This window comes from Roseibium marinum, assembly GCF_002906165.1.
GTDB lineage: Bacteria > Pseudomonadota > Alphaproteobacteria > Rhizobiales > Stappiaceae > Roseibium > Roseibium marinum.
Window position 1 is genome coordinate 288358 of sequence record NZ_PPCN01000003.1, and the last position, 57671, is coordinate 346028.

The window sequence follows — 57671 nt, forward strand, 5'->3', positions numbered from 1 at the left end:
AGCGCGAACCATGCCGCGGGGGTCCTTGAAGGATTGATAAAACTTGGATTGCTGCGCGAAGCGGCAGCCTGAACGACACGAGCCAAACTGAAGCCTGGGAAGACGGAGATCGAAACACACAACAAGAAGGTTGGACCACATGAACAAGCACAACATCGGATCGCTCCTGATGATTTCGCTGCACGGCTATGTCGCGGGGTCACCCGAACTCGGTAAACCGGACACGGGCGGCCAGGTGGTTTTCGTGCTGGAGCTTGCCAAGCGGTTTGCCCGGCTCGGCTACCGGGTCGATGTCATGACCCGTCAATTCGAGGGTCAGCCGGCCGAGGACTTCGTCAATGACAACCTGCGCGTTGTGCGCATTCCCTTCGGCGGCGAGGATTTCATCCGCAAGGAAGACATGCACGACTGGTACGGCGATTTTGTCACCAATGCGCTTGCCATGATCCGTCACCGCAACATCGAGTACGATGTCATCAACAGCCACTACTGGGACGCGGGCGTCGCGGGACAGAAAATCGCCGAGGAACTGCAGATCCCGCATATCCACACGCCGCACTCCCTCGGCTGGTGGAAACGCCACGACATGATTGGCGCGGGCGAAGAGGAGATGACAGGTTACCGGTTCGAGGAACGCATCCAGAAGGAATTCGTGCTCTACCGCAATTGCGATCATGTGATCGCGACGACGGAGCAGCAGACCGATCTGATCGTCGAGCAGTACCAGCTTCCCAAGGAACATATCACCATGATCCCGCCGGGTATCGACGAGGGCAAATTCACGCCGTCGACGCCGGACAGGGTGGCCGCGGCGCGGCAGAAGCACGATATCCGCGAGACGGACATCTACGTCGTCGGCCGCGCGGCGGAAAACAAGGGCTACGACCTCATCATCGAAAGCCTGCCGCATCTCCTGAAACTGCAGCCCGATGCGCGCCTGGTGCTGGCGGCGGGCGCCAATTCCGACAGCGACATCGCCCTCCTCAACCAGTGGAAGCAGGTTGCCGCCGACATGGGTGTTTCGGAGTCGATCAGCTGGCGGGGCTATGTGGAGGATGACGACCTGGCCGATTTCTACCGCGCGCCGGGCATCTTCGCGCTGCCCTCCCGCTACGAGCCTTTCGGCATGACGGCGGTGGAGGCGATGGCCTGCGGCACGCCAACGGTCGTCACCGTTCACGGCGGTCTTCATGAACAGATCGAATTCGGCCGCCACGCCCTGGTCGCCGACCCGAAGCGGCCGGAAGAGTTCGCCGCCATGCTCAACATGCCGATGCAGTATCCCTGGCTGCGCGACACGCTGGCCGTTGAAGGCGCCCGCTTCGCCCGCCGCTCCTTCGGCTGGACCGGAATCGCCCGCCGCACCCTGCAGGTCTTCGAACACTTCAAGGGCCGCTACGACGATCTGCAGACGGAGGAGCTGGTGGCGCTGTAGAGGGCGTTGTTTTAACCCGCATGGCAAGCGCGGTTCAGGACTGGACAGGACAGGCAGGGGCTGATGAGCCCCGGAACCTGTCCTGAATGGGTGCGCGTGGTGTGGAAGTAGTCGGGAACTCCTGCGAAAAGGGACTGGGTGCATAGGAAAGACAGGCCGCCTCGCTTTATCCTTATATAATCGAAACTAACATTGCTTTAGGTGCACGCTCCGGCGACAAGAACGCCACGTCACAGCGCAGGACATGCTCAGCGAAAATGCCGGAATTCTTCAAATTTACTGGCTTCAAGAATGGATATTTTTGTGGCGACTTGTGGAATGCTATTAACGCCACGAATTCGACGAATACTGTCTAGAGGCACTGGGGAGATAGGTTCGACATCGCCTAGCTGAATTGCACATCCTAAATCGCAACCTCCAAAATATTGAAAGAATAGGGTTTGTGAGACTGCAGCTTCTGACTGATATCGCGACCACAACGCAGATGGAGAGTCATAATCAATTGCAATAATAGTCGCTGTAGCGACAAGCGCCCCCACCGGTAGCGTTGAGTAAATCCAGAGCCGTGAGCCTGGCGGCAACGACATGAACCGTCGGCGCAGCTCAACTGATTTTACACCGCTAATGATATTCGCCGCGTGATCGCAATGAATTGAGATCATTGCATGAGAGTCAGCGTTCATTCGCCCAGCCCCGGTCGAAGATCTCCTGCGCGACGGCTGTGGCAATGACTGTGGTGGTTTGCAAATTTTGAGTTCCAACTGCGCCCAACATCCGAAGTTCATCGAGGCTAACTGGGCGGGGGAATCGCAACAGCGAGCTGAAGCCGGTCAAAGTAACCTCTTCGCTTGCTGAAAAGCGGTCGACACTTTCGAGAACTGTCCTCTTCATATCGGATTGGAGTGTTTCATTCTTTTGTTGTGTCACTACGTTATCGATGCGTGCGGCCGCGATCACTGCTCCACGCCCACCTGTTCGGGTAGATTCATAGAACAGAATGAGCTGATTTGTCTTGAATAAATTCTTGCTTCGCCCACTGCAAACATAGGTTTTCTGAGAACGAAAAGCCCCTTCGAACTGATCCAAAAGACTTGTTTGAGGTGACGTGCCAAGAAGTTCGTCAGCGTAAGGCCGCGCGATAGGCTGAATGCTGACTTGCCGGTTGTTGGTAACTATCAAAGTTGGGCTGAGCAAATCCTCGGTACGCCGAAATTCTGTTCTATCCGTCGAAAGAAGCGCATCAAAACCGTCGAAACTGGCCGGAAACAACTGAGGCGCCTTAGAACCGAACGCTAGACCTGCTCGTTCCGAGAGGCCAGAGAAACTTGCTGGTGTAATTGGTGCTCCCAAGGCTGGTTTGCTTAGGAACTGATCTGTATCGTTTGATATGAAGCCTGCTTGCAGCGCCGCTTTGCGCGCTGCGATTTGCCCCGGAATGTCTTCGAGGTTTATCAAATTCAATCCAGCTCTTCCAATGGCATCGATTATATTGCTGAGCAGCATTTCCGCTATAAGTTCAGCATTCGGACGCTCATGATCCACGAGTAGCAGAACTCGATGAGCGTCGCCGAGCGTGACGGGAGAAGAGGCGGCGAGTAGTGCTGTTGCAGCTTGCCTGTCGTCGAAAGCAACTAAGAAATGGGCAGAGGCCCTTGTGGCATGTTTGACGAAATAGCTGTAATTAAGACCCTTGGGTTGTAATTTTTCTGCAATTCCTCGTGCGACCTCAGCACTCACAGTACAGGTTCGGAACCCTTTACCTCGTACCGGCTTAAAATCATCGGTCAAATCCGTGGATGTAAGTACATCATGGAAGTCTTCAAGCGCGACAACTTCTAGGCCCCAAGTTTCACGGATAAGGCGGCGATTTCTCAGCAAAACGCCATCGCTCGTGACGAATGCTGATGCATTTCCAGCGATACACTCTGCGAGGTGCATACAGTCGCTGTGCGCCTGAGGTGTTCCTGCCTGTGATGGTTTTCTTTTCGTGAAAACCGCAGTGTGAATAATCTCAGCTAAGTCTTTGACGTTTTTCTCGGCATTTCCGCGTAGTCTTGGAAGTGCATCTGCTAGTTTTAGTAGTGGGTCATCTTTTATTGCCGCACTTGCACGAGTGAGTTCGTTCGAGAATTCTGAAGTCACAGCAATTCTCACTCGCCCCTCAAGCGCGGCGGCAAAAACCCCTACAGCCATCTTATAATGAGTGCGCCTCAGTTTTAGCAGATCAAAGAGAACATTAATGTCGATGACCCAAAGGTTTGAGTGGGCGTCTGATCGAAGCAAAAGCGGGGGCGGTTGGCGTAACTCCATTGCCGTCAGCAGGCTTGGGCTTTTCAGAATTCTCTCTCGTACAACAATTTCTCGGTTTCTAGCTGCACCGCCACTCTGTATTCTAACCGTGAGGAAGTGGTTCTTTTCGTAAAAATTTTGAGCAACTTGCAAGTCCTTGGCTGGCTTCGCAAGAATCGCCAAATAGCCTTCAGACTCCATTCTTGCAACCACATTGTCGACTAGGAATTGAGCAACCCCCTGCCTTAGGGAGGTCGGATCAACTGCGACAGCTTGAATGCGTCCGTTCGGAAAGACGCCTCCAAACACAACAAACCCAATTGTTGTTTCGCGCCCTTCGATTGTGCCATCGGCCGCGAGCAAGCGTCCGCGCTTGATCCCATCCTCAAGGCTGCTCCGTGGCCAGAATCCGAGTTCCGTTTTGTAGTTGTCAGCAATGGCAACTATGCGGTCAAGGCGATCTATTAGTTCGGACAGATTCTCAACTATTCTCATGATAACGGTGCTTTTTGAGTACAATGGAAGAACGAACGCTTCAATGCAACCATTAGATGAGTAGAAGTGGGGGCCGCAGCTTTATCAACTCTCAAATTAGAGACAAACTACGTACACGACCATCGTTCAAGTCAAGCACCGGCCGCGGACCCTCCCGCTTTTATGTCGGGACCGAGGCATTTTTCCAAAGCCCCAACGAACCCACCAACCAACCCCAAACAACCGGTTCAGCTTGCGTTCATGTGAAATTGATTACACCTTGCCCAACACTTCGTGAGCAGAACCGGAATCGAACCCGTGAAACACATATTTGTCATTCTTGTCCTCCTTTTCGCCGCGGTGGGACCGGCGCAGGCGGCCTGTCTGTCGGACGCCGCGGCCCGCAAGGTCGTTGCCAGCGGCCAGGCGGCTTCGCTGGGGTCTGTCAAGGGCCGGGTTCAGGGGGAAATCCTGAAGGCCCAGCTCTGCGAGCAGGGCGGGGGTTATGTCTATGTTCTCTCGGTCAAGAACGGCGGCAAGGTGACGACGGTCACAGTCAGCGCCCGCTAGATGGACGATCAAGGTGCCGGCCCCACGCATGCGTGGGGGCCGCCGGGTCATTTCACTGAACTTCGAAAAGTCGGACCTCATGCGCATTCTTGTTGTTGAAGACGATACCGATCTGAACCGCCAGATCGTCACCGCTCTGGAAGAAGCCGGCTATGTGGTCGACAGTGCGACCGATGGGGAAGACGGGCACTATCTGGGCGACACCGAACCCTATGACGCCGTTGTGCTCGATCTCGGCCTGCCTACTCTGGACGGGTTGTCGGTTCTGGAAACCTGGCGCCGTGACGGCAGGACGATGCCGGTGCTGATCCTCACCGCACGGGACCGCTGGTCGGACAAGGTCGCGGGTATCGATGCCGGGGCGGACGATTACGTCGCCAAACCCTTTCACATGGAGGAAGTGCTGGCCAGGGTCCGTGCGCTTGTCCGCCGGGCGGCCGGTCACGCCTCCAACGAACTGACCTGCGGGGCGGTGCGTCTCGACTTGCGCGCCGGCAGGGTCACCGTGGATGGCTCCGCGATCAAGCTGACCTCCCACGAATACCGGCTGCTGTCCTATCTGCTGCATCACCAGGGCAAGGTGATCTCCAGGACGGAACTGACCGAACATCTGTACGATCAGGATTTCGACCGCGATTCCAACACGGTCGAGGTCTTTGTCGGCCGTTTGCGCAAGAAGATCGGCTCGGATCTGATCGAAACCATCCGGGGGCTCGGTTACCGGCTGGGAGCAGCCGGTGACAAGTGAGGCTTCGCCGGGGCCGGGGCCGGATCCTGACTCGCCCCGCAGGCCGCAGCGCTCGCTTGCCGGGCGTCTTGTTTTCGTTGCCGCTGTCTGGTCCACAGTCGCGCTCGCCCTGGCGGGTATCTTCCTGGTGAGCCTCTACCAGCGGGCAAGCGAGCGCGCCTTCGACGCCCAGCTTGAAATCCACATCAACGCGCTGATTTCCGGAATGCTGGAGACGGAAGCCGGAGCGGACGGAGCGACCGCCACGCTGTCGGCTCCGGACTATAGCGGCGATCCGCGTTTCTCCCTGCCGCTGTCCGGCTGGTACTGGACGGTTCGCCACGCCGAAAACGCCGATATTCTCTATGCCTCGAAATCGCTTGTGGGCGATCCGCTCAACGTGCCCGGGATCGGTCGGAACGACAGCAGCGCCGGGTTCATTTCCGGTCCGGGCGGCGACGAAATCCGCGTCCTGCAACAAAGGATTTCGATCGGGGATACGTCCTACATCATTGCCGTCGGAGCGGCGACCGCCGGGTTCTGGACCGATATCTACGAATTCGGCCGCATGGTCACTCTGACATTGTGTCTGGTCGGCCTCGGCCTGATTCTGGCGATCTTCCTGCAGGTACGCATCGGCTTGAAACCGCTCGCCCGCTTGCGCGCGTCCCTGTCGGCCGTCCGTCAGGGCGAGGCGGAGCGGATCGACGAGGCCCTGCCACGGGAAATCGCGCCGCTGGCGGTGGAACTCAATGCCCTCATCGTTTCCAACAGGGAGATCGTCGAAAGGGCGCGAACCCATGTCGGCAATCTGGCGCACGGACTGAAGACGCCGCTGTCGGTGATATCGAACGAAGCCCGCGCCGCCGGCGGTCCCCTGGCTGAAAAGGTTTCCGAACAGGCGGCGATCATGTCCACCCAGATCCAGCATCATCTGGAACGGGCGCGCATGGCGGCGCAGCGCCGGGTGATCGGCGTCTCGTGCGAAACGCAGCCCGTGCTTGCCAGACTGATTCGCGCCATGGACAAGATCTACCAGGACAAGGGCATTTCCGTCGGCTTTGAGCAGAGCGGCGAGATCCGGTTTCGCGGAGAAAGCCAGGATCTTGAGGAAATGGGCGGCAATCTGATCGACAATGCCTGCAAATGGGCAGCTTCCAGGGTCTCGGTGAAGGTGGCGCCGTTGAGCGACCCGGCGACGAACCGGGATATGTTCACCATAATCGTGGAAGACGACGGTCCCGGACTGACGCGCGAAGAGCGGGCCGAGGCGGTCAAACGCGGCAGAAGGCTTGACGAAACCGTGCCCGGCACCGGGCTTGGCCTGTCGATTGTGGCGGACCTGGCCGCCCTGTACGGCGGTACGCTCGAACTGGACGGATCGGCGCTGGGCGGCCTGAAAGCCACGCTGACCTTGCCGGCTCTTGGCCAGGTCTAGGCCAGGTCCGGGCCAAGGCTAGGGTTGCGGCTGGGGGCGAGGTCAATGATATTGTGATGAAAATTGACGCAGATAGTGGCTTTAAAGACTGGACGATGGCCAAGTTCGGCCACAAATTGTAAATAACAAGGATTCATCTGCGGGTTCACACCGGTTTTCATGTTATCCGGATCATCCCGTGTCCATAGGGACGCGATTGGATGCTCCTGTTCGTGAAACACCGGCGGCCTCCTGATGTCAGGAGAACCCGCCTGGAAACAGATTGCTCCGGGAGCTTTCGAGCATGTTTTTGCGCGCTGCCACATGTCTTGCTCTTGCCACGGTTCTGGCGGGATGTTCCATGACGTCCGGTTCGAGCGATACCGCCGGACTGGGCTCGTTTTTCGGCGATCCGAAATCCGACGTGGCCGGGTCCGAGGCGAATACCGCCATTTCCGTTCTGGTGAACAACGAACTCGGCGACGCGCTTGAGCCCTCCGACCGCCGTGCGGCGGAAGATGCCCAGGACCGGGCCCTGCGGGCACGGGGCCTGGGTGTCGCGGTTGCCTGGCAGAACGAGCGCACCGGCCGCAGCGGCCAGGTGCGTCCCGGTCCGGTCTATTTCGTCAACGAGACGAGTTGCCGGGAATTCACCCATGAGATGGTTCTGCAGGGACGGATGCTGCAGGCCAGGGGCACCGCCTGCGAAACGGACAAGGGCGCCTGGCAGGTCATCGGTTAGACCGGGTCCGTGGCCCGGGGCTCAGCGGGATCGCCGGTCAATCGGGTGTTTCGAAATCCTGAAATTATTCTCAACACTTAGTTAAACCTTATGCCGCTAATATCGCGTGGATTCGGATCGCGATTGACGCTGTGAATGACCCACTCGGACCAGCTTGAATACAAAATCAAATCCTATCTGAGCAGTCTCCGGCCGCAGGCCGTCGAGGCTTTGGTCCGGAATATGGAACGGGCCCAGTTTCAAAAGAATCCCGATCCGAACCTCCAGCTGATTCTCACCGCGGCTCTTGCCCTTTTGCGCAGACCGCGTTTGCTGGCGCCGGAACTCCCCGGGGGGCCCCAGAGACAAAACCAGATCCAGCGCATGTTCTTCTCGCCGCTGGAGGATTTTCTGATCAACGAGACCCTGATGATCCGGCAGGAAGCTCGCATCCACCGCGGCATGCTCAACCGTGTCTGGAAATGGCTCGGACGCGATGTCATGCCGGACGATTTCCAGACCGTTCTGGAACAGGCGGGAAATGCGGCGGTCAGCGGCGAGCGGGTCGCCGCTCTCGTTCAGGCCCTGCGCACCCGCTCCGTGGATGCCGTTGGCGAAGCGCTGCACCGCAGCGAGAATTCGGACACGGAACGGCGGCGGATGGGCATCGAGCTCGGCGGAGAACGCGGGATCGCCGAACTGCGGGACATTCAGAAGATTTTTTCCGCCGAGCGCTGGCTTGTGCCGTTTCTGCAGAATATTCCGGAACGGATCAACGAACAAAGGCTGAAGCGCGACACGGATGTCCTGCGTCTGGTGGACAAGTGCTCCTACCGGTTTCCCGACCATGTTCCGGTCATCGCGGCCGCTTTGGTTGACCGCTCCGACGCACCGGCTGCCCTGTGCAGTTTCGCCGGGCGCCTCGTCGGCGACGACGATCCCAAGGCGATCGAGAACTCGCAGTTCGCGCCGTTTGTCGATGTCGTGATGAGCGAAGCCGAGCGGCTTCAGATCCTGGCTCTCGATCACTGCAAGCACAATCCGGATCCGGTCGCCTTTTCGCAGGCGCTTCTGGAATACCATGCGCTCGTGCGCGGTGTCGAACGGGACATGGATCTGTCCCACTCCGGCAAGTGGCACAAGCGTCTGGCCGAAAGCAAGCGCACCATTTCCAACGTGGTGACGACAGAACTGAACACTGCCCATGGGGCTGTCCGCCGTGCGCTCCAGGTGCCGAAATTCGACCAGAACGGCAAACTGCAGATCAATCAGGAAGCGATTGACGACGCGGTGCGGACATTGCGCGTGGTGACCATGGTCCGCAACGCTTCGGAGACCTTCGCCGTGAACGAGGTCGGCAAACGGACCAGGCAGGCCGTCGAGCAGACGCTGGAAATCGTCACCCGGTCGCAGATCTCCGATCTCGGCAAAGCCCGGGGACAGCAGTTGCAGGCACATCTGGCCGCGGCCGATGTGGCGATCATGCTGTCTGAGATCTATTTCGGTTCCGATTATGCCAATCAGCTCCGCCGCAGCCGCCAGGCCGCTGTCGCCAAGGCGCGGAAATTGACCGCGTCGGGAGAAAGCAATCCGGAGCGCAAACTGGTTGCCACCGCATTGGGCCGCAAGTAGGGCCCACATCCATTTCAAAGCCGCTGCTCACCGCCGGTGCCGCGACCGCCGGTCACAGTGGTACCATCTTGCTTTTGTCCAAATTGGGCGGTCTATAGTGCATCCATGGTATTTTGGATCCTGATAGCTGTCATGACAGCGGCCGCCGCCCTGTCCGTGCTTGTGCCTTTGTCGAAGGCGCGGCGTTCGGCGGGCACGCCGTCCGGGAGCGCGGACGAGGCGGTCTACCGCGATCAGCTCGGTGCTATCGAAGCCGAATTGGAACGTGGACTGATCGAACCGGAAGCCGCCGGCGCCGCGCGTACGGAAATCGCCCGCCGGCTGCTCAGCGCGCACGAAAATCATGCGCAAGAGGCCGGCGGGATCACCCGGGGGCCAAGACTGAAAATTGCCCAGGGACTGGCGCTGTTCGTCCTGCCGGCCGCGGCCGTCGGCATTTATCTCCTCTTCGGAGCTCCGGATATGCCCGACGCTCCGCTTGCCGCCAGGCTCCAGGCGCCGGCGGAAGAGCAGTCGGTTGATATACTCGTGGCCCGGGTCGAGCGGCATCTGGCGGATAACCCGGAGGACGGGCAGGGATGGGTGGTGATCGCACCGGTCTACATGTCTCTCGGCCGGCCGCAGGATTCCGCTCGGGCTTATGCGCAAGCCATCCGCCTTCTCGGGCCGAGACAGGACTGGCTGACCGATATGGGCGAGGCGATGACCATCGCCAGCCAGGGCCTCGTCACGGCGGAAGCGCGACAGGCTTTCGAACAGGCGGCGGCGATGGATGCTTCCGCGGTCAAGCCACGCTTTTTCCTGGCGCTTGCCCTCGGGCAGGAAGGCAGGAAAGCGGAGGCGATCGCGGCCTGGCGCAATCTTCTGGCCGGGGCTGAGGGCACGGAAGCCTGGGTAGGCGCCGCGCGCAATGAACTGGCGGAACTTGCGGGGCCGGACGGACAATCGGATCAGGTCGGTCAAACGCCTGCGCCGCGCGGACCTTCACAGGAGGATGTCGCGGCATCGCGGGACATGAGCACGGGCGACAGGCAGGCCATGATACGCGCAATGGTCTCCGGCCTTGCCGAACGGCTCGCCGATGAGGGAGGTTCCGCAGCGGAATGGAAGCAGCTGATGCAGGCCTATATCGTATTGGGCGAAAGACAGAGCGCGGAGAATGCGCTCAAGGACGCGCAAGCCGCTTATGCCGACAAGCCGGAGGATTTGTCCTCAATCAAGGACGCGGCAACGCAACTTGGTCTAACAGGATCTTGAGACAAGAAGAGACTTCCGCGCCTGAAGGGGCAGCAGGCAGCGGGAAGCGGGCGGAAAAGCAATGACACGCAAACAAAGAAGGTTGACCCTCATCGGCACGGCGGGTGTGGTACTTGCCACGGCGTTCGGCCTGATCATGTTTGCCTTGTACGACGAACTCGTCTTTTTTCAGAGCCCGACCGACATCGCGCGCAACACCCTCCCGTCCGGACAGCGGATCCGGCTGGGCGGTCTTGTCGAGGACGGCTCGGTCGTGCGCTCCGACAACGCGGAAGTCAGCTTTCGCGTCACCGACATGGAGAACACGGTTTCCGTGACCTATAAAGGGATATTGCCTGACCTGTTCCGTGAGGGGCAAGGCGTGGTGACGGAAGGTATCGTCAGGCCGGACGGGGTTTTTGTCGCCGACAGCGTGCTTGCAAAGCACGATGAAAACTACATACCCAAGGAAGTGGCCGAAGCACTGAAGAAACAGGGCCATTGGCAAGGCGACAAAACCACGGCCAACTGACCTTATGGGTCTGTGACCTGGTGGAAACAGGATTTGGGAGGGGCAATGATCGTCGAATTCGGACATTACGCGCTGGTGCTGGCTTTCGCCCTGTCGCTTGTGCAATCCGTTGTCCCCTTGTGGGGCGCGCTTGCCGGGGATGACCGGCTCATGGCCGTCGCGCCGCCTGTTTCCGTGACGATGTTTGTTATGGTGCTGGTGTCCTTCGCCGTGTTGACGAGCGCCTATCTGACCGCTGATTTCTCGGTTCTGAACGTCTTGGAGAACTCCCATTCCGCCAAGCCGTTGCTCTACAAGTTCACGGGAGTCTGGGGCAATCATGAAGGCTCGATGCTGCTGTGGGTGCTCATTCTGGTGTTCTTCGGAGCGCTGGTCGGGCTTTTCGGAGGTAATCTCCCAAAGGATCTGCGCGCAACGACATTGGCTGTTCAGGGCTGGATTTCCGCCGGTTTCATTCTGTTTCTGCTGGCCACATCCAATCCGTTCGCCCGCGTGATCAATCCGCCTCTGGAGGGCGCCGACCTCAATCCCATCCTTCAGGACATCGGCCTGGCGATCCATCCGCCGCTTCTTTATGTCGGGTATGTCGGCTTCTCGATCACATTCTCCTTTGCCGTCGCCGCGCTGATCCTGGGGCGCACGGATGCCGCCTGGGCGCGCTGGGTCCGTCCCTGGACGCTGCTTGCCTGGTGCTTCCTGACCCTGGGCATCGCGATGGGCTCCTACTGGGCCTACTACGAACTCGGCTGGGGCGGCTGGTGGTTCTGGGATCCGGTCGAGAACGCAAGCCTGATGCCGTGGCTGGCCGGAACGGCCCTGCTGCATTCCGCGATTGTCATGGAAAGGCGGGAAGCGCTGAAGATCTGGACCATCCTTCTGGCGATATTCACCTTTTCGCTGTCGCTGCTGGGGACTTTCCTGGTCCGGTCCGGTGTCCTGACCTCCGTGCACGCATTTGCCACCGATCCGACACGCGGTGTCTTTATTCTGGTTCTGCTGTGTTTGTTCATCGGCGGGTCTCTCTCGCTTTACGCCTGGAGGGCACCAGCCCTCAGACAGGGAGGGCTCTTCGCACCGATCAGCCGGGAAGGGGCGCTGGTGCTGAACAACCTGTTCCTCACCTCCGCCTGCGCCGCGGTCTTTGTCGGCACACTCTATCCGCTGTTTCTGGACGCGGTGACGGGAGAAAAAATCTCCGTCGGCGCGCCATTCTTCAATCTCACCTTCGGACCGCTGATGGTGCCGCTTCTGATCGCGGTCCCTTTCGGTCCCGTGCTCTCCTGGAAACGCGGCGACCTGCTCGCGGCATCCCAGCGGCTTTACGCGGCCTTCGGCCTTGCAATTTTGATGACGATCTTCACGTTCTGGCTTTGGGGCATGGAAAAGGTTCTGGCCCCGCTGGGTGTCGGCCTCGCGGTCTGGGTCATGGCCGGCGCGGTCTCGGAAATCCTCACCCGGGTGAAAATCTTCGAGATCGGTCCGAGCCGCGCCTTCTCGCGCCTGATCGGCTTGCCCGGATCTGCCTGGGGAAGCATGTTGGCTCATTTCGGCATCGGCCTGACCGTTCTGGGCGTCGTGACCGCGTCCGCGTTTCAGGACGAGCGGATAGCGACCATGCGGCCGGGAGACACGGTGGAACTGTCCGGCTATCAACTGACATTCGATGGCGCCGCGCCGCGGCGCGGTCCGAATTTCACCGAGGAAGTCGGCCATTTCACCATCCGCCAGGGCGGTATCTTCGTCACCGAACTCGATCCCTCCAAGCGGATCTATACCGCCCGTCAGATGCCGACGACGGAGGCGGCCATCTTCACCACCGGTTTCTCGCAGCTTTATCTGTCGCTCGGAGAAAGCCGGGGCGACGGCGCTGTCGATGTGCGTGTCTACTTCAAGCCGCTTATAACGCTGATCTGGATCGGCTGCGTGATCATGGCTCTGGGGGGGGCTGTGTCCATCGCCGACAGGCGGCTTCGCGTCGGCGCGCCCAAACCGGCCAGAAAACGCAATGCGGGCGCGGCGGCGCCGGCGGAGTAGACATGCGATGATCCGGTCCCTTCTCACCAGCCTTTTCCTGTGCCTCTGCCTGTTGGCATCGCCCGCCCTTGCCGTGGCGCCGGACGAGGTTCTGGGCGATCCGGCGCTGGAGGCGCGGGCGCGGGTCCTGTCCGCCGAGCTTCGCTGCATGGTGTGCCAGAACCAGTCCATCGACGACAGCGACGCTCCTCTCGCCAAGGACCTCCGGGTTCTGGTCCGTGAGCGGCTGGTCGCTGGCGACAGCGACGCGCAGGTGATTGACTATCTCGTCTCCCGCTACGGCGAGTTCGTCCTGCTGAAACCCAGATTCGCCTGGCATACGCTGGCCCTTTGGGCGGCGGGGCCTCTCGCGCTGATCGCGGGTCTTTTTGCGATTGTCCTTGCGCTGCGCAAACGCTCATCGCAGGCAGCGCAGACAGCTGACACTCCCGTTGCGCGGCTTTCCGAGGAGGAAGAACGCAGGCTACGGGCGCTGCTGGAAGAGCAGGGGTAGAACAAGACTATCGTTATTCGCGCTGCTGGGATAACAATGGAACATTCAGTATTCATGTCTTTCCAAATTTTATTGGTATTTCGGAATGTCAGGAATGTTATCTCAGGTTAAATTGTACCGGTGGCAATCGCGGCAGTTCATTATCGGGGCCCTTTTGGGTCTGGCGCTCGTCGGTTCGCAGCCAGCAAGGGCGTTCGGCGAAACGGCCGATTTTCCGGAAAAGCGCCTGGCGCTGGTCGTGGGTATTGCCGACTACCTGAATGTTCCCGATCTTGAAAACACGGTTCGCGATGGCGCGCTGATCTCAAATACACTCAGATCGCTGCAATTCGATGTGGTCGAGAAATACAATCTGGGACTGAGTGAATTTCGAGAGTTGCTTGAGAAATTCGCGTTCGAGGCGGAAACCGCAGATGTTGCGATGGTTTATTTTGCCGGGCATGGCGTTGAAGTCGGGGGACAGAATTTTCTCATTCCCGCCGACTCCGCGGCGGCATCCAGGAAGGAAGTCGCTCAGTCTTCAATTTCCCTGAATGAAATCCTGGGAGCCGTCGACAAGGCCCGTCAACTGCGGATCGTGGTTCTGGATTCCTGCCGCAACGATCCGTTTGGAGACCATGAAAGTGTCGAAATCATCGCGCTCGACGAGCCCGTCACTCTAAGCGGATTGGCCCCGCCATCACCGGAACGCGGGACATTGGTCGCCTATGCCGCAAAGGCCGGAGCGACCGCGTTGGATGGTGACGGCAGCAACAGTCCCTTCGCACGAGCGCTCTCGGACACGTTGCAGATAAGGGACCTGGAAATCGGGCTGGCTTTCCGGCAAATTCGCGACACCGTCCTTCAAACGACCGGCAACATGCAGGAACCGCACACATATGGGTCCTTGTCCGGCGAACCTTATTTCCTCGCCGGCAAGAAGCAGCTGATCAACGCCCTGGAGGCTACCGAGAGAAAGAATGCCTGGGCGACGCTTGAAGTTGACCAGGAAAATCAGCTCACGGCGCTTGCGGACAAGGGCGATATCCGGGCCTTGAAGGGACTGGCCTACATGCGGCTGGATCCGAACGAAAAACGCTATGACCCGGAGCGTGCGGCAAAGCTGTTGCGGCAGGCTTCCGATGCCGGTGATCCCGAAGCGATGTTCGAGCTCGCCCGGCTCTACGAAAGGGGCATCGGTGTTGATCAGGATATCGAAGAAGCGTTGAACCTGTACCGTCAGTCGGCGGCCGAGAACTTTGCCGATGCGATAAACGATCTCGGGTTCCTTCATTTTCAGGGAGGATTGGGTGTCCCCCGCGATCCGGTCAAGGCGATCGGATTTTTTGAACGAGCGGCTGACCTGCGCCATCCGGAGGCCATGTTCAACTACGCGGCTCTCATCGATGACGGTGATGTCGAGGGACGGTCCCTGGATGATGCCGCGAACTATCTTTATCAAGCGCTCAGGACCGGGAACGAGCAGGTTTTGAGCTTGCTGTCGGAGAGCCCGGACATGTTCAAGCGGGGGACCCGGCGGGCGTTGCAGGCGAAACTGTCTGAACGGGCTTTTTATGAAGGTACAATCGACGGACAATTCGGTCCGCAAACCAAACGCGGATTGCGCAGGGCATACGGTCTTTCAAAATAATACTGTTCCAGACGCTCCTTTGCAGTTTGGGAGAAGCTCGGCTAGGTTCTTTTTTTAAATCTGATAAATATTGGGGGAAGTTTTGATGCAAGTTTCTATTTCCGTGAAAGCCATTCTGGTCCTTGCCGGTGTCGCAGTCTCCGGTTTTTTCACCAGCTCCGGTCAAGCCGCCTGGACGGGGGCTTCCGATGACAGTTCGTTAGACCTGTCCGTGGAAAGCTTCGGTTCGCACGAGATCCTCGGGGAATTCAAACGGCCGGACCCAAATGCCGGTCTTTTGCAATTGGCGTTTTCCGATGATGTGACGCAGGCGATCGTCAACCAGATCCAACGAGGTGCTGGGGAATGCAGCCGCCTGGAAGCCGTTTACCGGTTGGACTGTTTGCAGCGCGTCTTCGCGCAGGCGAGCGGCGCCGCCGGAAGAAAGCCTGATTATTCCGCTGCGAACGGGGAGTTGCGAAAGCTCTCGAAGACGTTGAAAGGGATTGTCGGCAAGAACCAGGATCGGAAAGCCCCGAAAGCGAAGCTGGGCAACAAGTCCTACCGGGCAGTATCCCAGGCGGCACTCCGTGAGGTGAACAAACTTGCATCCAAGGCGATCGAGGAAGCCACGACAAAGCTGCTTCGTTCCGCGGGGAATTCGAAAAAGCGGAAAGTGCATTACACGCGTATCGCCAATGCCGTGAACTCGACCAAAAAGATCCTGAGGTCCTGAGCCGCGATTGACCGGAAAATATTGACCGCCCGGCAGTCGATCCGCGCCGGGCGGTCATTCCCTTCACGAAGTTGCACCGGGCTGTGACTTGCATACCCGGCCCGTGTGCTTACCTGTGATGCGACACATCGCAAGGAGAGCCCGCAAATGGCAAACCGTCCGCTGAAACTGGAATTCGACGGTGCGCATGGCGCGCGGCTCGCAGCCCGGCTGGATCTGCCGGCCGGAAGGATCACGGCCTTCGCGCTCTTCGCGCATTGTTTTACCTGTTCCAAGGATATCGTCGCCGCCCGCCATATCGCCGCGGCACTCAGCGCGGAAGGCATTGCGGTTCTGCGCTTCGATTTTACCGGGCTGGGCGGCAGCGGTGGCGATTTTTCCTCCACGGGGTTTTCCTCCAATGTGGAGGATCTGAAGCTGGCCGCGGATTTTCTCCGCAAGACCTATGAAGCACCGCAGCTCCTGATCGGACATTCGCTCGGGGGCGCCGCGATGCTTGCCGTGGCGGGCGACATTCCCGAAGCGCGGGCCGTGGTGACGATCGGAGCCCCGTCCGATGCCGATCACGTCCTCCACAATTTCAACGGCTCCATCGAGGAAATACGCGAAAAGGGGGCAGGGGAGGTAAACCTTGCGGGCCGCCGTTTCACGATCCGCCGCGAGTTCCTGGACGACCTGCAGGCGCAGTCGGTCAGGGAAAAGACCGCGGAACTTCACAAGGCCCTGCTGGTCATGCACGCGCCGCTCGACGAGACGGTCAGCATAGATAACGCCACCAATATCTTTGTGGCCGCCCGGCACCCGAAAAGCTTTGTCTCACTGGACACCGCCGACCATCTGCTTTCGGCAGAGGAGGATGCCGCTTATGCCGCCAGAGTGATTGCGGCCTGGGCGTGCAGATATCTTGACAAGGGCGCGAGCGAGACCGCCAACGAGGTGAAAGACGGTGTCGAGGTCCTGGAAACGGGCCAAGGGAAATATCAGGTGATGGTATCGAGCGGAGCGCACAGGTTGCTTGCCGACGAACCTGCGGATGTCGGCGGTCTGGACAGTGGCCCGTCGCCTTACGGCTATCTGTCGGCCGCGCTTGGAGCCTGCACGGTCATGACGCTGCGCATGTATGCCGACAGGAAAGGCCTCGATGTGGACAGGATCGGTACGCGTATCCTGCACGGCAAGGTTCACGCGGCGGACTGCGAGGAATGCTCGGAGGAACTCAGGGCGCATGGCGGCAGGATCGACAGGTTCGAACGGCTGATTTCCCTCGAGGGAGATCTGGATGACGCGACACGGAAACGCATGCTGGAAATTGCCGACAAGTGCCCGGTTCATAGGACACTGGAGGCCGGTGCGGCGGTCGTGACGCGCGAAGTCACGTAAAAGGCCTGAAGAAAGGCGGGGCAATTCCCGCCAGAGGATCTTTTCTGCGTTCCCCAAAGCATTTCTTCTGCGTTTCCATGAACGCGGAAGCTTCAGGCGAGTTCTTTTTCCAGCGTGCCGAGCCGGATTTTCGTGAACGATAGCAGACGGCGTGCGTCCTTGTCGGAAAGCGACCCGTAATCGTCCGACCATTTTTCCACGGTCGATTGCGGCTGTTTGCTGTGGGCCGCGCGCGCGCGGCACAATGCCGTATATTCACCATCGTCGATGCCCATCGCCCGGCAAAGGATCGCAACACCCGTGGCATCGTAGCGAAGCATGACATTGGTCACGTATTTCTGCTCCACGCCGGCCATCTCGGCGAGCAGGAAACTGATATCGAACAGGTTGTTGGACAGCGAAAGCTGGGTGACCGCCTTTCCCAGCGAGCGTTGGCCGGTCCGGATTTCCATCAAGGTAACCTTCGCACAGATGCGTGTCGCCTTGCGCTCCAGTTTGCTGCTTGTGACGACTTTGCTCGCCTTGCGGAAGAGGTCGTGGATAAGCGCTTCATTTTCGTCGCGCAGCTGACGGATCCTGGTCTGCTGCTGTTCCGGCATCAGGCTGATCAGGTTGTCATAGTCGCCTTCCGTGATGTCTGAACGTTCCATCATCGAGTCGCGAATGGTATCGTCGCTTTCCGCCAGCTTGATCAGCATGCGGGCGCCCCAGCTGGAAAATTCGGCGCCCGGGTTCGCGGCGACAGATTGTTTGACGGTGGTTTCGCCCCGTTCCAGAAGGACGTCCGTCACCCGTGGCTCCAGATGCTTGCGTTTTGAAATCGCGAGAAGATGACCTTGCCCCATCATTTTCGCGAGCTTGAGAATATCGGCCGCGTCGAGGGCGTTGGAAGAGGTCAGCATAGGCCGGGCGATGTCGATTTCCTCACGGCCCAGCTCATAGGCAACCTGGTGTGAGGTACTGTCAATCGGAGCAAGCTTTTCTGAGATCGCCTTTTTCTGAGCAGGCTCCATCGTTGCAAGCATGCTTTCCAGCACCGAATTGAAAATCGCGATCTCTTCCGTCTGGCAACTGTCCGCGCCCGTTACAAACAGACGCGTGACATGCTCAACCAGTTGATGCCGCTTTTCCGGTGAGCTTTCCTGGGCAAGGCTGAGGAGTTTGGTGATCATGTCGTGTCATCCGCTTTTATTGCTTCACGACTAACGGAGAGACGTTACAACAAGATAAACCAACGCAGAAAAATTTGTATTTCTCAAATTCTATAGGTTAAAATGACAATGTATTATTTTCGGAATAGAAAATAGGTACTCATAACGATGTCTGAATTGGGTGGTATATAGTAATCACATTTATCTACGTAAAAATCATTATTTCACTGCGCTGCAAGTGACATCGCCCACGGGAACATTCCACACGAGTGTGCCTCACATGAGGACAGCACACCGGATTGATCTGAATTCAGGTGGAAACACATGAAAAAGCGGGGCGAGTAAAGCGCTTTAAATGCGCCTGAAATGGTTAGAGACCGCTCAATCAGGTCAGTTGTTGAAGCATAATTTCATGAGTTGGTACCCCCGGCTCTAAAAAACTAAGCCGCCTCTTTCTGTCTGACCGTTTTCAGTTTGATTTTCATGAGGGCCAGCAACCGCCTCGCATCTATTTCGTCCAGCATGTGGTAATTGGTGAGCCACTTGCTGCCGGTGCTTTCCGGAAATTTCAGATGTTTGCAGCGTTCCTTGCAAATGGCCTGAAATTCCTTCGCGCCGATGCCCGTGGCCCTGCAGACCGTGGCAATGCCGGTGGAGTCGTAGCGGATCATGAGCTTGTGAACGTATTTCATATCCAGCGCGGAGAAGAAGGACAAAAGCGCGACCGCGTCCAGAAGATTGTGTTCGAGGGCGAGTTGATAGACCGCCTTGTTCAACGTGGTCTTGCCCAGCCGGATACCCAGAAGCCAGGATTTGGGACCGATTTTGGAAGGCCGCTTCACCAGCTCGACGCCCGCGGCGATTTCCCCATCGTCCTTGAAGAGGTCCTCAAGCACCTCCTCGTTGGATTTGCGCAGATGCCGGATGCGGTCACCCAGCTGCCGGGGCATATCCTTGACCAGCTCCTCGAACTCGGCCTCGGTGATGTCGGCGCCCAGATTGGCGGCAAGGGTCTGCCTGACCTCCCTGTCGCCGCGTTTGAGCATGAACTTGCTCAGGTCTTTGCCGACATGGTCACGCTTGGCCATGGCCAGGAGATGTCCCTGACCTTTGGTCTCGGCGATCTTTAGAAGATCCGTGTCCTTCAGGGATTGCGAGCGTTCCAAGACGGCTTTCGCGACGGGCAGGTCGTCCGCGGCAATTACGGCTGCCAGCTGTGAGGATGTAGCCTGAACGTCAGCGAGACGCTCCGACATCTTCTTGCGCGTGTCCTGCTCAAGAGAACCGTAAACGCCTTCCAGCATGCCATTGAGAAGATTGGATTCTTCGGAGCCGCCATCATCGGCCCTTGCCGCGAGCAGGTCCGTAACATGCTCGGCGAGCTGGTGTTTTTTCTTCGAGGAACTGTCCCTGGCAAGCTGGAGCAGTGAATCTGTCATGGCGACACCCTGTTGCCATGAGTTTCGCGATATTTCCTTTATAAGCTGTGAAGAATGTAGAAAAGACCATGACGAAATTACCTAGAATTCGCGGGCTTTGTCTGTAGAGCTTGGTCTCCTCAATCTGACTGCGCGACTGACACTGTTGACGGAATTGCGGCTTTGCCTCATGTGACGGGCATGTCCGAGCGTCCGACCCTCTATTCTTTCCGCCGCTGCCCCTATGCCATGCGGGCCAGACTTGCGATCTCCGTGAGCGGTCAGACGGTCGAACTGCGCGAAATCGTCCTGCGCGAGAAAGCGCCTGAATTCCTGAATACCTCTCCTTCCGCCACTGTTCCGTGCCTCAAGCATGGAGATACGGTTCTGGACGAGAGCCTGGACATCATGCTCTGGGCGCTGGAAAGCAGCGATCCCGAACATTGGCTCCTCCCGGAAGACGGTGACAAAACAGGAATGTTCAGCCTGATCGAGGAATGCGACGGTTCTTTCAAGCACCATCTCGACCGCTACAAATACGACACCCGCCACCCCGATGCGGACCGGGAAGAGGAGCGCTCCGGGGCGTCCGTCTTCCTGCGGTGTCTCGACGATCGGCTGACAGCGGGGCCATGGTTGTTCGGGGCGAGGCCCGCGCTTGCCGATTTTGCCATTCTGCCCTTTGTGCGCCAGTTCGCCAATACGGACAGGGACTGGTTCGACGGGGAGAACTGGCCGGAACTGAAGACCTGGCTGGGCGCGTTCGAGACCTCCGGCCGGTTTTTGGCGATCATGCAAAAATGGCCAAAATGGCGGGCGGGAGACGAGCCGCTGCTGTTCCCCGCGGCTCCTGCCGCCGACCTTACAAAAATGTAATATGGCCGACAGGTCGCCGTAAGGCTGGGTGACCTACTTTCCTCTTCGAACCAGAAGCGCGAATCCCCGCTCGCGTTCAAAGTGACCTTCAAGTCGAATGTCGGTAGAGGAAAAAATATGAAAAATCGTGGCTCAGTCTCTCTCTTGCGGTCCCACCGCGCCAAGCTGATGGCGGGTGCGGTTGTACTCGGTGCCGCCGGTCTCATGAGTGTGCAAACCATTGTCCCCGGTCAGTTCGCGCTGGCCGATGCGGTTCGTGTCGATGCACAGGCGCCGACGGACTTCTCCGAGGTTGTTCGCACTGTCAGCCCGGCCGTTGTCAGCGTTCAGGTGAAGCAGGCTGTCGAGCCGCGCATGATGAACTTCGGCGGCAAGGACAACTCCCAGGAATTCTTCAAGGGACTTCCGAAGGGGCATCCGTTCGAGCGGTTCTTCCGGGAATTCGGCGGCCGCGATGGCGAAGAGGGAGAGAACCAGCGCCGCGCACCGCGTCAGTACGGCATGTCGCAGGGCTCAGGCTTCTTCATCTCCGAAGACGGTTATGTCGTCACCAACCAGCACGTGATCGACAAGGGGACCGAGTTCACGGTCATCGATCAGGACGGCAAGGAATTTTCCGCAACCCTGATCGGGGCGGACAAGCGTACGGATCTGGCGCTGCTCAAGGTCGAAAGCGACAAGGATTTCACCTATGTCGAGTTTGCCAAGGAGGCACCGCAGGTCGGAGAATGGACCGTCGCCATCGGGAACCCCTTCGGTCTTGGCGGATCCGTTACGGCCGGTATCGTCTCCGCGCGCGGCCGTGATATCGGCGCTGGTCCCTACGACGACTTCATTCAGATCGATGCGCCAGTGAACCGCGGCAATTCCGGCGGTCCGGCCTTCAACATGCACGGGGAAGTCATCGGCGTGAACGCTGCGATCTTCTCGCCCTCCGGGGGGAATGTCGGTATCGCCTTCGCTATTCCGGCCTCGACCGCGCAAGATGTCATCATGGAGCTGAAGGATGACGGAACCGTCGTCCGCGGCTGGTTGGGCGTTCAGATCCAGAACGTCACCGATGACATCGCCGAAAGCCTTGGCCTCGATGAGGCCCGCGGCGCGATTGTCGCGGAAGCGCAGGAAGACAGCCCGGCCGAGAAGGCTGGCCTGCGCTCGGGCGACACTATCCTGGCCGTCGACGGTACCAACGTGAAAGGCCCGCGCGAGCTTTCCAGGATCATCGCCACTTACGATCCGGACACAAGCATCGACGTGACGATCTGGCGCGATGGCAAGGAGCAGGACGTCACGGTCACGCTGGGCCGCTTGCAGGAAAAGGAGCAGGCCGCTGCGGCACCGCAGACTGAAAAGACCCAAACCAGCCTGGACGAACTCGGCCTCGTGCTGATGACCAGGGAAGAAGCCGGCCTTGAAGGGGAGGGCGTTTTCATCGCCGAGATCGACCCGGACAGCCCGGCGGCGGAAAAAGGCCTCAATATCGGCGATGCCATTCTGGAAGTCGCCGGCATGAAGGTCGCCAGCCCCGCCGATGTCCTCAAGGCTCTTGAAAAGGCCGAAAAGGAAGGCCGCAAGGCGGTCCTGTTCCGGGTTGAAACCAACGAAACGACACGGTTCGTGGCCCTTCCCATGAACCTCGCCTGATCGGGGACCGGCTCGCAAGAGCCGGGACCTGTATGGCAGGGCCGGTCCGCCCTCTGCCCCAAACCCCGACGGACCGGTCCTTGCCTTGGGTTCAGCATACAGAACCCTGAATGGCTGGCGGCGGCGCCTCACATCCCAAGCCGCCGCCGGCCATTGTTATTCCGACACAACTCAAGGTAAAAGGGGGGTATGTTGAGAATTCTCGTTATTGAAGATGATCCCGAAGCTGCCGGCTATCTCGTCAAGGGCCTGAGTGAGCTCGGCCATACGGCCGATCAGGCGGCGGACGGACAGACCGGGCTGCAAATGGCCGTCGACAGCAGCTACGATATTCTCATCGTCGACCGGATGCTTCCGAAACTGGACGGGCTTTTGCTCATTCAGGAACTGCGCCGGGAAAACAACCACACCCCGGCCCTGATCCTTTCCGCGCTTGGCCAGGTGGACGACCGCGTCAAGGGTCTTCAGGCCGGAGGCGACGATTACCTGCCGAAACCCTACGCTTTCACCGAGCTTCAGGCCCGAGTCGAGGCTCTGGCCCGCCGGCCGAAATCGACCCAGCAGGTGGAAACGAGCTATACCGTCGGCGATCTGACGCTCGACCGCATGACCCGCTCCTGCCGGCGCGGCGAGACGGACATTCCTCTCCAGCCGCGCGAGTTTCGCCTGCTGGAATATCTGATGCAGCATGCGGGCCAGGTGGTCACCCGCACGATGCTGCTGGAAAACGTCTGGGAATATCACTTCGATCCGCAGACGAATGTGATCGATGTCCATATTTCCCGGCTTCGCGGCAAGATCGACAAGGGATTTGACACACCGCTCCTGCATACGATCCGCGGCGCCGGATACACGATCCGTGACACGGTTTACTAGGTTCACCAGAACGACCGCTTTCAAGCTGTCGCTGCTGTATTTTGCCGTCTTCACGGTGATGTCCGGATTTCTGCTGTTTTATATTTCCGACAGCACCGACACGCTGATGTCGGAACAGGTTGTCCAGACCGTCGACGCGGAACTGAAGGGGCTGTCCGATATCTACGTGCGCGGAGGGCTGCGCGATCTGGTGGACACCATCGATCGCCGCTCCCGCCACCCCGACGCCAGCCTTTACCTGCTGGTGGATTTCGCCGGCAACGCTCTGGCCGGGAACATCGCCCGCCTGCCGACCATCGTGCTGGAAGAAGCCGATGGCGGACTGCGCAGGGTGCGCTATACGCGCCTCGGTCAGGATACGGAAGACATCGAACGCCAGGCCATGGTGCGCATATTCGAGCTGCGGGGCGGTTTCCGTCTGCTCGTGGGCCGGGATCTCGGCGACCAGTTGCTGTTTTCCAATCTTCTGGCCAACGGGCTCCGGCTCTGGCTGATCCTGGTTGTGATCATGGCGGCGATCACCTGGCTGTTCGTCAGCCGCAGGGTGATGAAACGCATCGACGAAATCTCCGCCACCGCCCGCACGATCATGAACGGCGATCTGTCGAGACGGCTGACGCTGGCGGGAAATGAGGACGAATTCGACCGGCTGGCCGTCAGCCTCAACGCCATGCTGGAGCGGATCGAACTGCTGATGCAGTCGATGAGGGATGTGACCGACAATATAGCCCATGACCTCAAGACCCCGCTGACGCGGCTCAGGACCCGCGTCGAGACCGTATTGCGTGAAGCGGAGGGGGAAGCGGGATATCGCGCCGCGCTGGAAGCCACGCTCGAGGAAACCGACAATCTGCTGCGCATCTTCAACGCGCTTCTAAGGATCGCCCGGATTGAATCCACCGCTCCAGGATCGGTCATGGGGACGGCGGATCTGGACAAACTGGTCGCGGAGATCGCCGAGCTTTACGAACCCCTGATCGAAGATGAAGGTGGCCGGCTTGAAACGGATGTGCCCGTGGGTCTCAAGGCCGACTGCAACAAGGACCTGATCAGCCAGGTCCTCGTGAATCTCATTGAAAACGCACTCAAATACGGCCGATCGGAAAACGGGGAACTGCTGATCCGCCTGTCCGGCAAGGAGGAGGGCGGCCGCGTCGTTCTCACTGTCACGGACAATGGTCCTGGAATTCCGCGTAAGGACCAGGATCGGGTCAAGGAACGTTTCGTCCGCCTGGAGGAAAGCCGGTCCGAACCGGGCACGGGCCTGGGCTTGAGCCTTGTCAAGGCGGTGGCACGCTTACATGGCGGAGAATTGCACTTCAACAATGAGGGTCCGGGCCTTTCCGCACGGATCGATTTGGCAACGGTCGGTGACGGGCATGGTGATGGACGGGGCAGGACATCCGAAAAAGCAAGGCAGTCACTTGCAAGGTGACGGTGGAGAAGGCGTTCTCGCCGATCGCATTTCCGTGGTTCCGGTCGCTCCCAATCCGGTTCACGCGGAACTTTTCCTGAAGGACCTTTTCGCGAACGCGGAAGCGGGGGCCGCTCTCGGCGCGCTTTTGCAGGCCAAGCCGGATCTGAAGGACTTCCTGACGGGCATTATTGGCAACACGCCTTTCCTGCGCGATCTCATGCTGGCCGATCCGCCAAGGCTACTGGAAATTCTGAAGGAAGCTCCCGAAACCCGGATCGGGCGAATTCTGGCCGATGCCGCGCAGGCGCGGGCCGAGGACGAGGCCGGCATCATGCAGGCTCTGAGGCTGCTGAAACAGGACCTTGCCCTGACCCTCGGTCTTGCCGATGTCTGCGGGGCGGCGGATCTCGACCTGGTGACCGGGGCGCTTGCCGGCTTTGCCGATGCGGCGCTCACGGCCGCGATCCGGTTCTGCCTGGACGATCTTGCCCGCCGCAACAAGTTCAATCCGTTCGATCCCGAAAGACCGGAGAGAGACAGCGGCCTGATCGTGCTCGCCATGGGCAAGCACGGCGCCAACGAACTGAATTATTCCTCCGACATCGATCTGATCGTTCTCTACGATCCGGAGAAGGCCCCCATGGCGGGCACGGCGGAAGCCCCGGTGGAATTCGTCCGGCTGACCCGGCGCCTGGTCAAGATCATGCAGGACAGAACCGCCGACGGTTATGTCTTCCGGACCGATCTGCGCCTGCGGCCCGATCCCGGGGCGACGCCCCTGGCCATGTCTGTTCCCGCGGCGCTGGTCTACTACGAGTCCCTCGGCCAGAACTGGGAACGCGCGGCGCTGATCAAGGCGCGGCCTTGCGCGGGCGATATTCCGGCGGGCGAGGAATTCCTGCAGGAGATCGTCCCGTTTATCTGGCGCAAATACCTCGACTTCGCGGCTATCGCGGATGTGCAGTCGATCAAGCGCCAGATCCACATGCACAAGGGCCACAGCGTCATTGCCGTGGCAGGGCACAATGTGAAGCTCGGTCGTGGCGGCATCCGCGAGGTCGAATTCTTCGTCCAGACACAGCAACTCATCGCCGGCGGCCGCAATCCGGCCCTCCGGGGCCGCCGGACGCTCGACATGCTGGACGCGCTTTGCGAGGCGGACTGGATCCGCCCGGAAGCGCGCGACGAGATGGGGCAGGCCTACCGGTTCCTGCGCAATGTCGAACACCGCATCCAGATGCTGAACGACGAGCAGACCCAGCTTCTGCCCAAGGATCGCGAGGGTGTGACGCGGGTCGCGGCCCTGATGGGTTTCGGCAGCCTTGAGGCCTTTGAAACGGTGTTCCTGGAACACGCGCGCAAGGTCCAGCATCATTACGCGGAGCTTTTCGAGGATGAACCGGCTCTGTCGTCCGAACTCGGCAACCTTGTCTTTACCGGCGACGACCATGACCCGAATACGCTGGAAACGCTGTCCGGGCTCGGCTTCAAAAATCCGGCGGACGCCGCCGCCATTGTCAAATCATGGCATTTCGGACGCTACCCTTGCACCCGCTCGTCCCAGGCGCGCGAACGGCTCACGGAACTGCATCCCACCCTTCTCGGGGCTCTGGCCGCCACCGAAAACGCCGACGCGGCGCTGCGGTCCTTTGACAGTTTTCTGGCGAAATTGCCGGCGGGCGTGCAGCTCTTTGCCCTGCTGAAATCCAACCCGCACCTCCTGACGCTTCTCGCCACCACCATGGGCGCCGCGCCGCGCATGGCCGAGACGGTTTCCAAACGGGTGCATGTGCTCGATGCCGTGCTGGATCCGGCCTTTTTCGGCGCGATGCCGAGCGTCGAGGAATTTCGCACCGGCCTGGACCGGACGCTCGCCCAGGCAAGATTTTACGAAGAGGCCCTGGACCGTGCGAGGATCTTCACTCAGGAACAGCAGTTTCTGATCGGCCTGCGTCTGATTTCCGATACGCTGTCCGCCGACAGGGTCGGCTTCGCTCTGGCCCGGCTGGCCGAGGTGGTGGTTGACCGTATCCTGACGCAGGTCATGAACCATGTCGGGGAGAGCCACGGCAAGGTTGAGGGCGGGAATGTCGCCGTGCTTGCAATGGGGAAACTGGGTGGCCGGGAAATGACCGCTGCCTCGGATCTCGACCTGATCCTGCTCTACGAGGCCCCGCCGGACGCGAAGATGTCCGATGGCAAGCGGCCGCTGGCGATCTCCCAGTATTACACCCGCCTGACGCAGCGCCTGGTCACCGCCCTGTCCGCGCCGACGGCGGAGGGCTCTCTCTACGAAGTCGATTTCCGGCTGCGTCCGTCCGGCAATGCCGGGCCGCTGGCGACCAATCTGGACGGCTTCCTCGACTATCAGGAAAAGAGCGCCTGGACCTGGGAGCACATGGCCCTGACCCGTGGCCGGGTGATCGCCTCCACGTCTCAGGAGTTCCGCCAGAAGATCTACGAAAATATCTGCAGGACACTCACGCAACCGCGCGACAGGAAGAAGCTTGCCGACGATGTGCGAACGATGCGCGCCCGGATTGAAAAGGAAAAGGGAACAAGAGACATCTGGGACCTGAAACAGGTCGCAGGTGGTCTGGTCGACATCGAATTCATCGCCCAGTGCCTTCAGCTTGCGCACGCTGGGGAAAACCCGGCCGTGCTGGCGCAGGGAACCGAACAGGCGCTGGAATTCCTGCGCGATGCCGGCTGCCTGGACATCGGCGAGGCCGAACTGCTGCTGGAGGCGTTGCGGCTCTATCAGCGCCTGACCCAGGTTCTGCGTTTGACCCTCACCGGAAAATTTGTCCCGGCGGAGGCGCCCGGCGGCGTTCTCAACCTCCTGGTTCAGGTCTCGGGAAGTCCCACCTTCACCCGTCTGGAAACGGAACTCGCCGATCTTCAATCGCAGGTAAGGGCGGCATTCGAGCGCCTGGTCGGGAAGGTGCAGCCCGACGAAGGCTGAGCGGACGCTTTCCGCTCAGCCTTCGTCACAGGGCTGCCGGACTTTTCACATTGAGCATATCGCGCCGCCGCGGAGCGCTCGAGAGTCGCCTCGATGCGAGCAGGGTGACGCGCGGCACAGGAATGCGCCGGGATTTTCCTTAAATCTGGGAATGTTGATTGTGTCTCATCCGGCCGCACCGGCGGCCCGCGTCCTGCCGACGGGCGAGGGCTCGCGCAGCGTACTCTGCCGGCGAAGCGAAACGGGTCACGATCAAAGCCTTTTGACATCGGTTGTCGGCTGGAGCGGCAACATGACCTTTCATCGTGAACTCAGGGAATTGGTGGACTGGACGTGGCAGCATTGGGAGGAGATCCTTCGCGTCGCCGTTGCCCACACCGGCAGGCCCAAGGGGCAAACCCATATGGAACTTGCGCCTGCCCAGGGCGGCAATGGAATGCTACAGTACAACAATCCCGGAATCGACAAGATCTAAAAGCAGTACGGTACCATCGAGCGCACCGGACAGGTCGATGAGGATCCGAGGGCTGTCGAGATATTCGTCGAGGAACTCATTCATCGAGTGGATGCGAAGCTCACGCCCAAACCGGAGCTGATGTTGCAGGGCTCTTTGCGCTGGGTCGAACTGGACAAACTCAGCCTTCTGAGAAACCGCGGCGATATGAAAGGGGGCTTTGTTCATTTCAACAAGCCTTATGGCGGTTCGTGTCTCGAGCGGGTCTACATCAACTTGAATGAATCGCTGCGCGGCAGGACCTTCGGCGGCATCCTGCTGAAGATCTGGGAGCTCGACGGGGTCCTCACGGCAAAGGTCGCCGTTTCCGGCCGGGAAGCTGTGGATTCCGTCGTCGTCTATTGCAGGAATGCCGCCACGCGGGACGAGGTCCTCAGAAAGGTCAAGAAATACCAGAGGCACCGTCTCGACCGCTTCGGTTCGGCGCTTCCGAAGATGGTCGCTCAGACCGGCAAGCCCGGCATCGGCTTCGGTGCCGAGCCGCCGAGGCGGCAACCGTTTCGCCCGAACAGCCAGACGTTCAACGGAGCAAACGATGTAATGCAGAGCTTCGGTCTTTATCGCTCGTCGCTCATCTTCATTGCGCTGGAACGGACGTTTTTCCGGAAGAAGTAAGATTTGACCCCAACCCCCGGCATGCGTTCAACGGCAAAAAGGTCTTCATGCAGCAAAAACAGGATTTCGAACGCCGGGTCGAGGAACTCTTCAGACTGGCCGGCCTCTCGGTCGTCCATCCTCATACCCAGGCCAATGTGACGTTCGACAACGATCGTGCGGGCCAAATGCCGCCGCCGCCACCGCCGCCACCGCCGCGTGGTCATCGGCGCAACTGATCCCGCAAGAATCCGACTGCCCAAGACAGGAGTTCCGGATCCGGGTCGGGTCCGGATATTCCGCTGACCGGAACGACCCTTCGGAAAAAGACCGGCGCGTGCTTGCGCGGTGACGCGCGGCACAGGGAAGTGCTGGCCCGATCCTCCATATTCGCTTCAGGCGAAGTGCACGGAGAGATCAAATGGCGCTGCATCGGGACTTGAAGAACATTGTGGACTGGGCCTGGTTGAGACGGGCGGAACTGATGGAAAAGGCCCGGGCCACAGGTCGGCCGAAAGGACAGACGCATATGTCGCCAGGCAACCGGGCGGTCAGGGAGATCTATGGCTACATCTGCGGCGCGACCGCCGGCAAGCGTATCACTGAAAGGACGATGACCACCTTCTCCGGAACGCTCTACAGGAAACTGCACAACAAGCTTGAAGGGCGTATCAGATACCTGTGCCAGACCAACGAAGTGACCGTAATGAGGGATCTTGCAGATTTCCCGGAACCGAGAGACTGGGTCGGCGCATTCATCCATTTTCAGAAGCGTCCGATGCCCCGGTGCACCGAACGTGTCTATGTGAATCTCAAGGAGCCGACGAGGGCGAATGCGTTCAGTGCGATCCTGAAGAAGATCTGGCATCTGCCCGGTGTCACCAGCGCGAAAGTCGCAGCACCCGGTGCGGTCAAGTCCGACACCGTCCTTGTCTACTGCAAAGACAGGGAAACACGCCAGGAAGTCATCAGGATCATCACCAAGTACAAGAAAAGAAACCTGAGATACTTCGGGTCGGAACTTCCCAAACTGGTGGCGTCAGTCGGAACGGGCATCGGACACGGCGCCGAGCCGCCGGACATTCACCCGGAAAGGCCGAACAGCCAAAGGTTCGAAGCCGGCGAGACAGACGGTCAGAGCTTCGGAATGTACCGGGCAATCCTCATTTTCACCGCGCTGGAGCGCACTCAGTTTCCCGAAGAGATGAGCCAGGATTTCAGCAGGGCCGGTATCGACCTCAGCAGGTTCCAGAACGCCAATCCGAGACACGGGATGCATCTGGACATTGCCGGGGAACAGAAGAAGCAAGTCGATTCCGTCAGGAACATGGCGCAGAAGATGGAGTTTGAACAGCGGGTGGAGACAATCTTCCGGCTAGCGGGCCTGGACACCGAACACCCGGAAACGCAAGGCAACCCCATCCTGAATGCTCCGCCGCCACCTCCGCCGGTAAATTAGAGCCTGTCGCGTCCAATCGGAGACATGAGTTTCAGGAAGGCGTCCACAGCTGCTTTTACATAGTAAATGCGTTCGGGCGATTTTCTCAATTCAACGCGACATTCTCTAGGGTCTGTGGCCAATTAGGTTTGGGGAGCGGCGCGAGCCGGATTTCGGTGTCCGAACAGGAGGAAAGTCCGCAGTGGTGCCGCCCACCACAAGGGCTTTCCGACGCAGTCGGGACCGAAATCCGCAGCGTCTCGAAGAGATTTGGCGCAAAACGCCCATTTCAGCGTCCCAATGTCTTGAAAGGGAACACCCTTCCTGCGACCTTGCTTCTTGAACTGGGCGTTTTGCATCCAAACCTCGACCAAATCCTTATTGTCCCAGACCCTAGAACCGTGCCGAAAGCCTGGCGAATATGCCGTGATCGCGAGCGGTTGCGCCCAGTTCGCCGTTGTAGCTGAGGGAGCCCTTGATACTGTCGCTGAAGCCGAGGTTCAGGCCGGCCTCGATCAGGGCGGCGTCACGGTCGAGTGGCGTTCCGGAGATTTCGAACGCATCGCCGCCGGAAAACCGCATCGTCGAAGCCGCATCGAGATCGCCGACGGCGTGACGCCAGCCGAGGCTGCCGAATAATGCGGCGTCGAACGCGCCGGTGGCGGCGATCTGTGTTTCCGCCCGAACGCCAAGCGTGGTGGTGCCCAGGGTCTGCGACGTCGAGGCAACGGTGAGTGCCGCCGCACCGCCGGTCTCGGTGAAGCCGTCGCTGTGCTGGTGGATAAGGGCGGCCCCCGCGAAGGGTTCGATACGGGCGAACGGCGTCTCGAACATATAACCTGCTTCACCGAAGACATGCGCGGTGGAGGCCGCGTAGTCGGCCCGCAGGGTATTTGTCAGCGTGCCCGCGCTGACATTGCGCGTCGTGGAGACATCGTGCCAGGCGTAACCGGCGCCAAGATGCAGAGCAATCGCGCCGAACCGGCGGCCGGCATAGGCGCCGAGTTGATAGCTGTCGGCATCTCCCGACGAGGCGCGGGCATCGGCGTCGAAGCTGCTTTTGCCATAACCGGCCAGCATACCGGCGCGCCAGCCGTTGAAGATGTCCGCATCGAGACCGAGAAAGAAACCGCCGCTGGTTTGATCCACCTGTGCCGCGTTGCCGTTGCCGCCGGTCTCGCCCCAACTGCCGTAGGCCTTGCCCCAGGCGGTGACGCCCACGGAGCTGTCCGGCGCCTCGCCGGGTCCGTTGAAGGCGATCATCGGCAGATCGCCGGCCGCCAGCCCGTCGAAGGCGCCGCGAATGCGTTCGCCGACGGCATCGCGGCCAAAGCGGCTTTGCTGAACCAGAAGCGTGTTTGCGGAGGCATGGACTTCGCCCGAAAGACTGTCGAAAGCCTTCCTTGCGTCCGCCCCGCTGAGCACGACGACCGCGTCATAGACGGTATTTCCCGAACCCAGGCTGTCGACACCATTGGCCGTTGCGCGCTGGTTTCCCGTATTGGCCGTGGACGCCAGACCGGAACTGTTGCGTGTCAGTGTCAGGGTGACCGCGTTGGCGCCATAGCCGAGCGCGGCGTCGAGATAGGCGAAGTTCTCGCTGACGGAGCCGAAGGTGCCGGTGACACCGGTGCCTGCGGTCAGGATCGTGTAGGTGGTCGAGGTATTGTAGGTCGAACCGTCGTCCGTGCCGTTTTCGGCATCCACTGTGACCTTGGCGCCGCTGTCGATGGTCACCGTACCGGTGGCCGCCAGCTTGTCGGCGTTGCCGTCCTTGTCGACCTCTACCGCGTAAGTGGAGCCGGAGACGAAGTTGACATCTCCCGCTACATTAAGCGTGCCGATGGAATTGCCGGGCGCGACGGTGGCCCCGGACGACAGCGAGAAACTGCTCACCGTTCCCGTGCCGCCGATGGTTCCCCCGCTGGCGACCGTGATCGCCGTGGTGAAGGTGCTGTTGAAGGCAAGGGTGCCGCCGGTGATCGTCGTGGTCCCGGTGAAACCTGACAGGTCTCCGCTGAGCTTTGTCACACCGGCCTCGTTGAGGAGGGCTCCGCTGCCGGTGATGTCGGCATCGAAGGTGTAACCGGTGCCGGTGTGATTGAACACGATCTTGCCGGTGCCGCTGCCGAAGGCCACGGTATCGGCGTTGAGCGTTCCGGCCGCGGCCGCCGCGCTGCCCGATGCCGCGCCGATGTTCAGCGTGCCTGAGGACCCGCCGTTTTTTGCGACGCTCAGCGTGCCGCTGCCTTCGTTAAGGGTCATTTCGCCGCCGCCGGCGAGTGTCAGGCTTCCCGAGCCGTCATTGCCCAGAACGGACCCGTTGGCCGCCTTGATGAGGGAGCCCTGACCCGTGACGGTCGCGGTGCCGGTCGAGCCCGTGAGCCACCCGATATCGAAGTCGTCGCCGCTGAACTTGCCGCCGTCGGAAACCATCAGCGTGCCCGTGCCTTGATTGCCGACATTGACACCTGTGGTGGTGACCCATTGCGACCCCGATCCGGTCACTGTCACCGTTCCCTCGGAACCGGCCTGGTTGCCAATCTGCCCGAGGACGGTCGTGACCTTGCCGCCGTTGGTAATGGTCAGTGTCCCCGTGCCCAGCTCGCCAACGCCGAGGTCGACGCTGTTGAGCCATTGAGACCCGGCCCCGTCCACAGTGATTGTTCCCACGGAACCGACCTGTTTGCCGAGAGACCCGCCAGCGCTCGTGACCTCGCCGCCGGCCGAAACGGCCACCGACCCTGTGCCGCTATCGCCAATGGTGATCGCCCCGCCATTCGCCCACGGGTGGCCCAGCGTGCCCGGGGCCCCGGCGCCACTGCCGATGACCGTTTCGCTCGAGCCGTCGATGATATCGATCGTGGCCAGGGCAGGCGACATCGGGGCCAATAACAGAACGAGACTGCCGGTCAGAGCCGTTGCCAGCAGCAGCGTTGCGCGGCGCTGTCGCGATGCGCAGGGAACAAATGCGGCGGAGAGACTTTTGACATTCCGCGGAAAACGGATCGGTGAGAAGGACATCGGTTCCTGCCTGCATTCGATAGTCGGTGGCTAAGCCGCTTGGCTCCAGTATGAGCGCGTGACGCAGGGCCCTCCCCAAAGACACAAACTCTTGATAAGACAGGTAGAAACAAAAAACTTGCATGCCGCAACCGCGAATCCGCGGAAATGACGGGGTTCAAGTGATTTTTAACACTTGATTCACATGTATTTGGAAACAGACGCCTCGGGCAAGCTGGCTGGAATACCGAATAAACAGGCGACTGACCGGGAGACGCCCAACCTGAAGATTCTGAACTGTCCTGAAAGCCGGCGTCACCGGGTCAGGCAGCGTCCGGGTCCGCCAGCGGCAGCGTGAAGCTGACTGTCGTGCCCTTCCTGACTTCCGACTGGATTGTCAGAGTGCCGCCGTGCAGCTCGACCAGGGAACGCGCGATGGCAAGACCGAGGCCGGAGCCCTGGTGGGTCTTGGTGAACTGGTTTTCCACCTGAACAAACGGCTGGGCGAGACGTTCGATGTCCCGTTCGCAGATGCCGATGCCGGTATCGCTCACCTCGAAGCGCAGCTTGTCGCCGCGCGGGCGCGCCCTGAGTGTAACAGTGCCGTCGTCGGGGGTGAATTTCACCGCGTTGGCGAGCAGGTTCAGCAGGATCTGCTTCAGGGCCCGCTTGTCCGCCTGGACGCAGATTTCCGCGGCCAGATCGGTGTTCACGGTGATGTTCTTTTCCGTGGCGGCTCCCGTGACGATCCGGCTCGCGTCCTCGGCGGCGGCGGAAGCATTGACCGCTTCCGTTTCGATGCTCATCCGGCCGGCTTCGATCTTGGACATGTCGAGAATGTCGTTGATCACGTTGAGCAGGTAGGTGCCCGAGGAATAGATGTCCTTGCAGTAGTCGTTGTACCGCTCGGTGCCCATCGGCCCGAACATTTCCTGGGTCATGATGTCCGAGAAGCCGATGATGGCGTTGAGGGGGGTTCTGAGCTCGTGCGAGATATTGGCCAGGAACTCGGACTTCGCCTTGTTGGCCGCTTCCGCACGGGTCTTTTCTTCCTGATACTTGTCCGCCAGATCCACGAGTTGACGGGCCTGGACTTCCAGCGTCTGGCGGGATTTCTGCAGGTCGGTGACAGTGGCTTTCAGCCGTCTTTCCGACTCCAGCAGCTTTTCCTCGTGTTTTTTCAGCGCGGTGATATCGGTGCCAACGGAAACGAAACCGCCGTCCTTGGTGCGGCGCTCGGAAATCTGCAGCCAGCGGCCGTCTTCCAGTTGCGCCTCATAGGAGCCGTCCGGCGCGCCGCCGCGCTGGGTGACGGTGACCGGCTGCGGCGCGACTTCCGCGTTTGAGGCGGCGGCCATCACGTCATTGTAAGGGGTTCCCGCCTTGATCACCGAACTCGGCAGGCTGTGCAGCGACTGGTAGTTGGAATTGCAGATCACCAGTTCGTTTCTGTGGTTCCAGAGAACGAATGCTTCCGAAATCGTCTCGATCGCATCGCGAAGGCGCAGGTCCGCCATCCGGCTTTGTTCTGCCAGCCGGTGCTGTTCGGTAATATCGATGCAGATGCCGATCAGATGCGGTTCCGCCCGGCCCGGCTCGGACTGGATCTCGCCCCGGGCGCGCAGCCAGATCCAGCTGCCGTCGGCGTGGCGCATCCGGAACGTCTCGTCGACAAGCGTTTCGCCGCTTTCAAGCAGATGTTCGGCAAGACCAAGCAGGTCGATGTCGTCCGGATGGGTAATGTCGGCGACGTCGGCAAAGCTCAGGATGTCGTCCTTGGGCTCCCGGCCAAGAAGTTCATAGAGCGAAGACGACCAGAACATCCGGCCCCTGGACAGGTCCCAGTCGAAAAGTCCGCAGCGTCCATGGGTGAGGGCGGTGTCGATCCGGGCCCTCGTGGCGGCATACATCTCATCCGCGGCCTCGGCGCGTGTCGCCTGGCTGAAGAAACCGTAGATCATCGCCAGCAGAACCAGCGAGGTGCCGACAAAGAGCGTCACATTCGTCGAAAGCTCGTCCCGCCAGTCGACATAGATGTGGCTTTCCGGCTGCAGGACGGCGACCATGCCAAGACGGCCGTCGAGGTGATGAACGGTGGCAAGCACCTGTTCGTCTCCATCGCTGCCGCCGATGTCGGCGGGAACCGGCAGTACGCCAGCCCGGGCTCCGAAAACGGTCAGGGGCTGCGACGGGCCGAGAATATCGGTGATTGGACGGCTTTCCAGATCCGGTTGGGGCGGTGCCGAGGCCACGATCGTTCCCGCCTCATCCGTGACCAGGAAAATCCGGCCCTTGCTGGTCGCACCGGCCGGCAGGCTGTCGGCGAGATTGCGTTTCAGCGTTGTCCTGTAACCGGCTTCCGGCAGAGTGGTTTCGGCATCGCCAAGACTGTTGGCGACGACGGTCGCCATGAGGCTGAGCGTGCTTTGCGCGGTTTGCCGGGTTTCGGAAAAGCTCTTGATCAGTTCGCCGGCACGGAACATCGCCAGTATGACGATGAAGACGATTGCCAGGGCGGGAATGGCGCGCCGCATGAAACCGTCCGTGCGGGCAAGGCTTTCCAGAAGGGACGCAAACAGAGGCTGCAAAGGCAAGCCCGTCTGGCTTGCGCTTGTCTTGCTGTCCGACTCCTTCTCGCCGCGCCGCTCAATTGCGTCGCCAGCCAATGCTCGCGCCATGGGAAGTGTGCCTCAAATTCCGCCGCCTCGGAGCGTACCCCGAATCACTTTCATTTGAATCAAAACGTCTGTTTTTGTCCAGCCCCGGCAAAGAAGAAAATGGTTAACGCCGATCCGCTTTTGCTGATCTTGCGTTAACTTCTCACAGTATTGCTCACTATTGCAGTGTTCTGTCGACGATATCGCGGCTGTCTCTTGACAGATCTTCGCATGAAGAAACCCTCAGGAGGGCAGATTCAGCAAGGGCAGATCGTTGTGGGTCAAGGGCTCGCCAGGAGCGGAAACTGGTGAGGAGGCGCGAGGCGACCTGGGGATTGCGCTTGTCGATCTCCAGAATCGATTCGGCAATCAGCTCAAATCCGGCTCCGTCGGCACGGGCGAACTGGGTAGGGTTTCCGGTGGCGAAGGACTGCAGCAATGCGCGTACCCGGTTCGGATTGCCGGCATCGTAAAGCGGCTGGCTCATCAGGGCGCGGACCTTCGCCAGCGTTTCCTCTCCCGGTGCCGTTGCCTGAACCATGAACCATTTGTCCATGGCGAGCGAATTTGTCTCGTGCCGCGCCTTGTACCGGTCGAGGGCCTCCGTTTCCCGGGGCATGTGGTCATGGACGAGGAGGGTCAGCGCCGCCAGCCGGTCCGTCATGTTGTCGGCGGCGGAGAACCGCTCCCAGACCAGTTCGGCTGCGTCAGGGGAACCGGTGGCCGCATAATAGTAAAGTGCCCGGTTGGACAGGGCGCGTTTCCCGGCCGCTGCGGCATTCGGGGAATACGCACCATCGCCGGACAAACCGGTCACCACGGCGAGAAATGCATCGCCGTGCTGGCGGGAAACGGCCTGTCGGAGCAGCCGCCGGGCGGCATGGACGGCATCCGGATCGACATTCTTGCCGATCTCCTGGGCGATATCGGCTTCGCTCGGCAGGGTGAGGGCCTGGGCCTTGAGCTGCGCGTCAAGGGACATGTCCGACAGCACGGATCCGAAGACCCGAATGACATCCTCGGAAGGCACACCGGGTTGACCCTTCCGGATTAGTCCCGCCAGCCGGACGAGGTCCTGCATGGCGAGGGTCTGGACCGCCTGCCAGCGGTTGAAGGGGTCGCTGTCCTGGGCTGCCTGGAACTGAAGCTCCTCCAGCGTGAGTTTGTGATCGAGGCGGACAGGCGCCGAGAAGTCGCGCAGCAGCGACAGCACCGGCGCGGAAGGAATATTGCGGAACGTCACTTCCTGCTGAGCCTTTTCAAGCACAATGACGTCGCCGGCAATCCGGGCCCCTTCCGCCGGGGCCGTTATCTCCATATCTTCCCCATTGGGCCCGAGAAGACCGAACCGAAGCGGGATGACCGCCGGTTTGCTGGACTTCTGTCCCGGCACGGGCGGGATTTCCTGGGAGAGCGACACGCAAAAGGTCTGGCGCTCGGGATCATGGTGCGTCTTTACAGTCACCACCGGCGTGCCGGCTTGATCGTACCACAGGGCGAACTGGCTGAGATCGATGCCGGCGGCATCTTCAAAACACGCCAGAAACGCTTCGATGGTCGTTGCCTCGCCGTCATGTCGCTGAAAGTACAGGTCGAGCCCCGCGCGGAATTCCTCGCCGCCCAGCAGGGTCTTGAGCATACGCACGACTTCGGCGCCCTTCTCGTAAACGGTGGCCGTATAGAAGTTATTGATTTCGTGATAGAGCCGCGGCCGCACGGGATGGGCCAGCGGTCCGGCGTCTTCCGGGAACTGGTGGGATTTCAGCAGGCTCACATCGGCGATGCGCTTGACCGGACGCGAACGCATGTCGGCGGAAAATTCCTGATCGCGGAACACCGTCAGGCCTTCCTTGAGGCAGAGCTGGAACCAGTCGCGGCAGGTGATGCGGTTGCCGGTCCAGTTATGGAAATACTCGTGCGCGATCACCGCCTCGATATTGGCGTAGTCCTGGTCGGTCGCGGTTTCCGGATCGGCCAGCACATATTTGTCGTTGAAGATGTTGAGGCCCTTGTTCTCCATCGCGCCCATGTTGAAGTCCGACACGGCGACGATGTTGAAGACGTCCAGATCGTATTCGCGGCCGAAGACCTCTTCGTCCCAGCGCATGGAGCGCTTGAGCGAATCCATGGCCCAGGCGCACAAGGTCTCCTTGCCATGCTCCACATAGATGTTGAGCGCGACTTCCTTCCCGGAGGCCGTGGTGAACCGGTCCGGGACCTGTGCGAGATCTCCGGCAACCAGGGCGAACAGATAGGCCGGTTTGGGATGCGGGTCGTGCCAGAGGGCATAGTGACGGTCCGTCCCGTCGACCGTGCCCGTTTCCACGAGGTTGCCGTTGCCGAGCAGCACAGGGCATTCCGCTTTCGACGCCTCAATGCGCGTTGTATAGACCGCAAGGACGTCGGGCCGGTCCAGGAAATAGGTGATGCGCCGGAAGCCTTCCGCCTCGCACTGGGTGCAAAAGGTTCGCGAGGACCGGAAAAGCCCCATCAGCTTGGTATTGGTGTCCGGATTGATTTCGGTCTCTATGGTCAGCTCGAAAGGCGCGGCCGGCGGGTTCTGGATTTCCAGCCGGTCGGGAGTGGCGGCATAAGCGGTTTGCGGCAGGTCCTCGCCGTTCAGTTTCAGGCCGGTCAGGGTAAGCTCATCGCCATCGAGAACCAGAGGCGTGCCTTCTTCCGTGCTTGCGGCTCTGGCGAACGACAGAGTGGCCGTGACCTTCGTGGCCGCCGGCTCGAGCAGAACGTTCAGATGAACCTTGTCGATGCGGTAGGCAGGCGGTCGGTAGTCTTCCAGCCGGATAGCCGGCGCCGTTTCGGAACGCATCGATGTCTCCTGAAGCAAATTGGGCAAACGGATTGCGGCGACCGGTGCGCGAGGGCCGGGCCGGAACAACAGCCGTTAGCATGATCGGTGATTGTGGCAAAGTCCAGTTTCCCCGGAATGGCCAACGGGTAGCCGGGAAACCGTAACAGCGAATTGTCAGAGACGGCTTTGACCTTGCGCAAGGCATTGTCTATGTGAGAGGCGTTGTCAGCAACAGGAACCTTCTTAATGAGCCGTCTGGACAGTTTTATCCGCCGCATGACCTCCCAGAAAATCCTGCTGGAATATCTGGTCGACAAGGTCAACGAAGTCGATGGACCTGTCCTCGAACTGGGCCTGGGCAACGGCCGCACCTACGATCACCTGCGGGAAATCTATCCGGCAAAGGAGATCTTCGTGTTCGATCTGGCCATGAACTGTCATCCGAGCTGCGCGCCGGATGCCGAGCACATGATCCTGGGCGACATTCGCGACACGCTTGCCTTTTGTGGCCCCCGTGTCGGCGCCAGGGCGTCCTTTGCCCATATCGATATCGGCTCCGCGGATCCGACCAACGATCTTGCCATCGTCGACTGGCTCGAACCGCTGGTAAATGAGCGCATGGCTGTCGGTGGATACGTTCTGACAGCGCTCGAGCTTCATCTGTCGAATTTCGAATCCCTTGAGAAACCGGAAGGCATTCATCAGGGCCGCTATCATATCTACCGCAAGGCCGCGGAAGTCTGAAATCCGAGGATCCGTGCATGACCGCGCCGCTCAAGGGCATCAAGGTTGTCGAACTCGCCCGGATTCTGGCCGGCCCCTGGACGGGGCAGACCCTTGCCGATCTGGGCGCGGATGTGATCAAGGTCGAAAGCCCGCAAGGGGACGACACCAGAGGCTGGGGGCCGCCCTTTCTCAAGGACGAGGCGGGGCAGGACCGGGACGCGGCCTATTTTCATGCCTGCAATCGCGGCAAGCGCTCGATTGCGGTCGATTTCCGCACCGATGAAGGCCGGGCGATCGTTCGCAGGCTGGTCGCGGACGCGGACGTCCTGATCGAGAACTTCAAGGTCGGGGGACTTGCCAAATACGGGCTGGACTATGAAAGCCTGCGGCACATCAACCCGAAGCTGATCTACTGCTCGATCACCGGATTCGGTCAGGACGGACCCTATGCCCGCCGCGCGGGATACGACTTCATGATCCAGGGCATGGGCGGGATCATGGACCTGACCGGCGAGCCGGAGGGAGACCCGCAGAAGGTCGGCGTTGCCTTCGCCGATATCTTCACCGGTCTTTACGGCGTCGTCGGAATTCTCGCCGCGCTGCGGCGGCGCGATGAAACGGGCGAGGGCGAATGGGTGGACATGGCGCTTCTGGACACCCAGGTCGGCGTTCTCGCCAATCAGGCGCTCAATTATTTTGTCTCCGGAAAATCCCCCAAGCGGCTTGGCAACGCCCATCCGAATATCGTGCCCTACCAGGTTTTTCCGGCAAGGGACGGCCATCTGATCATCGCTGTCGGCAACGACGGCCAGTTCCGGCGTCTATGCGGCGTGCTCGGCCTGCCGGAGCTGACGGAAGAGGCGAAATTCGCCACCAATGCCGCCCGGGTCGCGGCAAGGTCGGAGCTGGTTCCGCTTCTGTGCGCGCAGACCGCGTCGCGGATGCGCGACGATCTTCTGGAGGCGCTGGAGCTGGAAGGCGTGCCCGCCGGGCCGATCAATTCGGTGGAAGATGTCTTCAACGATACGCAAGTGAGGCACAGGGACCTGAAGGTCGAACTTCCGGCGGGTGGGGTCGCGGGCGGTTCGGTCGCCTCGGTTCGCACGCCGATCCGTTTCAGGAACGCTTCGCTCGTTCTGGAGCGCGCGGCACCCGCGCTCGGGGAGCATACGCAGGAGATTCTGGCCGAGCTCGGATTGGCACCCGATGGCGACGATCCAGACATGTCCGATTGACCCGCCGGCCGGGCATATTCCCCGCGGGGCGTCCTCGAAATCTGAAATCTGGGTGACATCATGGCTGAACCGGAGTTCCTGAAAATCCTGGCGACCAGCGTCCTTTCCGACGACTGGGGAACACTGACCAGATACAGATTCAGGTTCCGGCGCCGGGACGGAACCTGGCAGGAACAGACCCGCGAAGCCTATGACAGGGGGAACGGCGCAACCTGCCTGCTTTACAATCCGGACACGGATTGTGTTCTGCTGACCCGGCAGTTCCGCCTGCCGGTGTGGTTGAGCGGCAAGGACCCTTTCCTGATCGAAACGCCGGCGGGCCTGCTGGAAGGCGCCCACCCGGAGGACCGGATGCGGGCGGAACTGATCGAGGAGACCGGCTTCGACGTCTCCCGCCTGGAACATCTCTTCGATGTCCACATGAGCCCGGGATCAGTGACAGAATACCTTTGTTTTTTCGCCGGCACATACCATTTGAACGACAAGGTTTCCGAAGGCGGGGGCGAGAAACGGGAAGGGGAGGACATAGAAGTCCTTCACGTACCGCTCTCAAAGGCGCTGGAAATGATTCGTACCGGAGAGATCTGTGACGCCAAGACAATCATACTTCTGCAGGATCTTGCCTTGCGTAAACTGGTGCCGGCCCGGTCCTGATACAATTTTAAACCGTTCAGATACGTTGCTTGCGGAATTTGCCTTAATTTGATGCCAACTCTTTGGCAGGTAAGCTGCCTTTTGGATCGACAGACTTCCAGTCGGAATCGATTGCGGATCTGAAATTGATCGACTTTTAGAGTGTTGGAGCATCGTGTCTGCGTTCAACGGAACGCCGGATGCTCCAATTAAGATAAGGACACCGCCCGATGGCGATCAGGTTACGCACAGGACGGCGCATGAAGTGGCCTTTGACGATTATCGTCGGGGTTGGTTTCGGTGCCTTCGTGGCAATCGCCATCGGCCTCGTCCTGGGCCTGTCCGGCTCGGCGAATTACCGCAATACTTTTTCGCTTCTCAACGACAAGGCCATACTGAGTACCGAAGCGCTCGAAGCACAGCTTCGCACGCATTTCAGGTCCCTGGAAAACGTGGTTGTCGGACTGAAGCCCTATTTTGACGACGGCAAGATCGGGTTCGAAAACCCGGATAAGGCCTTGGAAGACCTCGCGATCGTCCTGAACTCCAATACCGATGTGAGTACGCTGGCGGTAACCGATCCGGAGGGCAGACGGATCGGTTTGTACCGGTCGCCGTCGGGAAAACTGTGGCGGATCGAATCGGACGTGCCGCCACCGGGCATGGACATGCATGAAATTCCCCAGCTCGCGGCGGACAGCCCGCCGAAGTGGGGGCCGCTCGTACAGCACGAAGTGGGTCTGTTTGCCAATGTTTCGGTTCCGCTCGTCCGGGATGGCGGGGTCGTCGGCATTCTGACCGCGGCCAGTTCCATGGAAGACCTGGCTCACATCGTCACCGCCCAGGATGAGGGGGCTGAGAATACTGTCTTCATCATTTCCGGCGACGGTCAGGTCATCATGCATTCCGACGAGGACTGGCTGCAGTCCGGAGGAAGCATAAAGAACAAGCTCCCGGCTTCCTGGCAATCCGCGGGAGACCCGGTGCTTGCCGCCATGGCGAACGAACAGCCGCTTGATGAATTCAAGAAAGCCGCTGATCGCGGTATCGGCGTATTTGTCGTCGAGACAGCCGATGAAAACGAGTTCATCATGATGAAGGCCAGCGTCGAGGGCTTCAGCGACAAGCCGTGGATCATCGGGCGGTATTATCGCGATTATCGCGGCGCGGCCATCTCCCGGGAAGTCACGCGGCTGGCGGGGTCGATGTTCGTCGGCCTCGGCGCATTGGTGGTCTCCGTTCTGATCGCCTTCTGGCTGGGCCGGAGGGTCGCAAAACCACTGCGCAACCTCGCCATTCAGTCACAGCGGGTCGGAACCTTGTCCCTGAATGAAGTCGAGCCGCTGCCGCGCAGCCGGGTTGCGGAAGTCGATCAGGTCGCCGTGGCGTTCAACTCAATGGTGGAAGGCCTGAAGGCCATGAACACCTATGTGCCGCGCTCGCTGTTCATCAAACTCATGCGTCTTGGCGGCGGGGACGCGGCCGAAGCACGGGAAGCGGAGCTGACGATTGTATTTACCGATATTGTCGGTTTCACAGCCCTGTCCGAACATCTGTCCGCCGAAGAAACGGCGCGGCTTCTGAACGATCATTTTGCCATTCTGGTGGAAGCCGTTGAAGGGGAGGGCGGCACGGTCGACAAGTTCCTGGGCGACGGCATGCTGGCCTTCTGGGGCGCCCCGGACGCGCGGCCCGATCATGCCGAAGCGGCGGTAAGGACCGCCCGCCGGATCGCCTCGGCTCTTCGCATGGCCAACGAGTCGGCTGAGGAGAATGGCCGCCCGAAAATGTCCCTGCGGATCGGCATTCACACCGGGCAGGCGGTTGTGGGCAATGTGGGCGCGCTCGACCGCTGGAACTACACGGTCGTCGGAGATACGGTGAATGCGGCCGAGCGCCTGCAGACACTGGGCAAGGAAGCTCCCGGAAGCCCCGAGGTGATCATCCTGGCAAGCGCCGATACCATCGGGCAGCTTCCCCTGGAGCGTAACCACCGGCCGGTCGGGGCGCATCATCTGCGCGGCCGCAGCGGTCTCATGGAAGTTTACTGGCTGGATCCGTTTCCGGCACCCGAGGCCGCCCAGGCCGCAACCCAATCCGTCACCGCAGCGCAGTAGTCCCGAAAACCAGCCGAATGCCCGGGCTTGAGGGTTTTGTCGGGACCGGTCATGTTGGCGGCCGTTCCCGCGCGACCAGTTCTATGAAGGCTCGAAGCGGTGCCGGCACAAGCCGGCCGGGATAGTAGAGGCGCGGACCGTCGAGCGTCGGCCACCAGTCTTGCAGCACGGGCCGCAGCGTTCCTGCGTCGAAGTCATCTTCGAGCCAGTTCCGGAAGGTCCGGATAATTCCGTGTCCGAGGCGGGCGTAGATTATCGCCGTATGCACCGAATTCACGCTGAGAATCAGGCGCGCCCGCGGGTCGACCGTTATCGCCTCCTTGCCCTTGCGCAACTCCCACGGCAACAAAGGGCCGCTGGGAAGGCGGTAACGGATGCAATCGTGATCGAGCAGTTCGTCCGGTTCGCAAGGGACGTTGCGAGCCGCGAGGTAGGCGGGCGCGGCGGCAAGCGCAAGCTGTTGAGAGCGCGGGCCGATGGGCACGGAAATCATGTCCTGCGCCAGTTGCTCACCATATCTGATACCCGCATCGCACCCCTTGGCGATGGCGTCCACCAGACTGTTCTCGACCACGAGTTCGATCTTCACGTCAGGATGAAGCAGCAGAAAACGGTCGATGATGGGCGGCAGAACATCCGGCACGACCGCACCGGGCACGTTGAGCGTGAGCCTGCCGCTGACCTTGCCTTTGGAGCTTGCCGCATCGGCGAGAGCTGCCCGTGTTTCCGCAATCAGCGGAGTGATGCGTTCGGCAAGGCTGCGCCCGGACTCGGTCGGCATGACACTGCGTGTCGTCCGCAGCAAAAGCGGTACTCCGAGCCGTGCCTCGAGCCGTGAAACGGTCTCGCTGACGTTCGACGGAGAAATCCCGAGCCGCTTTGACGCGGCGCGAAACCCGCCCTCTTCCAGCACGGAAAGCAGGATGGAAAGGTCATCGAGGCTCGGGTCATCACGATTGTTCGCCATAGAGAACAGAGTATTTGGAATGCGCCGGATTATCAATCACCAGGAAACAGTCATTCTGGTCAGCGGAAGTGGTTCGGCAACGCATATCGAGGCTGTCGTCTGGAGCGCTTCTCTCTCTTTGTTCAGCCAGGGAACGGAACACCATCATGCTGATTGTCACAGGCGCTACAGGCCAGCTTGGCCGCAGGATCGTCGAACATCTTCTCTCTCTTGTGCCCGCAGGCCGGATCGGGGTCAGCGTCCGGGACCCGGAGCGCGCGCGCGATCTGTCCGCCCTCGGCGTCCGGGTGCGGCGCGGCGACTACACGGACCTCCCAAGCCTGCTGACCGCCTTCGACGGCGCCGAGCGGATTTTGCTGGTTTCCTCCAACGCGGCCGCCACCGGCGGCGATCCGCTCGCGCAGCACAGCGTTGCGATAGCCGCTGCAAAGCAGGTTGGCGCCGAACGATTGCTCTACACGAGCCAGGTCTCCGCCTCTGAAGCCTCGCAGTTTCCACCCGGACGCGATCACGCGGCAACGGAGCGCATGCTGGAGGGATCCGGACTGGCCTGGACCGCCCTTCGCCACGGCTTCTATGCCGCCAGCGCACTTATGATGAATGCCCGGGGCTTTGCGGACGGGCTGCTTGCAGTCCCGCAGGACGGCAAGGTTGCCTGGACCACGCATGACGACCTTGCCACGGCCGATGCTGCCATGCTGGCGGGCGTTGAGGAGGTCGATGGCCCAACGCCGCCCCTTGCCGCCGGGCAGGCGCTGGATCTTGCCGGTCTCGCCGCACTGGCCTCCGGTGCCCTGGGTAAACCGGTGACACGCGATGTGGTGGACGATGAGGCCTGGATGGCGGGTGCAAGGGCAGGCGGCATGCCGGAACGTGCGGTGGAGATCATGATGGGCTATTTCCTGGCCGCACGGGCTGGAGAATTCGCCGCCACCGATCCGATGCTCGAGCGGTTGATCGGACGCCCGGCCGCATCGGTGCGCACATTTCTGCAGGAAAACCTGCAAGGTTGACTTCTGCCGCGGACGCTTGCTGGCCGCGGCACGATCTGTCTTCCGGTCGTTTAAGGCCGCAACAGCCTGCCGGAACAGCAGGAAGGCAGAAATTCGGGAATCCGTATCTGAAAGGACTTGCCCCAAATCCTCGCCTGGACCCGGGCCGGGACCAAGATTCTGATTAAAAAAAGGAATTTTTTCAAATGTGATGCAAATCACAGACACTGCCACCGCTTTTCTGCATTGCTATCCTCTCGCGATTTTGGTTGTCTTTGTATTGCAATATGGGCTTAGTAAGCCACTCGCAAACAATCCTGGGCGGGAAGGAAAAGCGCGGTGAATGTTCTCTCGATCGAGGGACTGACAGTAGATTTCAATACAGCGGAAGGTTTTATCCGGGCCGTCGACGATGTGTCGTTCGTGGTGCCCGAAAACCGGACGGTTGCGCTCGTGGGGGAATCCGGTTCGGGCAAGACGGTCATCTCCCAGACGATCATGGGTCTGTTGCCTCAGGCGGCGGCGATCACGTCCGGCAAGGTGATCCTGGCGGACCCGACCGGCGCCGAGCCGCCTGTCGACATCGCCACGCTGGAGCGCAAGGGGCCGCGGATGCGGCATCTGCGCGGCAACCGCATCGCGATCATCTTTCAGGAGCCCATGACCTCCCTGTCGCCGCTGCATACGATCGGCGACCAGATCGGCGAGGCGGCGCTTCTGCATCGCAATGTCTCGGGCGCGCAAGCCCGAAAGCTCACCAGGGAAATGCTCCGCCTGGTCCAGTTCCCGGACCCCGAACGGGCGCTCGACACCTATCCGTTCGAGCTCTCCGGCGGCTTGCGGCAGCGGGCGATGATCGCCATGGCGATGATCTGCCGGCCGGCGCTGCTGATCGCCGACGAACCGACCACCGCCCTCGATGTGACGATCCAGGCGGATATCCTCAAGCTCATCCGTGAGGTCCAGGCCGAACTGCGCATGTCGGTGCTGCTGATCACCCACGATTTCGGCGTGGTCGCCAACATGGCCGACGAGATCGCGGTCATCTACCACGGCCGCATCATGGAAAAGGGCACCGCCCAACAACTTTTTACCGATCCTCAGCACGATTACCTCAAGGCCCTGCTCAACGCGGTGCCGAGTTTCCACATGGACAGGGACGAACGGCTGGTGCCGATCCGTCCGATCATCCTGAAGTCCGGGGATCTGACCCGCAACCGGCCGCATTGCGACGTCGCTCCCGGCGAGCCGCTGGTGGAAATGCGCGATGTCACCAAGACGTTCACCCTGCGCAAAGGCTCGCTTCTCGGTGGCAAGGCCAAGACCCTTACCGCTCTTGACGACGTCAACCTGACCATCCGCCGCGGCGAATGTCTCGGGCTGGTCGGCGAATCCGGTTCCGGCAAGACCACAGCCGCCAAGGCGATCCTGCGGGCAATCAATCTGCAGGGCGGCAAGGTTCTTTATAACCGCGGCAAGGGACTGGAAGACATCGCCAAGCTGAAGGGGCCGGATCTGATGGATTACCGCCGGCGGGTGCAGCTGATTTTCCAGGATCCGTTCTCCTCGCTCAATCCGCGCATGACCATCAACGATATCCTGATGGAACCTTTCGAGGTGCACGGCATCGGCACGCCGCAGGAGCGCGCGGAACGCGCACGCAGCCTGATGGACCTGGTCGGTCTCGATCCGCGCTTCCTGCGCCGCTATCCGCATTCCTTCTCCGGCGGCCAGCGCCAGCGCATCGGCATCGCCCGGGCGCTCGCGCTCAATCCGGAATTCATCCTGTGCGACGAACCGACCTCCGCCCTGGACGTGTCGGTTCAGGCGCAGATCCTCAACCTGTTGCAGGATCTGAAACGGGATCTCAATCTTACCTACCTGTTCGTCAGCCACAATCTGGCGGTGGTAGACTACCTTGCGGACCGGATTGCCGTGATGTGCCGCGGCCGCCTCGTGGAAATGGGCGAGACGCGCACCGTGACCGGCAATCCGCTTCATCCCTATACCAAGGCGCTGCTGTCCGCGGTTCCCGAACCGGACCTGTCGGCGCAACTGGATTTTGCCGCTCTCGATGCCAAACGGGCATCGGAGCCGCAACTTTGGCCGGAACCCTTCCGCCTGACAGACGGTCTCGAGCCGTCACTCGTCGAAATGGAACCGGATCATTTTGTCTGTGCACCCGGCCTGAAGAATGCCGGGGCGCTTGAGGGGACTGCAGCATGACGCTTTTGAATTCTCTAAGGGCGGGTCTGTTCCTGACCGCCGCACTGATCGCGGGGCCGCTGGCCGCGCTGGACCTGAAGGAAACACCGGGCCTCGATCCTTCCCTGCCGCCGGTGGCGGAGCGGCTGCCCGCCGAACCACTGGTCGTGGACCTTGAAGCCAAGGGCCGCCAGATCGGCAAGCAGGGCGGATCGATCGACACGCTGATCGGCCGCGCCAAGGATGTCCGCCTGATCAACGTGTGGGGCTATGCGCGCCTGGTCGGCTACGACGAGCAGCTCGAACTTGTTCCGGACATCCTGAAAGACGTGCAAGTCGAGGACGGCCGGATCTTCACGCTGCAGACCCGCAAGGGGCACAAATGGTCGGACGGCCACCCCTTCGGCGCCGAGGATATCCGGTATTATTTCGAGGACGTCGTCAGCAACGAGAGCCTGAACCCCTCCGGACTGCCGCCCTTCCTTCAGGTCAACGGCAAGCCCCCCGTCTTCGAGGTTCTGGACGAGACCACCGTGCGCTTCACCTGGGACGATCCGAACCCGCTTTTCCTGCCGGAACTGGCCAAGGCGCGCCCGCCGTTCATCTACCGTCCGGCGCATTACCTGAAGCAGTTTCACGAAAAATACGGCGACCCTGATTTCATCGCCGGCGAAGCGGAAAAGGTGAAGGCGCGCAGCTGGGCGCCGCTGCACAACAAAAAAGACGACATGTACAACGCCCAGAATGTCGATATTCCCAGCCTTCAGCCCTGGGTGCGCAAGCGCGACGACAGCGATCTGCGGTTCATTCTGGAACGCAATCCCTTTTACCACCGGGTCGACACCGAGGGTCAGCAGCTTCCCTATATCGACGACGTCGTCATGACCGTTGCCGACGGCAAGCTGATCCCGGCGAAGTCCCAGGCGGGCGAGAGCAATCTTCAGGCACGCAATCTCAACTTTGCCGATATCACCGTGCTCAAGAAGGGCGAAAAGCAGAACGACTACACGACGGCTCTCTGGGCAAACACCAAGGGGTCGGAAATCACGATCCAGCCGAACATGACGGTCAAGGATCCGGTCTGGCGCGAGTTGCTTCGGGACACCCGTTTCCGCCACGCGCTGTCGCTGGCGATCGACCGCAAGCTGCTCAACCGCGTGCTGTTCTTCGGTCTCGGCAAACCGGGCAACGATACCGTTCTGCCCGCCAGCCCGCTCTACAAGGCCGAATATACGACCAAGTGGGCGGATTACGATCCGGAACAGGCGAATGCGCTGCTGGATGAAATCGGCCTGACGGAACGTAACGACGACGGCATCCGTCTGATGCCTGACGGACGTCCGCTGGAAATCATCGTTGAGACGGCGGGCGAGGAACAGGTGCAGGACGATGCCCTGGAACTCGTCACCGAGATGTGGAAAGAGGTCGGCGTCGAGCTGTTCGCGAAGCCGAGCCAGCGCGACAACATGCGTGAACGGTCGATTACCGGCGAGTTGGTCATGTCCGTCTGGTGGGGCTTCGAGAACGGTATCCCGACCTCCGAAATGCCGCCGGAAGACTACGCACCGGTGCATGGTGACAGGTTGAGCTGGAATGCCTGGGGTGACTATTACGAGACCGGCGGCGAGGGTGGCGAAAAGCCGGACTGGAAACCTGCCGAGCGCCTGATGGAACTGTACAATTCCTGGCTCACTTCCAGAACGCCGGAAGAGCGGACGAAGATCTGGGAGGAAATGCTGCAGATTCACGCCGACGAAACCATCCATATCGGTCTGGTTTCCAGCGTTCCCCAGCCGGTGGTGATCAAGGATATCGAGAACGTTCCGCTTGAAGGCATCTACGGCTGGGACCCGGGCGCGCATTTCGGCATTCACCGCATGGATGAGTTCTACAAGGCCGACTAAGCCCGGAGCGCAATGAGGCAGGGTTCGCGGAATTGCATGGATATTAAGCGGCGGCCGGTTCCGCCGCTTCAGCCTGAAACGTCCGCATCTTAAAACGCCTGCCGGGGAAAATCCGTACCGCGACGATTACCGTCGTTTTGGAAACGTCATACTGTCGAAACGGAATTTGACCTTTAGTGCGGGCTGCCTGAGCGGGATAAATCAGGATCAAATCGCTTTCGAATGAGGCCAGGAGAAAGCGGACAGGTTGATCGGTTGAAAAATGTTGGAGTAACCTGCGTCCGTTCGAGAACAGGTTGTTCCGGGGACTGCCCTGCGGACAAGGTCGGGGCAGAGGGGATATTAGGTGCTTTATTATATTTTTCGCCGGATATTGATGATGGTCCCGACGTTGTTGGTGATCAGCCTGCTGATATTCTTCATCATCGAACTTCCCTCCGGAGATTATATTTCCAACCAGATCGCGGCGCTGAAATCCACCGGCGAACAGTCCTCCATCGCCAAGCTGGAATTCCTGCGCAGGGAGTTCTCGCTCGACAGGCCGTTTTTCGAACGCTACTTCGTGTGGGTCGGCCTGTGGCCGGGACCGCACGGTCTGGACGGCCTCATCCAGGGCAACTGGGGCTGGTCGTTCGAGTTCGACAAGCCGGTCGACCAGGTTGTCGGCCCGACGCTGCCGCTGACCGTCGTGCTCAACTTCGCCACGATCCTCTTCGTCTATGTCGTCTCCTTTCCGATCGGGATCTACTCGGCGACCCGGCAATATTCCTGGGGAGACTACGGCTTCACGTTCCTGGGATATATCGGGCTGGCGACGCCCAACTTCCTGCTGGCGCTGATACTGCTGTATCTTTTCAATCTTTGGTTCGGCCTGTCCGTCGGCGGCCTGATGGCGCCGCAATATATCGACCAGCCCTGGAGCTTCGACAAGGCGATGTCGGTGCTGGCGCATCTGATCATCCCGACCATCGTCATCGGAACGTCCGGAACCGCCGCCATGATCCGGCGCCTGCGCGCCAATCTTCTCGATGAACTGCACAAGCAGTATGTCACCACGGGCCGGGCCAAGGGCCTGAAGGAAACCCAGCTTCTGATCAAATATCCGCTGCGGATGGCCATCAACCCGTTCATCGCCGATATCGGCAACCTGATCCCGTCGCTGGTCTCCGGCTCTGTGATCGTCTCCGTGGTGATGAGCCTGCCGACCGTCGGTCCCGTCCTGCTGTCGGCCCTGCAGTCGCAGGATCAGTTCCTCTCCGGCTTCATCCTGCTCTTTGTCGCGGTGCTCACACTGATCGGGATGCTGATCTCCGATCTGCTGCTGGCGGTCCTCGATCCCAGGATACGTCTCGGCGGGAGGGCCTCGTCATGAGCATGGACCAGAAAGACAAGAGCGCGAAAGACCAGACCCCGGCGCGGAATGTGGAACATTACGTCGATCCGGCCCCGTTCAATCCGGCCGTCACCGAGGAGATGACGGCCGCGCAGGAACGCTTCTTCCAGGCGTCCCAGTGGCAGATCATGTGGTGGAAGTTCAAGCGCCACAAGCTTGCGGTCTGGTCGGGGGTCGTCCTGATCCTGTTCTACCTCTGCGTTCCCTTCGCCGAGACGATCGCGCCCTATACGCCGAACCTGCGCGACAGCGACCACCTTTACGCGCCGCCGCAGCCGGTTCACCTCTTCCACGAGGGCCGGCTGGTCGGGCCGTTCGTCTACGGCATGACGTCGTCCCTCGACATGGAGACCCTGCAATGGGTCTTCACGGACGATACGAGCGATGTGCAGCGGATCCGCTTCTTCTGCGGCGGTGCGCCTTATGAATTCTGGGGGCTGTTCGACACCGGCTTTCACCTGTTCTGTCCGGCGGAAGGGGGAACGCTTTTCCTTCTGGGCACCGACAGGCTCGGCCGTGACCAGTTCTCCGGTCTTGTCTACGGCGCCAGGCTGTCGCTCACGGTCGGCATCGTCGGCGTGACGATCTCGATCGTGCTCGGGCTGTTCTTCGGCGGCATCGCCGGCTATTTCGGCGGCTTCCTCGACAACATGATCCAGCGGATGATCGAAATCATCAGGTCCCTGCCGGAACTGCCCCTGTGGATGGCGCTCTCGGCGGCGCTGCCGGTCACCTGGGGTCCGGTGTGGATCTATTTCGGCCTGACGATCATTCTCGGCCTGCTCGACTGGCCGGGGCTGGCGCGCGCGGTGCGCTCCAAGCTGCTGTCCCTGCGCGAGGAGGAATACGCCAAGGCCGCGGTGCTCATGGGCGCCAAGCCCGGCCGGGTGATCACCCGCCATCTGCTGCCCGGCTTCACCAGCCACATCATCGCTTCGGCGACCCTGTCCATCCCGGCGATGATCCTGGGCGAAACCGCGCTGTCCTACCTCAATCTCGGCCTGCGCCGTCCCGCCGTCTCCTGGGGCGTTCTCTTGAACGAGGCGCAGAACATTTCCGTGGTCACCGTCTATCCCTGGCTGATGGCGCCGGTGCTGCCGATCATTATCGTGGTTCTGGCGTTCAATTTTCTCGGCGACGGTTTGCGCGACGCGGCGGATCCCTATAAGTGATGCACTGAAAATCCATTCGTTCCGGCGGGCTTTGCGGCCCGCCTTTGCCGTCAGGAAACACCATGTCGAAAAACGCCACCACCGCCGAAGGCTGGGATGAGGAATACGAAGCCGGGCGCTGGGCCTTCCTGCGCTCGCTGCCCGAAAGTGGCCGCTACGGCATCATCGGCATGTGGCTCTCTCTGACCGGCGCCATGGACGAGGTTCTCGACATCGGCTGCGGCGAGGGGCTGTTGTACGAGCGCCTGCAGCCGATGGGCATCAAGCGCTATGTCGGCATGGATCTCTCCCCTGCCTCGCTCGAAATCGCCAACGTCGATCCAGCCATCGCGAGCTTGCGCGCCGGCGACATGCACACGTTCGAGCCAAAAGAAGGCGAAACCTTCTCGGCAATCGTCTTCAACGAGGTCCTGCATTTCGCCGAGGACCCGGCCGCCCTCGTCGCCCGCTATCGTCCTTTCCTGAAACCCGACGGCGTCATTGCCCTGTCCATGTACTCCCCCAAACGCCCCGAATCGGGCGCCAACCGCCTGATCGACGCCCTGTGGCAGGCAACCGACGACGCGGCGAAGTGGGACGTGCTCGACGACTACCGTCTGGTATCGGACAAGAAGGGCGTGACGTGGCGGATGCGGCTGGTCAAGCCGGTGGCGTGAGGGGCAGCACTGCTTTTAAGGCCTGTCCGGCGCGCACCGCCGCACAGGCCCAATTTCCGTTTCTCAAGTCCTACTTGATAAACAGCATTTCCTGATAGGTCGGCAGCGGCCACAGGTCGTCGGCCACCAGTTCTTCCAGCGCGTCCACGTAGCCGCGGACTTCCAGCATTTTCGGCAGCACCGTCTCCTTGATCATGAAGCAGTGGGCGGCGACGTTCTGTGCGTCGTGCTCGCTGGCCTTCAGGGCGACCAGCTCCGCGACGGAATCCTGAAGCTTCTTGATGAGGCCGGTCACCTTGGTAAGGGTGTCATGGTCCGCCTCGATGCCCAATGCCTTCAGGTTGACGAGGCTTGCCGCGAGTTCGCCCTGGTAGCGCACCGCCGCCGGGAAGATCATCGTCCTGGCCATTTCCACGACCAGGTTGGATTCGACGTTCACGCTGGCGATATATTGCTCGGAATAGACCTCGTAGCGCGAGTCCAGTTCGCGTTCCGACAGGACGCCGTATTTGGCGAACAGATCGGTGTAGGTCTGTTCCTTGATGACACCGAGGGCATCCGGCGTCGCGACAAGATTGGGAAGGCCGCGCTTTGCCGCCTCGACCTGCCATTCAGCGGCATAGCCGTCGCCGTTGAAGACAACGCTCGAACAGTCCTGCCAGACGGTCTTCACGTAGGCCGCAACGGCCGCGCCGAGCTTCTCCTGCGTACTGGTATCGGACGCCTCCAGTGCCGTTGCCGCTTCATCGAGCGCTTCCGCCATGATGGTGTTCATGGCGACCATCGGCCCGGCGATGGACTGGTTGGAACCGACGGCACGGAATTCGAACCGGTTGCCGGTAAAGGCCATCGGGCTGGTGCGGTTGCGGTCGCCGGAATCCTTCGGGATCTGCGGCAGCACATCGACACCGATGTTGAGCGGCGTTTTCCTGGAGGTCACCGGGCTGCCGTTGACGATGGATTCCATCACCTGGTTGAGCTCGGTGCCAAGGAACACGGAGAGGATGGCGGGCGGGGCCTCGTTGGCCCCCAGGCGGTGATCGTTCGAGGCGGAGGCGACGACGTTGCGCAGCAGCTTGGCGTGTTTGTAGACCGCCGAGATCATCGCGGCGCAGAAGACGAGAAACTGTGCGTTTTCCGCCGGTGTATCGCCGGGATCGAACAGATTACCCGCCTTCGGAGACCCCATCGAAAAGTTCACATGCTTGCCGCTGCCGTTGACACCGGCGAAGGGCTTCTCGTGCAGCAGGCACGTCATGCCGTATTTCTGGGCCACCTTCTTCAAGGTGGTCATGACCAGTTGCTGGTGATCCGTCGCGACATTCGCCATTTCATAGACCGGGGCGAGTTCGAACTGACCGGGGGCCACCTCGTTGTGCCGGGTCTTGGCCGGAATGCCGAGCTTGAAGCATTCGCGCTCGACTTCGAACATGAAGGCCTGCACACGTTCCGGGATGGCGCCGAAATAATGGTCGTCAAACTCCTGACCCTTCGGCGGTGGCGACCCGAAAAGGGTTCTGCCGGCAGCCAGCAGATCCGGGCGCGCGTAGAAGAAATGATTGTCGACCAGAAAATACTCCTGCTCGGCGCCGGCCGAGGAAGAGACAAACGGGCCATTGGTGCCGAAGAACTTCAGGACCCGCTGCGCATGTTTGTTGAGCGCCTGCATCGACCTGAGGACCGGCGTCTTCTTGTCGAGCGCTTCTCCGGTCCAGGAAACGAATGCCGTCGGAATGCACAGCGTCGTCCCGTTGGGGTTCTCGATGATATAGGCAGCGCTCGTCACGTCCCAGATCGTGTAGCCGCGCGCCTCGAAGGTCTGGCGGATGCCGCCATTGGGAAAGGAGGACCCGTCGGGCTCCCCCTGTATCAGCGCCTTGCCCGCGAAGGTGCCGATGGTTCCGCCGTTGCTGTCGGGATCGAAGAAGGAATCGTGCTTTTCGGCGGTCAGGCCCGTGAGCGGATAAAAGACGTGCGCGTAATGGGTCACGCCCTTCGAGATCGCCCAGGTCTTCATCGCCTCGGCGACGGCATCGGCCGTGTCGATGTCCAGGGGCTCACCCGATGTGATGGTGTTTTTCAGCGACTTGAAAATCGCCTTGGGAAGGCGCTGCTCCATCTCGTTCAGGCTGAAAACATTCTGGCCCCAGACGCTGCTGGTCGGGCTGGAAGCAAAATCGAAACCCGATTCAACCGGCGGTGTCGATGTGATCGTTGAAATTGCGCTTAGACGCGCTGCGTTTCCGCTCATGTTAATCCCCCAATGCGGTCCTTTGACCTCGGGAGTAATCGCAAGTTTCGTGCCACGTTATTGCGGACAAACCTCCGGTTTTTCGGGCCAACGACAGGCAAGCCGCCTAAAGAATGGACGATGGGACAAGGCTTTGCCCTCCGCGCAGGCAGGTGCGAAGGCAACAGGCGGAAATCGGACTTGGCACTTGCTCCCGTCTCCCCCCTTGAGGAGGAGATGTCTCCGACAGGAAACAGAGGGGCAGCCTCTCGGAATGAAACGGCTTTTCCGAATTCGCGGGACCGCTTCACCCCCCCTCTGTCCGTTTCACGGACATCTCCCCCTCAAGGGGGGAGAGGGGAGCAAGCGGGTATGGCTTTTGGAGCCGGAAGGCCTGGTGACTGCGAAAACGCATTGATTCCCAGCGCCTTATAATTGGTCGGCAGGGCTAAATCGGAGGCCAGTGGCCAGACCTCGGGCCGATAACGGCCGGCTCGAATGGGAATAATCGAGCCGACCGGAACACGTCAGCTTACGCAAACAAAAGCCCTGCCTCTCGTTCGCCTCAGCCCGGCAGCATGACGATCGTCGACTTGCCGCCCTTGTTGCGCAAGGCGTGCGTGGCGGCGAGCTCCGGGTCTTCCCGCCAGGCCCTGGCCGATTCCAGGTCGGGAAAGGACAGGAGGGCGGCGATGTCGGGCGTTTCGCCGGCAGCTTCCAGAACCAGCGGTTCCGGATCGACGGCAATCAGGCTGCCGCCGTGTTTGGCAAGCGCTTCTGCCGCCTTGTCGCGATAGATGCTGAGCGTTTCCCTGTCGGTAATCGTGATCAGCGCGAGGGCTTGAACTGTCATGTCGGTCTCCTTTTGAAATGACGTCCGCAGGCTACATCAGACGGGCCTTGCGAAAAATTCTTCAAATTCGGAAGGAAGATGTGCAAATATGCACAGCATGGATAACTGGGATGACCTGAAATTCGTGCTCGCGGTCTCCAAGGCGGGCAGTCTGGTGAAAGCGGCGCGGGGATTGGGAGTGACCCATTCCACCGTTTCCCGGCGCTTGTCGGCCTTTGAAAGACGCATGGGCACCCGGCTGTTCGACCGCCTCCCGGAAGGCTTCACGCCGACGGCCGCCGGAGAAGAGGCGATTACCGCCGCAAGGCGCATGGAAGCGGAGATCCTGGCGCTCGACACCCGCATCACCGCGCAGGATACCGAGCTTGAGGGCGTCCTGCGGGTCACAGCCGCCCAGCTCCTGTTCCAGGTGCAGCTCGCGGATATCATGAAGCAGTTTGCCGAACGCCATCCGCGCATCGAGCTGGAGATGATCGCGGCGAACGAGGTGCTGAGCCTTCACCGGCGCGAGGCCGATGTCGCCGTGCGCGTGACCAACAATCCGGACGCCAACCTCTTCGGCCGTCTGGCGACGGGGCAGCGCCGGGGATTTTACATGTCCCGCGACTTCGCGCGCAGATTCAGCGACACGCTGGGTGTCAGCCACGACCCGGCGCCGCTTGCCTGTGTCGCCTTCAAATGGTGGGGGCGGGGAGTTCCCAAGGATATCGCTGCCCGCTATCCGGGCGCTTATGTTTCCCTGGTCACGGACGACATGATCGCTCACTGCGCGGCGGTGAAGGCGGGCATGGGCATCGGGCGGCTGCCGTGTTTTCTCGGCGACCCGGACCCCGGCCTCATCCGCTTGCCCGGCCTCGAACCGGCGCCCTATTTCGACATCTGGATCCTGACCCATCCGGACCTGAAAAACGTTTCCAGGATACGCACCTTCCTGCGGTTTGCCGCGGACGCCTTCAAGGAAAAGAGCGCCCTCTACATGGGGGACTGACCCTCAGCACGGCGACCGTCAGATCCAGCGGCGCACCCGGCCCAGATAGTCGCGATAGGACGCGCCGAAGCGTTCGCCGAGCCGTTCCTCTTCGGGCTTGATCTGGAACTCGGTCATGTACCAGACGAAGCCCGGCACGATGATCAGCGCCGTCAGCGTTCCGAGCCACAGGGTCACCGCCAGCAGCAGCGCCAGGATGCCGAGATACATCGGATTGCGGGAGAACCGGTAAACGCCGTCGGTCACCAGTACGCTCGCGGTGTCCGGCGCCATCGGATTTGTCGTCGTCTTCCGCCGCCGGAAGGCCAGGATGGCCTGAATGCCGGGAACGAGCCCGGCGAGGACCAGCAGCACCGCGAACAGCCGTCTGCCGGGAAAGGCGATGCTCAGATGCGGCATCAGCCAGGCGCCCACCCACAGCAGGAGCGCTGCGAGCAGAAAGACGATGGCAGGCGGGACTTTCAATTCCATCTCAGATCAGCCCCTTGTCGAGTTCGATGGGCTGGCCATGAGGCGTCGCATGGGCGGCTTCCTCCCAAGCGTCCCTGAGGGCGGCCAGTTGCCCCCCGGCCGCAACGCCCTTGGCCGTCAGCAGGGTCTCGAACGCCGCCAGCCAATGGTCGTAATAGCCGGCATTTTCTCCGTCATTGGCAAGCTCCGCACCAAGGGCGTCCGTCCATTCCCTCCAGGAAAAGACACCGGCCTCATGGGCCTTCACGGTCATCGCGAACACCCTGGCTTCCCACGGCGCGCCGAAAACCGGGTCGCCATTCCGGTCGAAGGGCAGGTCCGCAAACACGTCCATTACCGATCCGGCATTCTCAGGCCGGGCATCCTTAGGCCGGGCATCCTTAGGCCGGGCATCCTTAGGCAAGGTCAAGATAAGGCTCCCAGAGATCGAGGCGCAAGCTCAGGTTCGGGTCGCTGTCCGGTCCCCAGATATCGGTGCCCTT

Annotated in this window: 48 protein-coding genes (2 of these 48 only partly in view); 34 read left to right on the plus strand and 14 right to left on the minus strand. The window is 60.6% G+C overall.

Annotation, left to right across the window (positions count from 1 at the left end; genetic code table 11):
• Both CLV41_RS10430 and CLV41_RS10435 read left to right on the plus strand, forming a co-directional pair.
• Positions 1-72, plus strand: the 3' end of a protein-coding gene (locus CLV41_RS10430; RefSeq protein ID WP_103222255.1) for an HAD-IIB family hydrolase. Its footprint begins 678 nt before the window's first position; the window shows 72 of its 750 coding nt (coding positions 679-750); its start codon lies off the left edge, out of view; the stop codon is at positions 70-72.
• Positions 73-139: 67 nt separating this feature from the next.
• Positions 140-1435: a glycosyltransferase gene (locus CLV41_RS10435; protein WP_103222256.1), complete on the plus strand. Its 1296-nt coding sequence runs from the start codon at positions 140-142 to the stop codon at positions 1433-1435.
• A 248-nt stretch (positions 1436-1683) separates the two neighbouring features.
• Here the strand turns inward: CLV41_RS10435 and CLV41_RS27515 are convergent, their stop codons facing one another.
• Together CLV41_RS27515 and CLV41_RS10440 are read right to left on the minus strand one after the other, a co-directional pair.
• Entirely contained in the window at positions 1684-2118 is a 435-nt protein-coding gene (locus CLV41_RS27515) for a hypothetical protein (protein ID WP_146048548.1), read from the minus strand.
• Positions 2108-4219, minus strand: a complete 2112-nt coding sequence (locus tag CLV41_RS10440) for a GNAT family N-acetyltransferase (protein WP_103222257.1) — start codon at positions 4217-4219, stop codon at positions 2108-2110. Before CLV41_RS10440 ends, CLV41_RS27515 begins: the two co-directional genes overlap by 11 nt.
• A gap of 297 nt (positions 4220-4516) precedes the next feature.
• Between CLV41_RS10440 and CLV41_RS10445 the strand changes: the two genes are divergently transcribed.
• From CLV41_RS10445 to CLV41_RS10455, 3 genes are all read left to right on the plus strand, one after another.
• On the plus strand, positions 4517-4768 hold the full coding sequence (locus CLV41_RS10445) for a PepSY domain-containing protein (protein ID WP_208987424.1): 252 nt from the start codon (positions 4517-4519) through the stop codon (positions 4766-4768).
• Between the two features lie 79 nt (positions 4769-4847).
• A complete protein-coding gene (locus CLV41_RS10450) occupies positions 4848-5516 on the plus strand; it encodes a response regulator transcription factor (RefSeq protein WP_103222374.1) in 669 nt (222 codons plus the stop codon).
• Positions 5506-6933, plus strand: coding sequence for an ATP-binding protein (locus CLV41_RS10455; protein WP_103222258.1), 1428 nt, complete (start codon positions 5506-5508; stop codon positions 6931-6933). Before CLV41_RS10450 ends, CLV41_RS10455 begins: the two co-directional genes overlap by 11 nt.
• Here CLV41_RS10455 and CLV41_RS27520 read toward each other — a convergent pair.
• Positions 6930-7154, minus strand: a complete 225-nt coding sequence (locus CLV41_RS27520; protein ID WP_146048549.1) for a hypothetical protein — start codon at positions 7152-7154, stop codon at positions 6930-6932. The two genes, CLV41_RS10455 and CLV41_RS27520, sit on opposite strands and share 4 nt — an antisense overlap.
• A gap of 62 nt (positions 7155-7216) precedes the next feature.
• Here CLV41_RS27520 and CLV41_RS10460 point away from each other — a divergent pair, with 62 nt between their 5' ends.
• The 9 genes from CLV41_RS10460 (at position 7217) to CLV41_RS10500 (ending at position 17285) form a co-directional block, all read left to right on the plus strand.
• The gene (locus CLV41_RS10460; RefSeq protein ID WP_103222259.1) at positions 7217-7654 is read left to right on the plus strand and encodes an RT0821/Lpp0805 family surface protein; all 438 of its coding nucleotides are present in this window, start codon (positions 7217-7219) and stop codon (positions 7652-7654) included.
• A gap of 135 nt (positions 7655-7789) precedes the next feature.
• Positions 7790-9265, plus strand: coding sequence for a hypothetical protein (locus CLV41_RS10465; protein ID WP_103222260.1), 1476 nt, complete (start codon positions 7790-7792; stop codon positions 9263-9265).
• Between the two features lie 105 nt (positions 9266-9370).
• Entirely contained in the window at positions 9371-10522 is a 1152-nt protein-coding gene (gene ccmI / locus CLV41_RS10470; RefSeq protein ID WP_103222261.1) for a c-type cytochrome biogenesis protein CcmI, read from the plus strand.
• Positions 10523-10583: 61 nt separating this feature from the next.
• Positions 10584-11033 carry a cytochrome c maturation protein CcmE gene (gene ccmE / locus CLV41_RS10475; RefSeq protein ID WP_103222262.1) on the plus strand — a complete coding sequence of 150 codons (450 nt, stop codon included), beginning with the start codon at positions 10584-10586 and terminating at the stop codon, positions 11031-11033.
• Between the two features lie 45 nt (positions 11034-11078).
• The gene (locus CLV41_RS10480) at positions 11079-13067 is read left to right on the plus strand and encodes a heme lyase CcmF/NrfE family subunit (RefSeq protein ID WP_103222263.1); all 1989 of its coding nucleotides are present in this window, start codon (positions 11079-11081) and stop codon (positions 13065-13067) included.
• A 10-nt stretch (positions 13068-13077) separates the two neighbouring features.
• Positions 13078-13560, plus strand: coding sequence for a cytochrome c-type biogenesis protein (locus CLV41_RS10485; protein WP_208987451.1), 483 nt, complete (start codon positions 13078-13080; stop codon positions 13558-13560).
• A 94-nt stretch (positions 13561-13654) separates the two neighbouring features.
• Entirely contained in the window at positions 13655-15190 is a 1536-nt protein-coding gene (locus CLV41_RS10490) for a caspase family protein (protein ID WP_103222265.1), read from the plus strand.
• A gap of 85 nt (positions 15191-15275) precedes the next feature.
• Complete coding sequence (locus CLV41_RS10495) at positions 15276-15905, plus strand: hypothetical protein (RefSeq protein WP_103222266.1); 630 nt, start codon at positions 15276-15278, stop codon at positions 15903-15905.
• Positions 15906-16052: 147 nt separating this feature from the next.
• Entirely contained in the window at positions 16053-17285 is a 1233-nt protein-coding gene (locus tag CLV41_RS10500) for a bifunctional alpha/beta hydrolase/OsmC family protein (RefSeq protein WP_103222267.1), read from the plus strand.
• A gap of 92 nt (positions 17286-17377) precedes the next feature.
• Here the strand turns inward: CLV41_RS10500 and CLV41_RS10505 are convergent, their stop codons facing one another.
• Complete coding sequence (locus CLV41_RS10505) at positions 17378-18457, minus strand: DUF2336 domain-containing protein (protein ID WP_103222268.1); 1080 nt, start codon at positions 18455-18457, stop codon at positions 17378-17380.
• A 419-nt stretch (positions 18458-18876) separates the two neighbouring features.
• Positions 18877-19875, minus strand: coding sequence for a DUF2336 domain-containing protein (locus CLV41_RS10510; protein ID WP_103222269.1), 999 nt, complete (start codon positions 19873-19875; stop codon positions 18877-18879).
• Positions 19876-20055: 180 nt separating this feature from the next.
• Here CLV41_RS10510 and CLV41_RS10515 point away from each other — a divergent pair, with 180 nt between their 5' ends.
• The 9 genes from CLV41_RS10515 to CLV41_RS10550 all read left to right on the plus strand — a co-directional run bounded on the left by CLV41_RS10515 (position 20056) and on the right by CLV41_RS10550 (position 30199).
• Positions 20056-20730, plus strand: coding sequence for a glutathione S-transferase (locus CLV41_RS10515; RefSeq protein WP_103222270.1), 675 nt, complete (start codon positions 20056-20058; stop codon positions 20728-20730).
• A 117-nt stretch (positions 20731-20847) separates the two neighbouring features.
• A complete protein-coding gene (locus CLV41_RS10520) occupies positions 20848-22374 on the plus strand; it encodes a Do family serine endopeptidase (RefSeq protein ID WP_103222271.1) in 1527 nt (508 codons plus the stop codon).
• 189 nt (positions 22375-22563) lie between these two features.
• The gene (locus tag CLV41_RS10525) at positions 22564-23250 is read left to right on the plus strand and encodes a response regulator transcription factor (protein ID WP_103222272.1); all 687 of its coding nucleotides are present in this window, start codon (positions 22564-22566) and stop codon (positions 23248-23250) included.
• Complete coding sequence (locus CLV41_RS10530; protein ID WP_103222273.1) at positions 23234-24685, plus strand: sensor histidine kinase; 1452 nt, start codon at positions 23234-23236, stop codon at positions 24683-24685. The genes CLV41_RS10525 and CLV41_RS10530 overlap by 17 nt, the downstream gene beginning before the upstream one ends.
• Positions 24630-27632 carry a bifunctional [glutamine synthetase] adenylyltransferase/[glutamine synthetase]-adenylyl-L-tyrosine phosphorylase gene (locus tag CLV41_RS10535; protein WP_208987426.1) on the plus strand — a complete coding sequence of 1001 codons (3003 nt, stop codon included), beginning with the start codon at positions 24630-24632 and terminating at the stop codon, positions 27630-27632. The genes CLV41_RS10530 and CLV41_RS10535 overlap by 56 nt, the downstream gene beginning before the upstream one ends.
• 160 nt (positions 27633-27792) lie before the next feature.
• Positions 27793-28107: a hypothetical protein gene (locus CLV41_RS10540; RefSeq protein ID WP_146048550.1), complete on the plus strand. Its 315-nt coding sequence runs from the start codon at positions 27793-27795 to the stop codon at positions 28105-28107.
• Between the two features lie 87 nt (positions 28108-28194).
• The gene (locus tag CLV41_RS10545; RefSeq protein WP_103222275.1) at positions 28195-28761 is read left to right on the plus strand and encodes a hypothetical protein; all 567 of its coding nucleotides are present in this window, start codon (positions 28195-28197) and stop codon (positions 28759-28761) included.
• A gap of 47 nt (positions 28762-28808) precedes the next feature.
• A complete protein-coding gene (locus CLV41_RS27745; RefSeq protein WP_170107161.1) occupies positions 28809-28979 on the plus strand; it encodes a hypothetical protein in 171 nt (56 codons plus the stop codon).
• 182 nt (positions 28980-29161) lie between these two features.
• Entirely contained in the window at positions 29162-30199 is a 1038-nt protein-coding gene (locus CLV41_RS10550; RefSeq protein ID WP_103222276.1) for a T3SS effector HopA1 family protein, read from the plus strand.
• Between the two features lie 372 nt (positions 30200-30571).
• Here CLV41_RS10550 and CLV41_RS10555 read toward each other — a convergent pair whose 3' ends face one another.
• The 3 genes from CLV41_RS10555 to pepN all read right to left on the minus strand — a co-directional run bounded on the left by CLV41_RS10555 (position 30572) and on the right by pepN (position 38665).
• A complete protein-coding gene (locus CLV41_RS10555) occupies positions 30572-33202 on the minus strand; it encodes an autotransporter outer membrane beta-barrel domain-containing protein (RefSeq protein ID WP_103222277.1) in 2631 nt (876 codons plus the stop codon).
• Positions 33203-33504: 302 nt separating this feature from the next.
• Positions 33505-35859, minus strand: a complete 2355-nt coding sequence (locus CLV41_RS10560) for a PAS domain-containing sensor histidine kinase (RefSeq protein ID WP_103222278.1) — start codon at positions 35857-35859, stop codon at positions 33505-33507.
• Positions 35860-36016: 157 nt separating this feature from the next.
• Complete coding sequence (pepN, locus tag CLV41_RS10565) at positions 36017-38665, minus strand: aminopeptidase N (protein ID WP_103222279.1); 2649 nt, start codon at positions 38663-38665, stop codon at positions 36017-36019.
• 228 nt (positions 38666-38893) lie between these two features.
• Between pepN and CLV41_RS10570 the strand changes: the two genes are divergently transcribed.
• The 4 genes from CLV41_RS10570 to CLV41_RS10585 all read left to right on the plus strand — a co-directional run bounded on the left by CLV41_RS10570 (position 38894) and on the right by CLV41_RS10585 (position 43358).
• Positions 38894-39391 (plus strand): class I SAM-dependent methyltransferase, encoded by a 498-nt coding sequence (locus tag CLV41_RS10570; RefSeq protein WP_103222280.1) that lies wholly within the window; start codon positions 38894-38896, stop codon positions 39389-39391.
• A 17-nt stretch (positions 39392-39408) separates the two neighbouring features.
• Positions 39409-40608, plus strand: coding sequence for a CaiB/BaiF CoA transferase family protein (locus CLV41_RS10575; protein WP_103222281.1), 1200 nt, complete (start codon positions 39409-39411; stop codon positions 40606-40608).
• Positions 40609-40668: 60 nt separating this feature from the next.
• The gene (locus CLV41_RS10580) at positions 40669-41262 is read left to right on the plus strand and encodes an NUDIX domain-containing protein (RefSeq protein WP_103222282.1); all 594 of its coding nucleotides are present in this window, start codon (positions 40669-40671) and stop codon (positions 41260-41262) included.
• A gap of 239 nt (positions 41263-41501) precedes the next feature.
• On the plus strand, positions 41502-43358 hold the full coding sequence (locus tag CLV41_RS10585) for an adenylate/guanylate cyclase domain-containing protein (RefSeq protein ID WP_208987427.1): 1857 nt from the start codon (positions 41502-41504) through the stop codon (positions 43356-43358).
• Between the two features lie 49 nt (positions 43359-43407).
• Here the strand turns inward: CLV41_RS10585 and CLV41_RS10590 are convergent, their stop codons facing one another.
• Positions 43408-44325, minus strand: coding sequence for a LysR family transcriptional regulator (locus CLV41_RS10590; protein WP_103222284.1), 918 nt, complete (start codon positions 44323-44325; stop codon positions 43408-43410).
• Positions 44326-44471: 146 nt separating this feature from the next.
• Here CLV41_RS10590 and CLV41_RS10595 point away from each other — a divergent pair, with 146 nt between their 5' ends.
• The 6 genes from CLV41_RS10595 (at position 44472) to CLV41_RS10620 (ending at position 52647) form a co-directional block, all read left to right on the plus strand.
• A complete protein-coding gene (locus CLV41_RS10595; protein ID WP_103222285.1) occupies positions 44472-45338 on the plus strand; it encodes an NAD(P)H-binding protein in 867 nt (288 codons plus the stop codon).
• A gap of 318 nt (positions 45339-45656) precedes the next feature.
• A complete protein-coding gene (locus CLV41_RS10600; RefSeq protein ID WP_103222286.1) occupies positions 45657-47543 on the plus strand; it encodes an ABC transporter ATP-binding protein in 1887 nt (628 codons plus the stop codon).
• Positions 47540-49426: an ABC transporter substrate-binding protein gene (locus CLV41_RS10605; RefSeq protein ID WP_103222287.1), complete on the plus strand. Its 1887-nt coding sequence runs from the start codon at positions 47540-47542 to the stop codon at positions 49424-49426. Before CLV41_RS10600 ends, CLV41_RS10605 begins: the two co-directional genes overlap by 4 nt.
• Positions 49427-49772: 346 nt before the next feature.
• Positions 49773-50798 (plus strand): ABC transporter permease, encoded by a 1026-nt coding sequence (locus CLV41_RS10610; RefSeq protein ID WP_103222288.1) that lies wholly within the window; start codon positions 49773-49775, stop codon positions 50796-50798.
• Positions 50795-51991: an ABC transporter permease gene (locus CLV41_RS10615; RefSeq protein WP_103222289.1), complete on the plus strand. Its 1197-nt coding sequence runs from the start codon at positions 50795-50797 to the stop codon at positions 51989-51991. Before CLV41_RS10610 ends, CLV41_RS10615 begins: the two co-directional genes overlap by 4 nt.
• Before the next feature lie 44 nt (positions 51992-52035).
• The gene (locus CLV41_RS10620; protein ID WP_208987428.1) at positions 52036-52647 is read left to right on the plus strand and encodes a class I SAM-dependent methyltransferase; all 612 of its coding nucleotides are present in this window, start codon (positions 52036-52038) and stop codon (positions 52645-52647) included.
• Between the two features lie 70 nt (positions 52648-52717).
• Here the strand turns inward: CLV41_RS10620 and CLV41_RS10625 are convergent, their stop codons facing one another.
• Entirely contained in the window at positions 52718-54898 is a 2181-nt protein-coding gene (locus tag CLV41_RS10625; RefSeq protein ID WP_103222291.1) for a glutamine synthetase III family protein, read from the minus strand.
• A gap of 544 nt (positions 54899-55442) precedes the next feature.
• Positions 55443-55730, minus strand: coding sequence for a DUF1330 domain-containing protein (locus CLV41_RS10630; protein ID WP_103222292.1), 288 nt, complete (start codon positions 55728-55730; stop codon positions 55443-55445).
• An 88-nt stretch (positions 55731-55818) separates the two neighbouring features.
• On the opposite strand from CLV41_RS10630, the gene CLV41_RS10635 reads away from it, so the two are divergent.
• Complete coding sequence (locus CLV41_RS10635) at positions 55819-56718, plus strand: LysR family transcriptional regulator (RefSeq protein WP_208987429.1); 900 nt, start codon at positions 55819-55821, stop codon at positions 56716-56718.
• An 18-nt stretch (positions 56719-56736) separates the two neighbouring features.
• Here CLV41_RS10635 and CLV41_RS10640 read toward each other — a convergent pair whose 3' ends face one another.
• The 3 genes from CLV41_RS10640 to nthB all read right to left on the minus strand — a co-directional run.
• Complete coding sequence (locus tag CLV41_RS10640) at positions 56737-57189, minus strand: methyltransferase family protein (protein ID WP_103222293.1); 453 nt, start codon at positions 57187-57189, stop codon at positions 56737-56739.
• Position 57190: 1 nt separating this feature from the next.
• Complete coding sequence (locus tag CLV41_RS10645) at positions 57191-57523, minus strand: nitrile hydratase accessory protein (RefSeq protein ID WP_103222294.1); 333 nt, start codon at positions 57521-57523, stop codon at positions 57191-57193.
• Positions 57524-57584: 61 nt separating this feature from the next.
• Positions 57585-57671, minus strand: partial view of a nitrile hydratase subunit beta gene (gene nthB, locus CLV41_RS10650; protein ID WP_103222295.1) — the 3' end only. The gene runs 573 nt beyond the window's last position; the window shows 87 of its 660 coding nt (coding positions 574-660); its start codon lies beyond the right edge, outside the window; its stop codon occupies positions 57585-57587.

Coding starts and splice junctions, on each gene's coding strand:
- CLV41_RS10550 (WP_103222276.1), top strand. CDS start 29,162: ATGGCGCTGCATCGGGACTTGAAGAACATTGTGGACTGGGCCTGGTTG.
- ccmI (WP_103222261.1), top strand. CDS start 9,371: ATGGTATTTTGGATCCTGATAGCTGTCATGACAGCGGCCGCCGCCCTG.
- CLV41_RS10510 (WP_103222269.1), bottom strand. CDS start 19,875: ATGACAGATTCACTGCTCCAGCTTGCCAGGGACAGTTCCTCGAAGAAA.
- CLV41_RS10450 (WP_103222374.1), top strand. CDS start 4,848: ATGCGCATTCTTGTTGTTGAAGACGATACCGATCTGAACCGCCAGATC.
- CLV41_RS10635 (WP_208987429.1), top strand. CDS start 55,819: ATGCACAGCATGGATAACTGGGATGACCTGAAATTCGTGCTCGCGGTC.
- CLV41_RS10525 (WP_103222272.1), top strand. CDS start 22,564: ATGTTGAGAATTCTCGTTATTGAAGATGATCCCGAAGCTGCCGGCTAT.
- CLV41_RS10575 (WP_103222281.1), top strand. CDS start 39,409: ATGACCGCGCCGCTCAAGGGCATCAAGGTTGTCGAACTCGCCCGGATT.
- ccmE (WP_103222262.1), top strand. CDS start 10,584: ATGACACGCAAACAAAGAAGGTTGACCCTCATCGGCACGGCGGGTGTG.
- CLV41_RS10435 (WP_103222256.1), top strand. CDS start 140: ATGAACAAGCACAACATCGGATCGCTCCTGATGATTTCGCTGCACGGC.
- CLV41_RS10535 (WP_208987426.1), top strand. CDS start 24,630: ATGGTGATGGACGGGGCAGGACATCCGAAAAAGCAAGGCAGTCACTTG.
- CLV41_RS10570 (WP_103222280.1), top strand. CDS start 38,894: ATGAGCCGTCTGGACAGTTTTATCCGCCGCATGACCTCCCAGAAAATC.
- CLV41_RS10495 (WP_103222266.1), top strand. CDS start 15,276: ATGCAAGTTTCTATTTCCGTGAAAGCCATTCTGGTCCTTGCCGGTGTC.
- CLV41_RS10590 (WP_103222284.1), bottom strand. CDS start 44,325: ATGGCGAACAATCGTGATGACCCGAGCCTCGATGACCTTTCCATCCTG.
- CLV41_RS10440 (WP_103222257.1), bottom strand. CDS start 4,219: ATGAGAATAGTTGAGAATCTGTCCGAACTAATAGATCGCCTTGACCGC.
- CLV41_RS10465 (WP_103222260.1), top strand. CDS start 7,790: ATGACCCACTCGGACCAGCTTGAATACAAAATCAAATCCTATCTGAGC.
- CLV41_RS10625 (WP_103222291.1), bottom strand. CDS start 54,898: ATGAGCGGAAACGCAGCGCGTCTAAGCGCAATTTCAACGATCACATCG.
- CLV41_RS10605 (WP_103222287.1), top strand. CDS start 47,540: ATGACGCTTTTGAATTCTCTAAGGGCGGGTCTGTTCCTGACCGCCGCA.
- CLV41_RS10490 (WP_103222265.1), top strand. CDS start 13,655: ATGTTATCTCAGGTTAAATTGTACCGGTGGCAATCGCGGCAGTTCATT.
- CLV41_RS10615 (WP_103222289.1), top strand. CDS start 50,795: ATGAGCATGGACCAGAAAGACAAGAGCGCGAAAGACCAGACCCCGGCG.
- CLV41_RS10595 (WP_103222285.1), top strand. CDS start 44,472: ATGCTGATTGTCACAGGCGCTACAGGCCAGCTTGGCCGCAGGATCGTC.
- CLV41_RS27745 (WP_170107161.1), top strand. CDS start 28,809: ATGCAGCAAAAACAGGATTTCGAACGCCGGGTCGAGGAACTCTTCAGA.
- CLV41_RS27515 (WP_146048548.1), bottom strand. CDS start 2,118: ATGAACGCTGACTCTCATGCAATGATCTCAATTCATTGCGATCACGCG.
- CLV41_RS10500 (WP_103222267.1), top strand. CDS start 16,053: ATGGCAAACCGTCCGCTGAAACTGGAATTCGACGGTGCGCATGGCGCG.
- CLV41_RS10515 (WP_103222270.1), top strand. CDS start 20,056: ATGTCCGAGCGTCCGACCCTCTATTCTTTCCGCCGCTGCCCCTATGCC.
- CLV41_RS10580 (WP_103222282.1), top strand. CDS start 40,669: ATGGCTGAACCGGAGTTCCTGAAAATCCTGGCGACCAGCGTCCTTTCC.
- CLV41_RS10640 (WP_103222293.1), bottom strand. CDS start 57,189: ATGGAATTGAAAGTCCCGCCTGCCATCGTCTTTCTGCTCGCAGCGCTC.
- CLV41_RS10555 (WP_103222277.1), bottom strand. CDS start 33,202: ATGTCCTTCTCACCGATCCGTTTTCCGCGGAATGTCAAAAGTCTCTCC.
- CLV41_RS10520 (WP_103222271.1), top strand. CDS start 20,848: ATGAAAAATCGTGGCTCAGTCTCTCTCTTGCGGTCCCACCGCGCCAAG.
- CLV41_RS10585 (WP_208987427.1), top strand. CDS start 41,502: ATGAAGTGGCCTTTGACGATTATCGTCGGGGTTGGTTTCGGTGCCTTC.
- CLV41_RS10480 (WP_103222263.1), top strand. CDS start 11,079: ATGATCGTCGAATTCGGACATTACGCGCTGGTGCTGGCTTTCGCCCTG.
- CLV41_RS10460 (WP_103222259.1), top strand. CDS start 7,217: ATGTTTTTGCGCGCTGCCACATGTCTTGCTCTTGCCACGGTTCTGGCG.
- CLV41_RS10560 (WP_103222278.1), bottom strand. CDS start 35,859: ATGGCGCGAGCATTGGCTGGCGACGCAATTGAGCGGCGCGGCGAGAAG.
- CLV41_RS10505 (WP_103222268.1), bottom strand. CDS start 18,457: ATGATCACCAAACTCCTCAGCCTTGCCCAGGAAAGCTCACCGGAAAAG.
- CLV41_RS10630 (WP_103222292.1), bottom strand. CDS start 55,730: ATGACAGTTCAAGCCCTCGCGCTGATCACGATTACCGACAGGGAAACG.
- CLV41_RS10645 (WP_103222294.1), bottom strand. CDS start 57,523: ATGGACGTGTTTGCGGACCTGCCCTTCGACCGGAATGGCGACCCGGTT.
- pepN (WP_103222279.1), bottom strand. CDS start 38,665: ATGCGTTCCGAAACGGCGCCGGCTATCCGGCTGGAAGACTACCGACCG.